This window comes from Pseudaeromonas sharmana, assembly GCF_042649925.1.
Lineage (GTDB): Bacteria > Pseudomonadota > Gammaproteobacteria > Enterobacterales > Aeromonadaceae > Pseudaeromonas > Pseudaeromonas sharmana.
On the sequence record NZ_JBHSAF010000015.1, the window covers coordinates 400,372 to 458,042 of the forward strand.

Below are 57,671 nucleotides of genomic sequence, written 5' to 3' on the forward strand. Positions count from 1 at the left end.
CGGCGGCTACAGCCTCAAGAGCTCGGATAACATGTTACCGATGAAATCGGACATGGGGGGCGCCGCCATGGTCAGCGGGGCTCTGGCGCTGGCGATTCGGCAAGGCTTGAATCAGCGGGTGCAGCTCTTCCTGTGCTGTGCTGAAAACCTGGTCAGCGGCCATGCCTTCAAGTTGGGAGACATCCTCACCTATCGCAATGGTGTCTCGGTTGAAATTCTCAATACCGATGCAGAAGGTCGACTGGTGCTGGCCGATGGACTGCTGTGTGCCGCCGATAGCGGTGCGAAGCACATTCTGGATGCGGCGACCCTGACCGGTGCGGCAAAAATGGCCTTGGGGCGGGATTATCATGCGGTATTCAGCCTGGATGAGGCGCGCTCCCAGCAGTTGTGTCATTTCGCCAAGGCGGTCAATGAGAAGGCCTGGGCGCTGCCGCTGGAACCATGGCATTTGGCACAGCTAACCTCCAGTTTCGCCGAGTTGGGTAACGTCGCTTCCGCTGAAGGAACGGCGGGGGCCACCACGGCCGCGGCCTTCCTGTCGCGTTTTGTCCCGGCGGATGTCGATTGGATGCACATGGATTTGTCTGCCTCCTACCAGAAGAATGGTAACGACCTGTGGGCGCCCGGTGGCAAGGGACATGGCGTGCGAACCATAGCGCGCTGGTTGCTTGAGGTGACGGCAAAATGATGCAGGTCCAGCTCTCGCCGAAGCCGGCCCCGGCGGAGTGGGGAGAGGCCGCCCTGCTAAGTCATGCCACAGCAGGGTGGATGATTCACCACAGCGAGGCCTCGCAAATTCAGCAAGCCGCGCGTCGTCTGGCCAATATGGGCTTACGTGAGGTGCAACTGACCGGAGCCTGGACGCCGTCACTGCAATGGGCCTTTGCCCAAGGTTTTATGCTCAGCAAGGGCGAGGTCACGCTGCGCTGGGCCGACGCACCGGATGAGATTTTGCAGATGTTGGAACAGCGTTTGTTCTGTGCCAACTGGGTGCGCAAGCTGACCAATGCGTCACCTGATGCGTTAGGCCCACTGGAGCTGGCGCTGGAGACGGTGACGTTTCTCAGTGAGTTGGCTCCAGGGTTGATTACTCATCGCCTGCTCAAGGGGGATGCCTTGCTTGAAGCCGGGTGGGTCGGTTTGCATGCAGTCGGGCGCGCGGGGGCACAAGCGCCCGTGATGCTGGAGCTGGATTTTAATCCAACACGTGATCGGCGTGCCCCTGTGAGCACCTGTCTGGTCGGCAAGGGCATTACCTTCGATTCGGGAGGCTACAGCCTCAAGAGTTCTGAGGGGATGCTGACGATGAAATCGGACATGGGCGGGGCGGCGCTGCTTGCCGGGGCGCTTGGTTATGCCATCACCCAGGGGCTGACGCAACGGGTGAAGCTGATACTCTGCTGTGCCGAGAACCTGGTTAACGAGCAGGCCTGCAAGCTTGGTGAGATCCTGCATTATCGCAACGGTGTCAGTGTTGAAATTGTCAATACGGATGCCGAGGGGCGTCTGGTGCTGGCCGATGGTTTGCTGGCGGCAGTGGAGAGCGGTGCCACGCGTATTCTGGATGCGGCGACCCTGACCGGTGCGGCCTATATGGCATTGGGTGGAAACTATCATGCCATCTTTGCGTTGGATAAACCGGCGCAGCAGGCTTTTCTGGCCCATGCCGAACGGGCACAGGAGCCGTTCTGGTCATTGCCGCTCGAACCATGGCACCGTCAGCAGTGTCCATCTCATTATGCGGACACGGCCAACTCGAGGCCGGTCAAAGGGGGGGGACCAGGCGGGGCGTCGAATGCCGCCGGGTTTCTGTCGCGTTTTGTTCCTGCCGATGGTGCGGGATGGTTGCACCTCGATCTGGCCGCTGCGTTCTGTGATAACGGCAATCACCTGTGGGCACCGGGGGCGACCGCGTTGGGGATGGTGACGCTGGCTAACTGGTTACAAGATGTAGAACATGCGTCGTAAGCGAAGGTGACCAGCTATTCATGACCAGGGACGCATCAGCGTCCCTTGTCATAAGCGAGAGTCTATACCGCTCTAACTGGCACTGAATGGGGGCAGATCGTCATCCTCGACGTCCTCATCGCGCACGCTCAGATGGGGCAACGGGGTTCGGCTCGGGAGAGGAGCAGCCTTGCGTTCGCTGGCGAGCAGACTGGCCGGAGTGAGCTCGGGCAGCAAAATCTCGGGCTCAGTCGACGGCCTCCCCGGGGGCTGGGCACGCGTCACCACGGGGGTCCCCAACTTAGGTTCATTCTGCTCGGGGATCGGGTCCAGATGGCTGAGATCCAGCTTGGGTTCAGCCGGTTCGTCGCTATGGCCGGCGGCCAGTCCGGGCCCTGTGGTCAAACCAAATCGGTAACCACCGGGTTGTGGCGATCCGGGCCGGGATGAAGTCCCGGTGACTGGGGGCTGAGCGGGTATGGCTTGCTGCGGTGAAGGCGTGGGTCGCTGAGGCGACTGTGCTGCACCGGCGGTAGCAAACTGCGGCACACTGTCGCGACTCTTGTCTAATGGGCCTGGCTGACGGAACATCGCCCGCTCACTCACCGGGGACGCTTCAGGGGGCGTCCTCGGGTGAATGGCGGGCGTCTCCAGCCTGCTGCTGACAGGCGTGGGCACGCGCGCAGCCGGCTGCGGGCTGACCACAGTGGCAGGACGAGCGGTCGCCGGCGATGCATTATTGGTTGACACCGTACTGGTCGGGCGATTGGCAATCGGCAATGGGCGCGGCCGCACCATTTCCGATATCGGTTGCCGCGGTGGCGGGGTCGTGCGTGCACTCTGAATCACGCTGTCCAGCTGGCCCGGCGTGAGGCGGCGGCCTTCGCGCGCACTGCGCAATCCCAGCTCGATGAGCTCCATCACCTTCAATGCCTCTTCGGCCTGGACCGGTGCAGGCGTACCACGTTGAATGGCTTCGGCCATGCCTTGGTAGAACGTCAGATAACGACCCGGGATGTTGCTGAGGTCCTGAACGCGCTCCTTGTCACCTTGCAGCGTGGTCAGCCGACCAGGACGCGCATCGAGCCCGAATTGTGGATCCAGCGGTGACATGCCTTGCTTCAGCTGCTCTTCTTGGCTATCCAGCCCCTGCTTGCTATACGAACCCAGCGAGCCGTGAACCGTAAAGCGTGCAGCATGGGCAACCACCTGGGTACTGGCATGCAACACCACCCGGCGCTCACCGTATTGCAAGATGGCATGGAAGAAGTCGTCGGTCTTGGCGCCCGGGCGCTGGTGAGCCAAGTCCAGCCACAGGCTTTCCGGCTCACCGAATAGTTGCAAGGTCTGGTCCAGCAGGTGAGCGCCCAGATCGTACCAAAGACCGCTTCCGGGTACCGCCTGCTCGCGCCAGCGATCGCGCACCTGCGGCCGGTAACGGTCAAAGTGCGACTCCAGGTACAAGACCTCGCCTAATTCGCCACTGCCAATCAGCTGGCGTAATGTCAGAAAATCAGCATCCCAGCGGCGGTTATGGAAGACGGATAGCTGCAGATCCTGTTCGTGGGCAAGGGCAATGAGTTGCCGCGCCTCACGGCTATCCAGCGTGAACGGTTTGTCGATGACGACATGCTTGCCGGCAAGCAATGCCGCCTTGGCGAGCGGGAAGTGGGTGTCGTTGGGGGTAGCGATCACGACGAGGTCAATATCGGGATCTGCAAGCAGTTGCTCGGCATCAATACGATGCTGCACTTGTGGCCATTCGGCGCGGACTTTATCGCCATCGCGGGAGACGATGGAGTGTAAATGAATACCTGCCGTGGCATTGAGCAGCGGGGCATGCAGCGTCCGACCGGCATAGCCGTAACCGATCAAGCCTGCGTTGATGTGTTCGAGCATGTTCTCCTCCGTGATACCGGCGCGCAGGGGAAAGGTCCGGGCCGGAACTATTGGCGACAAGGGTAGCAAACGCCCGAAGGGACGAGAAGCGCTCTCGGTCGTGCGGCAAACGGCGGTGACAGGGCACCAGCTGTCAGCAATTATTGCTCAGGCGTTAAAACTTTTAAGAAAAGGTAACAAGCGCACATGTTATTGCTCGCGATTACCATATAATCGGCGAGCAACGCTGATAACAATTCTGGTCTTGAAAGGATCACGCCATGCTAGAACGCACTTTTTCCATCATCAAACCCGACGCAGTGGGCCGTAATTTGATCGGTGACATCTACCACCGCTTTGAAAACGCCGGGCTGAGCATCATTGCCGCGAGAATGTTGCATCTGACCCGGGAACAGGCTGAAGGTTTTTATGCTGAACACAAGGGGAAGCCTTTTTTTGACCCGTTGATCAAGTTCATGACCTCTGGTCCCATCATGGTGCAGGTACTGGAGGGCGAGGATGCCATCCGCCGCCATCGGGAAGTGATCGGTGCCACGGATCCCAAGAAAGCACAAGCGGGAACCATCCGCGCTGACTATGCGGCCTCGGTACAGCAAAATGCCGTACACGGTTCAGATAGCGTAACCTCAGCAGAGCGGGAAATTGCCTATTTCTTCTCGGATGAGGATATCTGCATCCGCACCCGATGAGTGATGTGTCAGATCAAAGACGCGGGAGGCATAGAGCCTCCCGCTTTTTATCCGCGAAAGTCTGTGTAGAAGCCATATAAAGCGTAAGTGGAAAGGCAGTGGTAAAATTTGTACAATGCGCGCCCTTCTCGGCGTCCACCCGTTGTGAGCTGGGTATTGTCAAAGTTAGTTGGGTTTTCCCGGAGTAAATCATGAGCGACACCAAAATCAATCTGCTGGATCTGGATCGCAAGGCGCTGCGAGCTTTGTTTGCCGAAATGGGTGAAAAGCCGTTTCGAGCCGATCAGATCATGAAGTGGATCTATCACTTCGGGTGTGATGATTTCTCTCAGATGACCAATGTAAACAAGGTGCTACGCGAGAAGCTCAGTGCGATTGCCGAAATTCGTGCTCCGGAGATCAGCCGTGAACAACGCTCCAGTGACGGTACCATCAAGTGGGCCATGCTGGTCGGTGATCAGGAAGTCGAGACCGTCTACATTCCTGAAGATGACCGCGCGACGCTGTGCGTTTCTTCTCAGGTCGGGTGTGCATTGGAATGCAAGTTCTGCTCGACGGCACAACAAGGTTTCAATAGAAACCTTAAGGTGTCGGAAATTATCGGTCAGGTATGGCGCGCAGCCCAAGTGATTGGCTTCTCCAAGGAGACTGGCAAACGTCCTATCACCAATGTTGTCATGATGGGCATGGGTGAGCCATTGCTTAACTTGGCGAACGTGGTGCCGGCCATGGAGCTGATGCTGGATGACTTCGGCTTTGGCCTCTCCAAGCGCCGCGTGACGCTTTCGACCTCAGGCGTAGTCCCGGCCCTGGACAAGTTAGGTGATATGATCGACGTGGCACTGGCTATTTCGTTGCATGCGCCGAATGACGCCTTGCGTTCCGAGATCATGCCGATCAACGACAAGTACGACATCCAGACGTTCTTGGCGGCCGTGCGGCGCTATCTTGAGAAATCGAATGCCAATCAGGGGCGGGTCACCATCGAGTATGTGCTACTAGATCACTTCAATGATGATATGCAGCAGGCGCATGAACTGGCCGAATTGTTAAAAGATACTCCATGCAAGATTAACCTTATTCCGTTCAATCCGTTCCCGGGCAATCCTTACGGCAAGCCGAGCAACAGCCGCATCGACCGGTTTTCCAAGGTGTTGATGGAGTACGGCTATACCGTGATTGTGCGTAAGACGCGAGGTGATGATATCGATGCGGCCTGCGGTCAGCTGGTAGGTGACGTGATCGACAGAACCAAGCGAACCTTGAAAAAACGGGTGCAAGAGCAGGGGATTTCCGTCAAAATGCTTTGAAATCCAGTCCGTTAATGCTCGATTCATGAAAAAACAACTTCTTATCGTCGGGACCATGCTGGCCGCCTTGAGCGGCTGTGTAACGGAAACCACTTATGTGGGCAAAGAAGTGGTTCAGAACAGCGTTGACAACAAGACGGCAGCAAAGACCCGACTGAGCCTGGCTGTGGGTTATATGCGCAAGGGTGATATGGCCCAAGCCAAGTTAAATATTGAAAAAGCCCTCTCGTTTGACCCCGATAATCCGAATGTTTATTTGACTCAGGCCTACTACTACCAGACAGTAGGCGATCTGACGTCTGCCGAGAGCAGTTATCGCCAGCTCTTGGCGCGCGATGGCACGAATGCGGATGCCATGAACAACTACGGTGCCTTCTTGTGCGCGAACAAGCGTTACAAGGAAGCCGACGAGCAGTTTAATCTGGCGCTGAAGCAGCCTAAATATGTTCGGATGGATGATACCTACGAGAATGCTGCGCTGTGCTCGCTGAAATCCGGTGACAAAAAAAAGGCAGCGCAGTACTTTGACCAGGCCATCGGATACAATCCAGGCCGTGGCAAGCTCTTGTTGTCGGCCAGTGAGCTGGCATTGATGGATAACAACCCAGCCAAGGCGGAAACGTATCTCAAGCGTTACAGCGTTGGTGGCAAGGAATCGGCCCAAAGCTTGTGGTTGCGCTTGCAACTGGCTCAGGCCCAAGGTGAAATTGCGATGCTGCACAAATATGGCCGTCAGCTGGTGCAGCAATACCCCAAATCAGATCAAGCCAGAAGATATTTGAACAATGACTATTGAACACCACGATTCCAGCTCTGCGACCGTCAGTCCGGGAAAATTATTGCGCGAAGCGCGTGAAGCCCGGGGACTAAGCCAACCTGAGGTCGCCTCCCGGCTGAATCTGCGAGTTTCTCTGGTTCGTGACATCGAGCAGGATCGTTTTGATCAACGTACCGCGACCACGTTTACCCGGGGCTATTTGAAGATCTATGCCCGTTTGGTTGGCATCTCTGAAGACGACGTCGTTGCCGCCTACGAGACGTTGGGATTTGTCGATAAGCCGTTTGCCGAGATGCACAGCTTCTCCGGTCGTCGTCGCCTGGAAGCCAATGAAAACCGGCTGCGCCTGTTCTCCTGGTTGCTGTTTATTGTGATTGGGCTGGGTGTCTTGTTCTGGATCATGGGGCGTCCGGCCGAGAAACCGGAACTCGTCAAACTGGATGACAAGGCCTTGCTCAATGCAGCGAGTGCCTCTGTGACTATCGCGCCGGCTCCTGTGGTCAGTGAAGCCGTAGCGCTCACCGTCAGCCCGGCCGTCAGTACCGCTATCGAGACGGCGCCAGTTGCAAATGTCGCTAGCTCTGCGGCCGTTGCGGCCTCCTCCGCGCAGACTGCGGCCTCTGCTGCAGTTGTTGCAACCGCCGTGGTGACTGAAGCCGTTGCCAGTGCTGCGGTGACGACAGTGGCTACGACAGATAACGCGGTTGTTACCATGGACGGCGATTTGCAGATCCGCTTTACCGGTGATTGCTGGTTGGAAGTCTATGATGCCAAAAACAAGAAGCTGCTTTCCGGAACCCGTAAGTCTGGACAGCAGGAGAGCCTGAAGGGCGAGGCGCCGTTTCGTCTGACTGTCGGTGCGCCCAAGCATGTACTCATTACCTTCAAGGGTGAGTCTGTCGATATGAAACGTTTCCCGATTGGCCGTGTCGCCCGTTTCCAATTGCCATTGCAGAACTAAGCTATGAGTCACCCTTCTCCAATCAAGCGCCGCCCAAGCAAGCAGATCATGGTTGGCAAGGTACCGGTCGGTGGTGATGCACCGATCTCGGTTCAGAGCATGACCAATACCCGCACCACGGATGTCGAAGCGACGGTGGCACAAATTCGTGCTATCGAACGTGCCGGCGCCGACATGGTCCGGGTGTCGGTGCCGACGATGGATGCCGCCGAAGCGTTTCGCCTCATCAAGCAACAGGTTTCGATCCCGGTGATCGCGGATATTCATTTTGATTTCCGTATCGCGTTGAAAGTCGCAGAGTATGGTGCCGATTGTTTGCGCATTAACCCCGGCAACATCGGGAAGGAAGACCGGGTCCGCTCGGTCGTGGATTGTGCCCGCGATCTGGCTATTCCAATCCGTATCGGTGTCAATGGCGGCTCGCTGGAAAAGGATTTGATGGATCGTTACGGCGAACCGACGGCGGAAGCGTTGGTCGAGTCGGCAATGCGTCATGTCGATATACTGGACCGGTTGAACTTCGACCAGTTCAAGGTGAGCGTCAAGGCATCAGATGTTTTTCTGGCGGTGGATGCTTACCGGTTACTGGCCAAACAGATTGAACAGCCGTTGCATCTGGGAATCACCGAGGCCGGTGGTTTTCGTTCCGGTGCGGTCAAATCCGCCATCGGCCTGGGCATGTTGCTGGCTGACGGGATCGGCGATACGCTGCGTATCTCGCTGGCGGCCGACCCGGTGGAAGAGGTGAAAGTCGGTTTCGATATTCTCAAGTCGTTACGAATTCGCTCACGAGGCATCAACTTCATCGCCTGTCCGTCCTGTTCACGTCAGGAGTTCGATGTGATTGCCACGGTCAATGCGTTGGAGCAGCGTCTGGAGGACATCACCACGCCGATGGACGTCTCCATCATTGGCTGTGTGGTCAATGGCCCCGGTGAGGCGCTGGTATCGGATCTCGGCCTGGCGGGGGCCAACCGCAAGAGCGCGCTCTACGAAGCGGGGGTGCGTGTCGACCGTTTGGATAATCTGGAGCTGGTGGATCAGCTGGAGGCGCGTATTCGAGCCCGGGTTGCTCGCCTGGACGAAGGTAAACGCATCCAGATCGACGAAATCTAGCAACAAGGCGACCAGTGAGTCGCCTTGGCTCCCTTTATTTTACCTGGCTGATGAAACTTCCTATAATGCGGGCAATTTTTTCCCAGCCAGCAACTGCATTCGAGATTAAACGTGGCTAAACAGATTCAAGCGATTCGCGGTATGAACGACTGCCTGCCGGAGCAGAGTCCACTGTGGCAGATGGTCGAATCCACCCTCAGACAGGTGGTTGCCTCTTACGGTTACTCCGAGATGCGGATGCCGATTGTCGAGATGACCCACCTGTTCCAGCGCGCCATTGGTGAGGTGACCGATGTCGTCGAAAAAGAGATGTATACCTTTGAGGATCGCAATGGCGACAGTCTGACATTGCGCCCCGAAGGCACGGCCGGTTGTGTTCGCGCCTGTATTGAACATGGTCTGACCTATAACCAGGAACGCCGTGTCTGGTATATCGGCCCCATGTTCCGTCATGAACGACCGCAAAAAGGGCGCTATCGCCAGTTCCATCAATTCGGCGTCGAGGTGTTCGGCCTGAACGGCCCGGATATTGATGCCGAGCTGATCATGTTGACGGCTCGTCTGTGGCAAGCCTTTGGCATCAGTGAACATTTGACGCTGCAGCTGAACACGCTGGGCTCATCTGAGGAGCGTGCGCGTTATCGTGAGGCGCTGGTCGCATTTTTGGAACAGCACAAAGAACGCCTGGATGACGATTGCCGCCGACGCATGTATACCAATCCGCTGCGTGTTCTCGATACCAAGGATGCGGCCATCCAGACCTTGCTGGCGGATGCGCCTCGCCTGTCTGACTACTTTACTGACGCGACGCGCGCCCATTTCGCCGGGCTGAAAGCCCTGCTCGAAGCGGCCGGCATTGCCTATGAGGTCAACGAGCGCCTGGTGCGTGGTCTGGATTATTACAACTACACCGTCTTTGAATGGGTCACCAACAGTTTGGGATCACAAGGTACCGTCTGTGGCGGTGGTCGTTATGATGGCCTGGTGGAACAGTTGGGTGGTCAAGCTACACCTGCGGTCGGTTTTGCCATGGGCATGGAGCGTCTGGTGTTATTGCTGGAAACCCTTGGCAAAACGGATGGGGTTGCCAAAGCCGTCGATGTTTATGTCTGCATCGGTAGCGACGCGGCGCTGGTTAACGCAATGCAGTTGGCCGAATCGCTGCGTAATGCGTTGCCGCAGTTGCGTGTTATGACCCACTGTGGCGGCGGGAATTTCAAGAAGCAATTCAAGCGTGCAGATAAAGTAGGTGCCGAGATAGCGTTGATTCTGGGGGAAACCGAAATTGCCAATGGCGAAGTCGGTATCAAGTATTTGCGAGCAGAGGGTGAGCAACTGACTGTCAGACAGGACGAGCTGGCAGCGGTGATGGCCGCCCGCACAGGAGCATAACGACGTGGAAATCTATAACACCGAAGAACAACAGGCCGAAGCGATAAAGGCGTGGTGGAAAGAGAACGGCAAAGCGATTCTGTTGGGTGCCGTGCTGGGCCTCGGCGGTATGTTCGGCTGGCGAGCCTGGAATGAACATCAGGCGGGGCAGATGGAAGCCGGTGCCGAAGCTTACACCGCGATCATCAAGCAGCTTGAACTGCAAAATGAAAAAGCGTTTCCGGTTGTAGATGCGTTCATCAAGGATCAAGCAGGCAGCGTGTATGCTGATTTGGCTGGTTTGCAATTGGCTGCGGCTGCAGTCAAGGCGGGAAAGCTGGATCTGGCCGCGAGCGAACTGCAGCGCGTGTCTGAAGGCAAGAACGACAATATCAAATCACTGGCTACGGTTCGTCTTGCGCGTGTATTGGGTGAGCAAGGCAAAGCCGTTGACGGTATGAAAAAGCTCGATAGTGTCAAAGATAGCGCCTATGCTGCCATGGTTGCCGAAGCGCGTGGTGATCTGCTGCTGAAACAAGGTGAGCGCGACAAGGCTCGTGCGGCATACCAGCAAGCAGCTGACAAGGCGGATGGCAAGGTGAATCCTGAATTGCAGATGAAGCTGGATGAGTTGATGACTCTGGCTCCTGCCACTGAAGAGAAGACGAATGCATAACTGGTTGAGAGGTCTGGGTCTGACTCTGATTGCCGGGATAGCGCTACAAGGCTGTTCACTGTTCAATTCCGAGGAAGATGTCGTCAAGATGGCCCCGGTGCCGCAGGTCGACTCCCAGTTCAAGCCTGAAAAGTTGTGGTCGCGCTCGGTCGGAAATGGGGTCGGTAGCTACTACTCCCAATTAAGCCCGGTCGTGGCAGGCGATCTCGTCTACGCGGCATCACGCGATGGTGTGGTGGCTGCATTTGACAAGATGAGCGGCGATCGCAAGTGGAAAAAAGATCTCGCGGACGAGCCCGAGAACAGTGACAAGCGCAGCAGCCGACTTTCCGGTGGCATGACCGCTTATTACGGCAAGTTGTTCGTCGGTTCGGAAAATGGCTATGTCTATGCTCTGGATCAGGAGACTGGCGAACTGCTGTGGCGCCAGTCTGTGCCGGGCGAGGTACTGGCGGCCCCTGTGGCTGACAGCGGCAAACTGGTCGTGGCGACGACCTCTGGCAAGATGGTAGCCCTGGATGTTGAAAAGGGCGATATCGTCTGGACCACGGGGGATGATCAACCGCGTCTGACGCTGCGTGGCCAGTCGACGCCGGTCATTGCTTCTGGTGGTGTCATTTACGGTCGCGCCGATGGTCGTGTGGCTGTGGTGTTGCTGGACAGCGGCCTGCTGGCCAATGTCTCCCGCGTGGCTTCACCGCGTGGTGCGACCGAACTTGAGCGCATGGTGGATGTCGACGCCCAGCCGGTGGTCGTGGGCGATGAACTCTTTGCCGTGGCCTACAATGGGCAGCTGATGGCCCGCAAACTGCTCAGTGGCGAGGAGCTGTGGAAGCGTAAATACAGCGCCTACCAGAACATTGGTGTTGGGGCGTCGGATTTGATCCTGACAGATGCCCGCAGCCATATTTATGGTATCGACCGTCGTAACGGCAGTGAGGAGTGGGCCAATACCCAACTCTCCTACCGTAACGTGACCGCACCTGTGGTGTTCGGCAACTATGTTGTGGTGGGGGATGGCGAAGGCTATCTCTACTGGCTCGACAATAGCAGCGGCCGCATCCTGTCGATGCAGGAACTGGACAGCGATGGTTTATATGTCGCGCCGGTTGCCGATGGTGACGTTCTCTATGTTCAGACTCGCAGTGGTGATTTGGTCGCACTAAAGCGTCCATAACCACGGGTGAGTGATTAATCTGGCTCCTGGTCAACGACCAGGAGCCTTTGTCGTTTAAAAATCGAGGTCTTTTATGACTCCAGTTGTAGCCCTGGTGGGTCGTCCGAATGTCGGTAAATCCACCCTGTTCAACCGTCTGACACGCAGCCGTGATGCGCTGGTCGCCGACTTTCCGGGGCTGACCCGGGATCGCAAATATGGTCAGGCCAAAGTGGGCGAGATGGAATTTATCGTCGTCGATACCGGTGGTATCGACGGCTCCGAGGAAGGAATCGAGCTGAAGATGGCCGAGCAGTCGCTGCTGGCCATTGAAGAAGCGGATGTGGTCCTGTTTCTGGTCGATGCGCGAGCCGGTGTGACACCCGGTGATATCGTCATCGCCCATCACCTGCGCCGTCAGCAAAAGAAAGTGTTCCTGGTGGCGAACAAGACTGACGGCATCGACGCTGACTCTGTGGTCGGTGATTTCTACGAGCTGGGACTGGGCGACATCTACCAGATCGCGGCTGCCCATGGTCGTGGGGTGCACAGCTTGCTGGAGCAGGCGCTGACCCCGTATCTGGAAGTGCTGCAGCAGCAGGCGGATGGTGACGACGCCGACGCTGATGAGTGGGATGACGAGTGGGATGATCTCGACGAGCTCGAACCGGACGAGGAAGAGGGTGAAGAGGTGTCACAACCGTTCGCCGATCTGCCGATCAAGTTTGCGATTGTCGGGCGCCCGAACGTCGGCAAATCCACGCTGACTAACCGCATGCTGGGCGAAGACCGCGTCATCGTCTTCGATCTGCCGGGTACCACGCGCGACTCCATCTATATCCCGATGGAGCGTGACGAGCAGCAGTACGTGATCATCGACACCGCAGGCGTGCGCAAGAAGAAAAAGGTCTACGAGGCGGTCGAGAAGTTCTCGGTGGTCAAGACACTGCAGGCGATTGAAGACGCCAACGTCGTCATTCTGGTCATTGATGCCCGTGACGGTATCTCCGATCAGGACTTGAGCCTGCTCGGGTTTACCTTGCACTCAGGCCGTTCTATCGTCATTGCTGTCAACAAGTGGGATGGTCTGGATCAGGACGTCAAGGAGCAGATCAAACTGGATCTGGAACGTCGGCTCGGCTTCGTCGATTTCGCGCGCATCCACTTCATCTCGGCGTTGCATGGTACCGGTGTGGGCCACCTGTTCGAATCCATTCAGGAAGCATACCAGTCGGCTACCCGTCGGGTGAGTACGTCGCTGCTGACGCGTATCATGCAGATGGCTCAGGATGACCACCAACCGCCCCTGGTTCGCGGTCGCCGTGTGAAGCTGAAGTATGCCCATGCCGGTGGTTACAATCCGCCACGTATCATCATTCACGGTAACCAGGTCAAGGATCTGCCAGACTCGTATAAGCGTTACCTGATGAACTACTACCGCAAATCACTGAAGATCATGGGTACGCCGATCCACATTGACTTCCAGGAAGGGGAAAACCCGTTCGAAGGCAAGAAGAACAAGCTGACCCAGAGCCAGATCCGCAAACGCCGTCGTTTGATGAAACACGTCAAGAAAGGCTAACGGACTGCGCTAACGAGGAGGAGAAGAGATATGGCATATCAGATCGCATGTCCGGCATGTGGCAGCGAGGCACTCGACCCGCGTCGTAGCCAGAGCGAATGCAGTGCCTGTCATCAACACTTCGTCGTGACAGCGCACTGTCCCGAGTGTGATGAGGTGCTGGAGCGGGTTCAGGCCTGTGGGGCAGTCGATTTTTTTTGCAATCACTGCAATAACCTGGTCTCCAAACGCGCGGCGCGCTACGACCTTCGTCCGGCGTAATCGCTCTCGGGAGCAATAAATGACAAAAGGAGCCAGTGGCTCCTTTTTCTTTTCGTTGTCAGGCGGTTTCAACCGCCGTCGAATTGCGCTGTTGGGGTACTGGCTGAGTTAATTCAGCCTGTGGCTATTCCTTCTACGCATGACCGGTCGGCCATGCCCTATCCCTGACGGACGACGCTAAACAGCACATGCTGGCGCCGTCTTACCTTGCGCTTGCCCAGTGACAGTGTACTGCGGTGGCTTGGCCACCGGCTGGCTGCCCGTCTGCGTGGTGCCAATTTTCTCTTTCTTAACATGGTCGTTCTCCTGCCAATACAGCCTGGCTGGCTAGTGACAACGCTACCATAACCGATCCGACCAGACAACTTCTTGCCATTTCAATCAATTATGCGGCTTAAGCCGGAATTTACGGCACTTTTTGATGGCATAACCGGCAAGTTGCCACCTGGCAAAGGCGAGGAAACGCGCGCTCGCATTCCCCGATGACAGCCGTGACGCCACTGGACTGATGTCATTAAAACGTTTGTCTTTTGCGGTCGACATCACATCGGCGGGTTCCTATAATACGCGCACTTCCACATCCCCCCCTTAACTTGGTGAGAATTGGTAACATGGAAATCTTACGAGGTGCCCCCGCTTTATCCGGCTTTCGTGTCAGTAAACTGTTGCGGAGCTTTGAAGAGATGGGGCTACCCATCAGGGACCTGTATGCCGAGTTCGTTCACTTCGCCGACTTGTCGGCCGAGCTGGATGACGCGGCGCGAGCGACACTGGGCAAGCTGTTGACGTACGGCCCCACGATCGCAGAACACGCTCCTACTGGTCATCTGTTCCTCGTCACCCCCCGTCCCGGCACCATCTCCCCCTGGTCTTCCAAAGCAACTGACATCGCCCACAACTGTGGTCTGAACCAGATCCTGCGTCTGGAACGCGGTATTGCTTACTATGTGACAGCCGATGCGCTGGATGCCGAACAACGCCGCCAGGTCGCGGCGCTGCTGCATGACCGCATGATGGAGTGCGTGTTTGATTCGCTGCCGGCCGCCGCAGCCCTGTTCTCGCACCATGAGCCGGCGCCACATACCGTGGTCGACATCCTGGCCGGCGGTCGTGCCGCGCTGGAACAGGCCAACATCCAGCTGGGGCTGGCGCTGGCGGAAGATGAAATCGACTACCTGGTCAGCAGCTTCACCCGTCTGGGGCGCAACCCGAACGACATCGAGCTGTACATGTTCGCCCAGGCGAACTCCGAACACTGCCGTCACAAGATCTTCAACGCCGACTGGACCATCGACGGCGTCAAGCAGCCGAAGTCGCTGTTCAAGATGATCAAGAACACCTTCGAGCAGCACAGCGAACACGTGCTCTCGGCGTATAAGGACAACGCGGCCGTGATGGTCGGCTCCGAAGCGGGACGTTTCTTCCCCAGCCCGGAGACCTTCGAGTATGAATACCATCAGGAACCGATCGATATCCTGATGAAGGTGGAAACCCACAACCACCCGACGGCGATTTCACCGTTCCCGGGCGCAGCGACGGGCTCAGGCGGCGAAATCCGCGATGAAGGTGCTACCGGTCGGGGTTCCAAGCCGAAGGCCGGTCTGTGCGGCTTCAGCGTCTCCAACCTGCGCATTCCAGGCTATGAACAGCCGTGGGAAACCGATTTTGGCAAGCCGGGTCGCATCGTGACCGCCCTCGACATCATGATTGATGGCCCGCTGGGCGCGGCGGCGTTCAACAACGAATTTGGCCGTCCGAACATCCTCGGCTACTTCCGTACCTACGAAGAGCAGGTTGCCAGCCACAACGGCAGCGAGATCCGCGGTTACCACAAGCCGATCATGCTGGCCGGTGGTCTGGGCAACATTCGCCGCGAGCACGTGCAAAAAGGGGACATCCCGGTCGGCGCCAAGCTGATTGTGCTGGGTGGCCCGGCGATGAACATCGGCTTGGGTGGCGGTGCCGCCTCATCCATGGCTTCCGGCCAGTCGGCAGAGGATCTGGATTTCGCTTCGGTACAACGCGATAACCCCGAGATGGAGCGCCGTTGTCAGGAGGTGATCGACCGCTGCTGGCAGATGGGGGAAGACAATCCGATCGTCTTCATTCACGACGTTGGCGCCGGTGGTCTCTCCAATGCCATGCCGGAGCTGGTCAACGACGGTGGCCGCGGTGGCCGCTTCGAACTGCGCAAGGTGCCGAATGACGAGCCGGGCATGAGCCCGCTGGAGATCTGGTGTAACGAATCCCAGGAGCGCTATGTCCTGGCGGTGGCGCCGGATCAACTGGCCCGCTTTGAAGAGCTGTGCCGCCGCGAACGCGCCCAATACGCGGTCATCGGTGAGGCGACCGCCGAGCAGCATCTGACGCTGGCCGACAGCTACTTTGGCAACCAGCCGATCGATCTGCCGCTGGAAGTGTTGCTCGGCAAGCCGCCGAAGATGCATCGCGACGTCAAACGTCAGCAGGCACAGGGTGAGGCGCTGCAGCTGGACGGCATCAGCGTCAAGGATGCGGCCGAACGCATCATGCGTTTGCCAACGGTCGCCGAGAAGACCTTCCTGATCACCATCGGTGACCGTACCGTGACCGGCCTGGTGGCGCGCGACCAGATGGTCGGCCCGTGGCAGGTTCCGGTCGCCGATTGTGCCGTCACCGCTGCCACCTACGACACCTACGCCGGCGAGGCGATGTCGATGGGTGAGCGCACACCGGTGGCGCTGTTGAACTTTGGCGCCTCGGCGCGTCTGGCGGTGGCCGAATCGCTGACCAATATTGCGGCGACGCGCATCGGCGATCTGAGCCGCGTCAAGCTCTCCGCCAACTGGATGGCCGCAGCCGGTCATCCGGGTGAAGATGCCGGTCTGTATGAGGCGGTCAAGGCGGTCGGTGAAGAGCTGTGCCCTGAGCTGGGACTGACGGTGCCGGTCGGCAAGGACTCCATGTCGATGAAGACCCGCTGGCAGCAGGACGGTGAACAGCGCGAGGTGATTGCGCCATTGTCGCTGATCATCACGGCGTTTGCCCGCGTCGAAGACGTGCGCGCAACCGTTACGCCGCAACTGCGCACCGACAAGGGCGAAAGCGATCTGATCCTGATCGATCTGGGCAATGGCAAGAACCGCCTCGGCGCCTCCTGCCTGGCGCAGGTATACAAACAACTCGGTCAACAGACGCCGGATGTCGACAATCCGGTGCAGATGAAGGGCTTCTTCAACGCGATCCAGGCACTGGTGGCCGATGACAAGCTGCTGGCCTATCACGACCGCTCCGACGGTGGCCTGTTCGTCACGCTGGCCGAGATGGCTTTTGCCGGCAAGACCGGGGTCACGGTCGAGCTGGATCAGGTCGGCAGCGACAACCTGGCCGCGCTGTTCAGCGAAGAGCTGGGGGCGGTGATCCAGGTGCGCCGTGCGGATAAGGAGTCCGTGCTGACCCTGCTGGCCGGTCATGGCCTGGCGGCGTGCACCTATGTCATCGGTGCGCTCAATGGTGAAGATGTGCTGCGCTTTACCCGCGATGGCAACGAAGTGCTGTGCGAAAGCCGCGTCCACTTCCGTACCCTGTGGGCCGAGACCACCCATCGCATGCAGGCGCTGCGCGACAATCCGGCCTGTGCCGAGTCCGAGTTCAAGGCCAAGTTTGACGTCGCGGATCCGGGTCTGCACGCCAAGCTGAGCTTCGATCTGAATCAGGATGTGGCAGCACCGTTTATTGCCAAGGGCACCCAACCACGTATTGCCATCCTGCGTGAGCAGGGCGTCAACTCGCAAAACGAGATGGCGGCGGCGTTTGACCGTGCCGGTTTCAGCTGTATCGACGTACACATGAGCGACGTGCTGAGCGGTCGTGTGCAACTGGCGGACTTCCAGGGCCTGGCGGCCTGCGGCGGCTTCTCCTACGGTGACGTGCTGGGGGCCGGTGAGGGCTGGGCCAAGTCCATCCTGTTCAACCCGCGGGCGCGTGACGAATTTGCCGCCTTCTTCCAGCGCAATGATACCTTCGCCCTCGGCGTCTGTAACGGTTGCCAGATGATGTCCAACCTGCGGGATCTGATCCCGGGTGCCGAGCTGTGGCCCCGCTTCGTGCGCAACGAATCCGAGCGTTTCGAGGCCCGCTTCAGCCTGGTCGAGGTGCAGTCCTCGCCGTCGCTGTTCTTCGCCGGCATGGCCGGTTCCCGCATGCCGATCGCCGTCTCCCACGGTGAAGGGCGGGTAGAAGTGCGTGATGCGGCCCATCTGGCGGCGATCCAGGGCAGTGACACCGTGGCGGTGCGCTTCATCGACCACTACGGTGCACAGACCGAGCGTTACCCGTTCAACCCGAATGGCTCGCCGGAGGGCATCACAGGTCTCACCACCCGTGATGGCCGCGTCACCATCATGATGCCGCACCCGGAGCGCGTGATGCGCACCGTGGCCAACTCCTGGCATCCGGATGAGTGGGGCGAGGCCAGCCCGTGGCTGCGCATGTTCCGCAACGCCCGCGTCTGGCTGGGCTAAGCGCCAGACCGGTTCATTGAAGCCCCCTCGGCGAGGGGGCTTTTTTATGCGCGTGACGTCGCGCCGCGCGTCCGTCTGGGCGGGATTATTAAGTTTGATTTAATAATCCGAGCCGTTTGCTACTGCATTTTCAGGGTAATCGCCAGCGACGGGGCCGCAGGCCGTTGCTGGCGGCTGATGCCGTGCAATGTAGTCATCCGAGCCGTTGGTGCCTGCTTTTTGCCGGCGCTGGGCGCCGTACTGGCGTACGCCATGTCCGCGAGGCTTAGGCATAAACGGTGAGCTGCGGCTTACTGACTCAGGCGGCGAGTCTGACTGTAGGTCTTGCGCCAGTAGGGATTGTCGAGGCTGGAGATGATCACCCCCTTGCTGGTGGAGGCGTGCAGGAACTGTCCCTGCTGCAGGTAGATGCCGACATGGCGGCTGAAACGACCGGTATTGAAGAACAGCAGATCGCCGGGCTGGCGTTGTCCGCTGCGCACCGCGACGCCAATCCGTGATTGGCCATCGGTGTCGCGGGGCAGTGCCAGGCCAAACTGTTGACGAAAGGTGATCTGCACGAAGGCAGAGCAATCGACACCGTAACGACTGGTGCCACCGGTGCGGTATGGGACGCCGCGCCACTGGCCATATTGATCCAGCAGCGCCGCTCGGACCGCCGTCGGTGAGCCAAGGCGGCTCCGGGTTTCCGGCTCCTGCTGGCCGGACGGTGTTTGACATCCGGCGAGCCACATCAACAACAAGCAGGGCAGCAGGCGCGTGATCCAGAACATGCGTATCGATCCTTTGACACAGATGGCCGGCATAGGCTGCCGCAATGTCGCCGTGCTGACAAGCCTTACGGCGCGGTTTTGAGGCGCAACAGCCCGGGTTGCAGCTCAAATCCGGTCACATGCTCCTTGAGCCAGGCCTGCTGCTGGTCCTTGGTATTGAGGCGATAGGCCGGTTGGTTAGCCAGACGCTGTTGCAACCCCTTGACCAGATAACCCATCAAGGGGGCAAACTGTTGCTGTAACGCGGCCGGTTGTAGCTGGTAATCCTGCAGCGTGAAGTTATCGAGGTAGACGGCACCCTGCTGCACGTCGTAGCGCGGCTTGGCCTCAAAATTGGCCTGCAAGGTACCATTGATGGCGGGCTTGTTGGGTAACGACAGCGTGAAGTCGGCAAGACTTTGCACGTTTGCCCGTTGCGGCTGCTGTCGTGCCAGCGACACCTGCAGGCTTTTTGTGCGAATATCCGCCTCAAACAGACCCGGCAGACCAAACTGCTGGGCGTATTTCAGCTTGCTGTTCACATACTGGGTCAACTGCTGTTCACTGATATCGACAGTGCCCTGTGGTGACACATTCAGGGCGAGGGCGAGAAGCAGGCTGGGTATCATGGTCTGGTTTCCGCTCGGAAGAGTGGCAGCATCATAACACCCGCCGGACGCGATGCCAGCGTTGCCGGCCAGCAAGGGGAGCGTACATGGGATCGCACGGCCTGGTTTTTGACTACCTCAGCCAGTTCATCGGCATGGTGCTGTTTACCAGCTACGTGGTGCTGGTGGTCGGTATCGTCATGCGGGTGATCATGACCCGGCGCCCGATCGGGGTCTCCCTGGCCTGGCTCAGCCTGATCTTCACCATTCCTATTCTTGGCATCAGCCTCTATCTGTTGTTTGGCGAGATCCGCCTCGGGCGCAAGCGCGTGGAGCGCGCCAAGGCATTGTATGAACCGCTGGCGCGCTGGATCCACGATCTGGTCGCCAGTTTCCCGCAACAGCCGGCCAAGGTATCCAGCGCAGCCGAACCCATCAGCGAATTGATCCTGGCTCGTCTTGGTTTACCCATGTTGGGCGGCAACCGCATTGAGATGCTGGATGAGCCGAATGCCATCTTGCATGCCATCGCCGAGGATATCCGGGCCTCCACGGTCTCCTGCTATCTTGAATTTTACATCTGGCAGGCCGGAGGTTGGGCGGATCAGGTCGCCGAGGCGTTGGTGGGCGCAGCCGGGCGCGGGGTGGACTGTCGAGTGCTGCTGGATTCGGTGGGCAGCAAGTCCTTCTTCCGCGGCCAGTGGCCGGCACGCTTTGCCGAGGCTGGCGTCAAGCTGGTGGAGGTGCTGCCGGTCGCCGGCTGGCGCATTCCGTTGCAGCGTCAGGATCTGCGCATGCATCGCAAGCTGGTGGTGATCGATGACAGGGTGGCCTATACCGGCTCGATGAACCTGGTTGACCCGCGCTTCTTCAAGCAAGATGCCGGCGTCGGGCAGTGGATCGACCTGATGGTGCGAGTACAGGGACCGATTGTGCCGCTGATCTGGTCGCTGTTTGTGCGGGACTGGGAGATGGAGACCGGGGAGCGGTTGCTTGACTCCCAGCAGCACAGCCCCGAATTTGATGCGCAAAATGATCAGCATCTGCAGCTGGTGCCCTCAGGGCCGTTCACCGGCGGTGACTGCATCCAGCAGATCCTGCTGCTGGCGGTCTACCGTGCGCGGCGACGGGTCGTGCTGACCACCCCCTACTTTGTGCCGGATGATCCCCTGGTCGCGGCGTTGCGCTCGGCGGCGGAGCGCGGAGTGCAGGTGCGCCTGATCCTGCCGGCGCGCAACGACTCGTTCATGGTGCGCCATGCCAGCGATGCCTTCCTGACGGAGCTGCTGGAGTCCGGTGTTGAAATCTACCGCTTTCAACAAGGGTTATTGCATACCAAGAGTGTGTTAATTGACGATGGATTGGCACTGTTTGGCACGCTGAACCTGGATCGTCGCAGTCTGTGGCTCAATTTCGAAACCATGCTGCTGATCGATGACGTCCGCTTTGCCGGCCAGCTGGCAGCGGTTCAGGCAGGCTATATGCGTCAGGCCCAGCGTCTCTACCTGTCGTCATGGAGCAAGCGGCCCTGGCGTAAACGGCTGCTCGAGAACCTGCTCTACCTGTTCAGCCCCTTGCTGTAACGGCTTGGCGTTTGCGTGCGAGTCTGGCAGAGTGTGCGCTCTGAATTGCCGCTAGGCATAGCGCCAACGGCTAGCATGGGATGATGGAATGAGAGCGTTGATAAAAGTAGCCGTCGCTGGCGTGGTGGGGCTGCTCGGGATAGCGGTGGCAGGGCAGTGGCTGACGGCGTATCAACATGATAAACAGCTGACGGCCTGGCTAGCGGCACTCAATAGCGTGCCTGGTGTCCAGGCGCAATGGCATCCGGATGCCAACACATGGTTGCAGCGGGATGGCGATCTGCAACTGACTCTGCAACCCGATGTCGTGCGTCAACTGAGCGCCGGCCTGTTGCAACCGGCATCTGCCACTGTCTGGCAGTGGAACATCCGTCAGCAGCTGTGGCCTTTCTACATCAGTGGTCGGGCATACCTGGATCCGGAGGTGGGCCGCTACCAGCAGTTGATCCTGGAGCATGGCATGGCGGCGGTTCCCCACAAGTTGCGCTGGCATGTGTACGGGCTGACACAGCGTTTCGACACCCGTTTTGAGATGAGTCGCTTCCAGATCGATGCCGAGCCCGGTTTGACTGTCGCGCCGTTGAAACTGGCCCTGGTCGGCAGCCGGGATCGCCTGAGCTTGTCGCTGGATTGGCAAGGCATGACGCCGACCGCCGCGGCACCCTCCTGGCGCATCGCGCCACTGCGAGCGGCAGCCGATTGGCGCTTGCAGGAGGGCGACTGGCAGCTGCAACAACAACAGGGTGCCGTCGAGGCTGTGTCCCTGACCTCCGGGCTGCAGGTGACGCAGCTCGACTGGGCTTTCCAGCGGCTGCCGGGGCGTGAACCCCAACGACAGACGCTGGCATTGAACCTGGCGTGTGCACAATGTCATTGGCCACAGGGCGAGGTGGATATCGAACAGTTGCAGTTGCAGCTGCAATTGCTGGATCTCGACAGCAGCGCGCTGCAAGCCTTGGTGCAAGGACCGGTGCAGGGCGCCATGGCGCAATGGCAAAAACTGGCGGCATTGCAGCAGCTGGCCGCGCAGGGCGGCACACTGAACCTGCCGCAGTTTACGATGACGTTCAATCAGGGAGTGCTGCAGCTGGCAGGTAAACTGGCACTGCAGGCCAATCCGGCACCGCTGTTATCCGTCCCGGCACTATTGAGCCGGCTGGAAGGGGCGCTGGAGTTGCAGGCCAGTGATCGCTTGCTTGCCTTGTGGCCGAACCAGACGACTGTGCAGCAGTGGCAGCGTGCCGGCTATCTGCAGCAACAGGACGGGGGCTGGCACAGCGCCCTGCGTGCAACGGCAGGGCGCGTGAGCATCAACGGCGTGGTACTCGAGGCTCAGTCGGCCAAGTAATACTCGACGGTCGAGACGATGCGCACCCGTTTGATGTAGGGTGTGTTGCTGTCTCGATCTTCGACGCTGAACTGGCCCTGGCTGGCCCGCTTGATCTTGCCCAGCTTGCTGCCGGAGTCATGGGCGAATTTCTCGGCCACCTCGCGCGCATTGCGCGTAGCCTCTTCCACCATCGCCGGTTTGATGCTGTTCAGACCGTTGAACAGGAACTGGGTACGGACCTCGTAATCCTGGCCACTGATGGCAATGCCGTTTTGCCCCAACTGGGACAGATTGGTCATCGCCTTGCGCACCATGTCGATATCCGTGCTGTAGACGGTCAGCGTCGAGGTTCCTGCATAGCGACCATTGCGCACCTGCTCCTCGGAGAAGCCTTGCGCCTGCCGATCCTGGATACCGGGAACCGACACCGAGATTTCGTCTACCTTGAATCCCTGCTGCTGCAGGAATTGCCGGATCTTCTCGTTTTTCAGTTCAATGGCGCTATATACCTCACCGAGTTCATTGCTGACTTCGGTATAGCGAATGGGCCAGATGGCGACATCTGCGGCCACCTCGCGTTCGGAGAGGCCTTTGACGGAGACGGAGCGGTCCATGTCCTTGAATTGAATCATCCCTTCGGTCAGCAAGACGCCAAATACGGTCATGCCGACACAAAAAAGGGCGCCGATAAGCACCGAACTGATGATGTTACGCTCTTGCATACTGACTCCTCGACCAAGGGGACTGTAGTCAGTCTAACCGCAGGTTTCGCTCGAGGACAGGCGAAAACACAGAAAGCTCCCGCGGGAGCTTTCTGATGAGCATCCGGTTGAGCGCCGGTTTACTTGAAGACCACCGTCTTGTTGCCATAGACAAACACGCGCTCATCCAGCACATGGGCCAGAGCCCGCGACAACACGGAGCGCTCGCCATCACGACCGGCCATGGCCATATCTTCGGCGCTGAAGGCATGATTCACGTGGATGACGTCCTGCTCGATGATCGGACCCTCATCCAGATCGTCGGTTACGAAGTGGGCGGTGGCACCGATGATCTTGACGCCGCGATCAAACGCCTGCTGATAGGGGCGGGCACCGATGAATGCCGGCAGGAACGAGTGGTGAATGTTGATGATTCGGCGCCGGTAGGCGGCGACAAACTCGGGTGTCAGCACGCGCATGTATTTGGCCAGCACCACATAGTCCGGGTGGTACTGATCGATGATGGCGCGCACTTGCTGTTCATGGGCCTCGCGGCTCAAACCCTCATGGCTGACGGTATGGAACGGGATGCCGAACTTGCCGGTCAGTTCGGCCAGGGTGTCATAGTTGCCTACCACGGCGGCGATATCGACATCCAGCGCGCCGGAATAGCTCTTCATCAGGATGTCGCCCAGGCAGTGCGATTCCTTGGTGACCAGAATGACCAGACGTTTGCGCCCCACCGGGACCAGACGGCGATCCGAGCCTTCCGGCAGCGCATCGTCCAGATCCTCAAGGAAAGTTTCGTCATTGAACCGGCCTTCCAGTACGGTGCGCATGAAGAAACGCCCCTGCTCATGGGTCACGAACTCATCGTTCTTGATAATGTTGAGCTGGTGCTTGTAACAAATGTTGGTGATCTTGGCGATCAGCCCCTTGGCATCAGGGCAGTCGGTAAGCAGTATTTTGCGTTCCATCTGTGGAGAATTCCTTTAAGTCCTGCGGCAGAGCGTGTGGCCGAACACTATGCCATAAATTGGGGTCATTTCCAGTTGTGCGACGGGGCTATGATGACAAAAAACGGGCTGCCATGGTGAAAATGAGCCACATCGGGGCCCAGAAAAAACGGCCCACCGAAGTGGGCCGTCTGGACGGTGACTGGGCGGGTTATTCCCGTTCCTTGACGTACGGCGTACCCAATGCCTTGGGTGCCACCGCACGACCGATGAAGCCCGCCAGCAGAAAGACGGTCAGCATGTAAGGAATGGCCTCAATGAACTGCACCGGGATCTCGACGCCGGCAATCTGGACGCCTTGCAGACGGATGGCAACCGCATCGAGGAAACCGAACAGTAGACAGGCGCCCATGGCGGGCCAAGGCCGCCACTTGCCAAACACCAGTGCGGCCAGCGCCATGAAGCCTTTGCCGGCGCTCATGTTCGGAATGAACTGTGCCGTTTGCGCCACGGCCAGGTAGGTCCCACCGAGCCCGGCCAGCAGACCGCCAATCATCAGCGCGGTATAGCGCAGACGCACAACAGAGATACCGGCGGTGTCCACTGCAGCCGGTGCTTCACCCACGGCCCGCAAACGCAAGCCAAAACGGGTCCGGAACAGAACCCACCAGGCCAGTGGCACTATCGCCAGGGCCAGATACTCCAGCATGGAGTGGCCACTGGTCAGCTCGGAGTAGAGTTGACCGATCACGGGAACATCGGCCAGCTGCTTCTCGAAGGGCAGGGTGATCGGGGCAAAGCGTGCATCACCGGACAGCGCCGGTGTCTGCCCGCCCTGATCAAACCAGTAGCGACCCAGGGTAATGGTCAGGCCGGCAGCCAGAATATTGATCGCCATGCCGCTGACGACTTGATCCCCTCTGTGGGTGATGGTGGCAAAACCGTGCAGCAGCGCCAGCATGACGGAGGCGGCGACGCCGGCGCCCAGCCCCATCCAGGCCGAGCCGGTGACAGCCGCGGTGGCGCCACTGGCAAAGGCAGCCGCCAGCAGTTTGCCTTCCAGGGCAATGTTGACGACACCCGAGCGCTCACAGAACATGCCTGCCATGGCGGCAAAGATCAGCGGCGGTGCGACCCGAATGGTCGAGTCGAGCATCAAAATCAGGGTTTCAAACATGATTTACGCCTCCCCCTTGCGAGCCAGCAACAGATAAAGTGCCTCGATGCGTGGACGGAACATATGTTCCAATGCGCCGGAGAACAGGATGACCAGGCCTTGCAGGACCACGACGATGTTGCGGTCGACACCGAACTCGAAGCTCAACTCTGCGCCCCCCTGGTAGAGGAAGCCGAACAGCAGACTGGCCAGGATCACGCCGATCGGATGGTTACGCCCCATCAGCGCCACGGCAATGCCGGTAAAGCCAAAGCCTTCGACGAAGTTCAACTTGATCTGGTGCAGCTCACCCTGCAGCACGTTCAAGGCAAAAAAGCCTGCCAGCATGCCGGAAATGAGCATCGCCACCATGACGACGCGGGAGTAGCGAATACCGGCATAGGCCGATGCGCTGTGATTGGCGCCAACGGAGCGCAACTCATAGCCCCAGCGGGTACGCCAGATAAACAGCCAGACCAGCAGGGCACAGATCAAGGCCCAGAAGAAGCTGAGATTCAGCGGGCTGGGCGACAGCTCGAGGCCAAGCGGAGCCAGCAGATCAGCCATCTTCGGCAGCCAGGCGGCTTCGGCAAAGACGCGGCTCTCCGGTGCCATGGTGCCGGCCGGCTTGAAGACATCCACCAACAGGTAAGCCATCAGTGCCGAGGCGATGAAGTTGAACATGATGGTCGTGATGACGATGTGGCTGCCGCGCTTGGCCTGCAGCCAGGCGGGGATGAAGGCCCAGGCGGCACCGAACACACCACCGACCACAATCGCCAGCGGTAGCAACAAGGCGAACGGCAGGGTGTCACCGAGCAGCAGACAGACCAGCCCCACGCCGAGGCCACCGATATAGGCCTGGCCTTCGCCACCGATGTTGAACAGACCGGCATGAAAAGCAATCGCCACAGCCAGACCGGTGAAGATAAAACCGGTGGCGTAGTAGAGGGTAAAGCCGATGCCTTCGCTATTGCTAAAGGCGCCTTCCCACATGATCTTGGCGGCTTCCAGCGGACTGATGTCGAGGTAGTAGAACAGGATGGCCGATACGGCAAAGGCCATCAGGATGTTGACGGCGGGCAATACGCCGACCGTGATCCACGCCGGGATACGTGTTTGACTCATGGAGTGGTCTCCGCTGCGGTGGTCGGTTGCAGGTGCTCCGGCACTATGTTGGCCATCATCAGCCCCAGGGTGCGTTCATCGGCTTCAGCCGCCGACACTTCCCCCACGATGGCGCCATCGGCCATGACGAGGATGCGGTCGGCGAGGGAGAGGATCTCATCCAGCTCGACGGAGACCAGCAACACCGCCTTGCCCTTGTCGCGCATGGCAATGACTTGCTGGTGGATGTACTCGATGGCACCGATATCGACGCCGCGTGTCGGCTGGCCGATCAGCAGCACATCCGGGTCCTGCTCCACTTCGCGAGCGATCACCAACTTCTGCTGGTTGCCACCGGAAAAGTTCGCTGTCTTCAGCGTTGGAATCGGCGGCCGCACATCCCACTTGGTCATCTTGTCCTGGCATTCCGCCAGGATGGTGGCCTTGTCCTGCAGCAGGCCGCGGTTATACAGGGCACGGTCGTGATAGCCGAGGATATAGGCTTCTTGAGCCTCAAAACGGTTGATCAGACCCATCTTGTGACGGTCTTCAGGGACATGGCCCAAACCGTAGTGACGCACCTTGCGCGGATCGGCTGGTGAGTCAGCGCTTACGAGGTGGCTACCGATGGTAAATTCGCCCGAAGTCGGTTGCAAAATCCCGCCCAGCAGACTCAACAATTCGGATTGTCCATTGCCGGAGACGCCGGCGATGCCGACAACTTCACCTGCATGCACGGCAAAGCTGGCCGCCTTGACTCGCGTCACACCGGCGGCATCCACATAGGTTAACTGCCTGGTTTGCAGCAGTGCCGGTCCCGGCTGTGCCGCTTGCTTGTCGACCTTGAGCCGGACCTTGCGACCGACCATCAGCTCGGCCAGCTCTTCCTTGTTGGTGTCAGCCGTCGCAACGTGGGCGACCATCTCACCGCGGCGCATGATCGAGACCTGGTCAGTGATGGCGAGGATCTCGCGCAACTTATGGGTGATCAGGATGACAGTGGTGCCCTGATCGCGCAGCTTGCGCAGAATCTCGAACAGATGGTCGGCTTCCTGCGGGGTCAGCACGCCGGTCGGTTCGTCGAGAATCAGGATCTTGGCCTGGCGGTAGAGTGCCTTGAGGATTTCAACGCGCTGCTGCAAGCCAACAGGCAGGTTTTCGATACGCTCATGCAGCGGTACCTCCAGCCCGTAGCGGCTGGCCAGCTCCTTGAGCATTTTTTCTGCTGACGCCATGCTCCTGCCCAGGTGCCAACCACCTTCGGCACCGAGAATGACGTTCTCGAGCACGGTAAAGTTATTCACCAGCATGAAGTGCTGGTGGACCATGCCGATGCCCGCGGTGATGGCGTCTTGAGAGCCATGGGGGCGAAACGGTTGGCCATCAATCAGCATCTGGCCGCTGTCGGCATGGTAAAAACCATAGATGATGCTCATCAGGGTCGACTTGCCGGCACCATTTTCGCCGACGATGCCGTGAATACTGCCTTTGCGAACTTGCAGGTCGATATGACGGTTGGCATGGACTTCTCCGAACCGTTTATCGATGCCGCTAAGTTCAATGGCAAAGTGTGCTGTTTGTTCCACGATAGGGGGTTCCCGAATAGTGCTGCGATGACCTGAGGATAGGCAATAAAAGACCGGCCTCCATGGGCCGGCCTCTCATGCGGAGCCCAGGACGACTCAGTACTTGCAGCTGCTGTCAGCCATGTAGTCGTGTACCTTGATCTTGCCGGCGATGATGTCGGCCTTGATGGCATCGACCTTGGCCTTCATTTCCGGAGTGATCAGCTTCTCGTTGTCCTTATCCAGAGCCCAGTCAACGCCGTTTTCGGCCAGGCCCAGGACCTTGACGCCGGGCTTCCAGGTACCTTTGACTGCGTCATCCCAGGTTGTGTAGGCGGCCAGACCCACGCTCTTGACCATGGAGGTCAGCATGGTGCCTGGTTGCAGGTGGTTCTGGTTCGAGTCGACACCGATTGCCAGCTTGCCTGCATCCTTGGCGGCCTGATAGACGCCGATACCGGTACCGCCGGCCGCGGCATAGACGACGTCCGCGCCCTTGGCAAATTGCGACTTGGCCAGCTCACCGCCCTTGGCCGGGTCAGCAAACGCTGCCGGGGTAGAACCGGTCATGTTCTGGAAAACGTCGATCTTCGGATTGACATACTTGGCGCCTTGCTCATAACCGCATTCAAACTTGCGGATCAGCGGGATATCCATGCCACCGACAAAACCGACCTTGCCGGTCTTGGACGCCATCGCGGCCAGGGCTCCGACCAGGAACGAACCTTCATGTTCCTTGAACACCACCGACTGGACGTTCGGCTTGTCGACGACCATATCGATGATGGTGAACTGGGTCTTCGGGAATTCGGCCGCTACCTTTTCGACGGCGGAAGCGAAGTTGAAGCCGACCGCGACGATAGGACCGTAACCACGGCTGGCCAGACGGCGCAGACCCTGTTCACGCTGGGCTTCGTTTTGCGGTTCGAATTCCTTGACGGTGATGCCCTTGTCTTTCTTGTAAACCTCAACCCCGTTGCGGAATACCGCTTCGTTGAAGGATTTATCGAACTTGCCTGCAGAGTCGTAGACGACGGCAGGTTCTGAGGCGGCGTGTGCCGACAGGGCTGACAGCGTCAGGGCAGTCAGGGTGGCGAGCTTGAATGTCTTGATCACGATCGTGTGTCCTTGTTTTTGTATGATTCCGCGTCGTAGCAAAGGATGGCCTTGCCTGCGACCACTCTATGTTAGCAGCAATCCCGGTCAAGTTTGATGCTTAAGAAAACCGATTGCGCTAATAGTTTACAAATTGATCAGTACTGACGGGAAGCGGCCAGCGCGTAATCACGCAAAAAATATGCCAGTTGAGACAGAAACCGATACTTGAATGAAGCTGGTGCTGGTTAAACCGCAAGACAATCGAATTAAAAAAGCCGCAGCACGCCACACAGATGCCTTGCGCCGGATACCGTACATGGTACCATTTCGGCAGTTAGCTCCATTGAGAGCTGAGCTTTTGCTTAATTGCAATAAAATCAATAAATTAGTGGTATTTAGTGCAATCTGGTAGCGGTAAGCCAGGGGCGGTAGCCATGATCTTTTTTGCGTAATTGGCTGTTTTTTGCTCGGTGGCGCGGTGTTTCAGGCGGTGATCACATTTTGCCGGCGCTGGGGCTTGCAGGTGTGGTACAGGGGTAAAGGTCAGGGTGGCAGGATTGGCCATCAGGGTTTGTGCCTCGGTCACCAGTATCCGTTTTGTCTGGCCGTAGGGCTTGGCGTTGAAATAAACCATCTCGGCTGGCAGAGGGATATTCGCTACGAGAACCACTCAGCTTGCTCTATTGTTCATGCACCATTTCTTTTCTAACTGCTAATAACATCACAGGATAAACCGAACAATGAAACCTGCAGTGATGCGTCCGCTGTTGCTCGGCATGATGCTGAGCCTTGTCTCGTACTCGAGCACGGCCGAAATTCCGGCCAATGTCATGGCTCAATTCAACCAGTTGTCACCTGCGCAACAAGAGGCGATTGCAGCGCAGTATGGGGTGAGTTTGGACCAGATGCGCAGTCAGGGACAATCTGGCAGCCAGGAGCAAACTATGGCTCCAACGTTGTCACCGCGAACGGTCGATACTAGCAACACCAGCCAACGTCCTGTGCTGGTGCCTGACTCATCGTACTCAGGGCAGACGTTGCAGCCGTTCGGTTATAACATCTTTGCCGGTCAGCCCACCTCCCAGACGCCGTTGGCTGATATTCCGGTACCGGATGACTATGTCGTCGGGCCGGGCGATGAACTGCGCATCCAGATGTATGGCAAGGAGAACGCCAGTTACCGTCTCAAGGTCACCCGCGATGGCAGTGTCGAGTTCCCCAAACTGGGGCCGATCAATGTCGCTGGCCAGTCCTTCGAACAAGTCCGGGCCATGCTCGAGCAGCGCATTGCCGAACAATTCATCGGTGTTGAATCGGCTATCAGCATGGGTACCCTGCGTACCATTCAAGTGTTTGTCATGGGGGATGCCTATCGCCCGGGCGCCTATAACGTCAATGCACTGACGACGGTGACGCAGGCGCTGCAGATTGCCGGTGGCATCGATACCGTGGGTTCGCTGCGCAAGGTGCAGGTCAAGCGCGGTGGTGAGGTCATCCAGAACGTCGATCTCTACAAGATGCTGATCTGGGGCAACACGGAACAGGACATTCGCCTGCGTGCCGGCGATACCATTTTCATTCCGGCCAAGGGCACAGAAGTGACCATCGATGGCCTGGTGAAACGCCCCGGTATCTATGAGCTCTCCGGTCCGGCTGGGCTTGGCAACGTGCTGGAAGTTGCGGGCGGGTTGAAAGCCGAGGCGCTGCGCGAGGTGACCGTTACCCGTCGCGGCCAGAATGGCATGCAGGTCTTCACGCTGAACATGGCGAACGGTCGCGATAGCGGTTTTACCGTGCGCGACGGTGACGAGATCGTCGCCAAACCGACCACGACGGAATTCGACAAGGCCATCGCCATCAAAGGCGCTGCCGTGCGCGAAGGGGTGTACACCTGGCAGCCCGGTATTCGTGTCAGCCAGTTGATCAAGGATGCACGCCGCGACCTGAAGAGCACCGCCGATCTGGACTATGCACTGGTCGTACGCGAGGTGAACGCGAACCACGATATCGAGGTACTGCAGTTCAATCTGGGGCGCGCCATTCAGTTCCCCGGTGAGCTGGATGACCTGTTGTTGCAACCACGCGATCAGCTGCTGATTTTTGATCAACAGGTCAGCTCTACATTTGATCCCCAATTTAACTCCAGAAGCCCGGGATTCGCTAATCAGGCAGGCAATGGTAACTCGGCTGTGAATGGTAACTCGGCTGTGTTAGTTGCCAATAATGGTGCAACTAACGGTATGACTGCCGGTGCCGGTATGTTGGCGGGTGCCGCTGCAGGTCAATCCTTAGCGGGGGGCCACGTTGCCAGCAATGCACAGATGATGGCGATGCCCGTTGGTCAGCAACAGACGCAGAGCAATAATGAGGCCTTGGCTCAACAAGCGACACGGGTCCAACAGCAGCAAAATAGCCAAGTAATGGATCTGAGTACCGGCGCACTGGTCAGTCGTCGAGAACTGGATGAGCGCAACCAGACGATGGATCTGGGGGATGTTTCTCAGGGGGCGGCTGGTGATGCATTGGTCAGTCAAAGTCGTCAAAAATTGCTGGCTCCCATCATTGATAAGCTAAAGGCACAATCCAGTACCGACCGCCCGGTGCAAATTGCCGAGATCCGTGGCGCTGTAAAGTTCCCTGGCGTCTATCCTCTGTCTCGAAACATGACGCAGGCTGATTTGCTGACCGCCGCCGGCGGGTTACGCGAAACGGCATTTTCTGCTGAGTTGTCGCGTGTCAATGAGGGGGCTCAGGGCAGTCTAGCCATTGATTACCAGCGTTTCACCCTTGAACAGCTGCGCAAGGCCGGTTCACCGCGTGTCCAATCCAAAGACAGCCTGAATATCCTCGCCAACCCGGATTGGCGTGGCCAGTTGACGGTACAACTGTTTGGCGAGGTGAAATTCCCGGGCACCTATACGGTACGCCGTGGTGAGACCTTGGGCGAATTACTGAAGCGTGCCGGTGGCGTCACCGAGTATGGCTACGCCAACGGCGGGATTTTTGCCCGCGAATCGCTGCGCCGTCAGGAAGCCGACCGCATGGTGTATATCAAGGAGCAGTTGCAACAAGAGATTGCCACCATGTCGCTGCGCCGGCAGACCGGCACCCTGGGCGTGCGCTCTGCGACCCCGGCGGAGGCCTCTGCACTGGTGACCAAGCTGGACAACACCCAGGCCATTGGCCGGATGAGCATCGATCTGCCGGCGATCCTGCAAGGTGACAAGCGAGCCGATGTCATGCTGGAAAATGGTGACAAGCTGTATGTCCCGGCGTTCCAGAATGTCATCTCGGTGGCGGGCCAGGTGCAGATGCCGACCTCGCATGTGTTTGATCCGGCCCTGTCGGTACAGGATTACCTGAACCGCTCAGGAGGTACCAAGAAACAGGCCGATACAGACCGGATTTATGTCATCAAAGCCAATGGTTCCGTCATGCTGCAAGAGAGCGGTTGGTTTGCCGGTCGTGGTAGCAAGCTGGAACCGGGTGATACCATCATAGCGCCAATCGATACCGATTATCTGGATAACCTGAGCGCCTGGTCGACGGCGACGCAGATGATGTACCAGTTGGGTGTCGCCTGGTCGGCGATCAAGGATTAATGCGGCAAGGGAGGGGCTGCCTCCCTTGCTCTTACAAGCTGGTGATGGGCCTGATAACAACATGACAGAGAAAAACCTAGTAACACCGTTCCAGTCCGGGGCTTTAACCTTGGCGGCAACGCGCGATGACGAGATCGATCTGGCCGAGTTATTCCATGCGCTCTGGCGAGGACGCTGGTGGATTATCAGCAGTGGCGTGCTCTGTACGGTGCTTGCCGTGGCTATTGCACTGTGGCTGCCCAATGTCTATCACGCCGAAGCCAAACTTTCGCCCTCTGCAGAACAGCAAGGGGGCGGCTTAAGTGCGTTGGCTGGTCAGTTCGGCGGTCTGGCCAGCTTGGCTGGCATCAATCTGGGTGGCGGCGGAACCGACAAGGTCGGTTTGGCGATTGAAGTAGCCAAATCGCGCAAGTTTGTGACCACATTTATTCGCCAGCATCGGCTTGAGGTTCCGCTGATGGCAGTGACCAAGATGGATAAACAGAGTGGCGAGCTGGTGGTCGATCCCGAAATTTATGACACTGCACAAGGCAAATGGGTGCGCGAGGTCAAACCGCCAAAAACCGTCGCACCAAGTGATTGGGAGCTCTACAAGGCGTTTATGGAACTGTTCAGTATCGAGCAGGACAAAAAGAGCGGCATGGTCACCGTTGGCGTGGACTATTTTTCGCCCGACGTAGCCAAGCAGTGGGTTGACTGGCTGGTGGCTGATCTGAATGCCACCATGAAGCAGCGCGATCAGGCCGATACTGAACGCAACATCGCCTATCTTAAAACTCAGCTTGAGAAAACGGCGGTGGCCGATATGCAGGCCGTGTTCTACAAGTTGATTGAGGAACAGACCAAGACATTGATGCTGGCCGAGGTCAACCCGGAGTATGTCTTCAAGACACTGGATCCGGCCGTGGTCCCCGAGGAAAAAGCCAAGCCAAAGCGCGCTTTGATGGTGGTTTTAGGCGGTATTCTAGGCGGTATGTTGGGCATCATGCTGGTATTGGCCCGTCACGCCCTGCGACGGCAGAAAGAGCCAGTCTTGTAGGAGCAAGCGAAGCTCGCGATCAGGTGCTAGTTATGCCCCGGTTTTTGTAGGGCAAGCGAAGCTCGCGATCAGGTGCTAGTTATGCCCCGGTTTTTGCAGGAGCAAGCGAAGCTCGCGATCAGGTGCTAGTTATGCCCCGGTTTTTGTAGGGCAAGCGAAGCTCGCGATCAGGTGCTAGTTATGCCCCGGTTTTTGTAGGGCAAGCGAAGCTCGCGATCAGGTGCTAGTTATGCCCCCGTTTTTGTAGGAGCAAGCGAAGCTCGCGATTAGGTGCTAGTTATGCCCCGTTTTTTGTAGGGCAAGCGAAGCTCGCGATCAGGTGCTAGTTATGCCCCGGTTTTTGTAGGAGCAAGCGAAGCTCGCGATCAGGTGCTAGTTATGTTCCGGTTTTTGTAGGAGCAAGCGAAGCTCGCGATCAGGTGCTAGTTATGCCCCGGTTTTTGTAGGAGCAAGCGAAGCTCGCGATCAGGTGCTAGTTATGCCCCGGTTTTTGTAGGGCAAGCGAAGCTCGCGATTAGGTGCTAGTTATGCCCCGGTTTTTGTAGGGCAAGCGAAGCTCGCGATCAGGTGCTAGTTATGCCCCGGTTTTTGTAGGGCAAGCGAAGCTCGCGATCAGGTGCTAGTTATGCCCCGGGTTTTTGTAGGGCAAGCGAAGCTCGCGATCAGGTGCTAGTTATGCCCCGGTTTTTGTAGGAGCAAGCGAAGCTCGCGATTCATGTTTTAAACCGTTTGCGCTGAGCCGTTGAAGAGAGTTTTAAAAAACTGTTGTTCGACAGCCTCACCACGAACGACGAGTGGTTCACCACGTAGGAGAGGTACCAACACAAGGGTGCTCAATACCGGTGAATAAGAACATCACATATCGATGATGCATGGCATGGTTGATTTGTGAGCAAGGTCAATTGACAAATCATTTGCGATTCGTAGTCGATTGACTATACCCTGAGGCGTGGCGCTTGATGTTTCTTAACAAACGTCGAGCGCCTGTCTACTCCAAGTAACAATAAACGAGGAAACACGGATGAAGAAAATCGTTGCCACTCTGGCTGCGGCTCTGGTTCTGGTCGGCAGCAATGCCATGGCGGCTGGCACTACCGAAGGTTCTACTGGTAGCTCCATGGGAGCCACTGCCGCTGTAGCCGGTGTCTCTGTTGCGGCTATCGGTGTTGCTGTAGCGCTGGATGACAGCTCTACCAACAACACTTCTACCAGCACCAGCACCAGCACCACGACTGCTACCAAGTAAGTGTTATCAAACCGCCTTCTCTTGCGGGGAGGCGGTTTTTCTATCTGGCGATGAATGGCTTTTTATGCAAGAGGCTATTCATCGCCATAGATGAGTGTGACTGTCCATGAAAACCCCCCTGTCTCTGCTGTTAGTCGTCTTGCTCAGTGCCTGCAGTCAGCAGTCCAAGCTTTATGTCGATACGATAAAAGAAGTCACATTGGGCTCGTCCGATGTGGTGAAAACTGCCGCTGAAATCGACAAGGATCCCTACGCCAGTGCCTACCTGACGGTGGGGGATTTGCCGCGTGCGTTTGTATTGCTGGCGTTCGCCGAACGGGGGCAGATGAAGTGGATCTCCGCCGATCGCAATCTGTTTGTGATGCAGCAGGGGCGCCTGATCAAGACGGTGGGCCAACGCGAGGATCTGCTGGCGCTGGATAATCTGGCGCAGGATCCGCTGCAAGATCCTCTGGCCATTCCCGAAGCCGGTGCCCGCTGGCAGACCCGTGCCTACTACAGTGGTGCCATGAACAGCGGCCGCCTGCTGATCTCCACCCTGTATCGCCGCGGCAACGAGGTGCTGACGATTCTGGATAAGCCGGTGTCGTGTGTGCGCATTGAAGAAGAAGTGACGGATCAGCAATCCGGACAGCGCTGGCGTAACGACTACTGGGTCGATGCCCAGACCAAGCTGGTGATGGCCAGCCGGCAACAGACTGGCAGCCAGTTGCCGAGTATCGAATTTACCCTGCTTAAACCCCTGTAATCGCGGAGAGATCGAGGATGTATCGTTTCAATACGCTTGCAGCTGTGCTGCTTTCCGCGCTCTTCTGCTCACAGGCCATGGCGGATGCCAGGGTGCAGATCCTGTATCCGGGCGCCGAACTGGATGAGCCCCCTGGCCAGGCAGTCACGCTGACCGGCTCGCCGCGCCTGGCCGATGCGCTGGCCAACGTAAAGATGCCGGCAGAGATAGATTGGGTCGGCTCGCGTATCAGCACGCCGGCTGCCGATGCCGCCATGCAGCAGCTGCAGCAGCAGGTGCTGAAGAATCTTAACGACGTCATGCTGACTGCCGAGCGGCAGCATGAGCCGGAGCAGGCCTACAATGCCCGCTTGTTGTTGCAGATGATCTCGCGCCTGCATGTCGCCGGGCGGGTCGCCAAACAACTGGATCCGGACTGGGTGCGAATCCGTGCAGAACTGAACCCGCGCCTGGAGGGTGATTACACGCTCAGGCTCGCGGTGCGTCAGCCGGTGGTGTACGTGATTGGCTTGACGAACGGCGCCGAGTCCGTTGCCCTGCAGCCAGGGCTGGGGGCGGTGGATTATCTGGCCGAGCGGGACTGGTTTATGGGGGCGGAGAGCCGGGCGCTGTATCTGTGCCAGCCGGATGGCCATATCGAACGCCTGCCGGCAGAGTACTGGAGCACACTGCATCGCGAACCGATGCCCGGTGCCACCCTGTTTATCGGCCTGGATGAAAGCCAGCTGCCTGCGCAATACCAACGCTTGAATTATCAGATCGCCACCTTGCTGGCGGCACGGATTGCCTCATGACGAAGTTTTCTCTTTTCTCACTGACCCTTCTGGCCTCAGCCGTCTCCGCTGCGGTGCATGCTAACGATGTCGAGGTTGCGCGCTTTGACCGCCTGGGTCCCTCCCAATCTGATTTTGGTGGTGTCGGCCTGATGCAAATGCCGACCGCGCGCATGGCCCGCCTGGGTGAGTTCAGTGCCAACTATATGGATGATCAGGAGTACCGCCGCTGGTCCCTGTCTGTCCAGCCGTATGACTGGCTGGAAACCACCATTCGTTATACTGATGTCCGCACCCGTCTCTATAGTCCGTATCCTGATTTCAGTGGCGACCAGACCTATAAAGACAAGGGCATCGATATCAAACTGCGCTTGTGGCAGGAAAGTCAATGGTTGCCGCAAGTCTCCGCCGGCGTGCGCGATTTTGCGGGCACCGGCCTGTTTGACAGCGAATTTGTGGTTGCCTCCAAACGTTGGGGGGACCTGGATTTCACGCTGGGCATGGCGTGGGGCAACATGGGGCAGAGCGGTAACATCAAGAATCCGTTCTGCACGGTCAAGGAGTCGTTTTGCCAGCGAGCCGGCTTTACCGGTGTGCCCGGGGATTTCGAATTTGGCAACCTGTTGCACGGACCCGCCGCGCTGTTTGGTGGCATTGACTACCAGACCCCCTGGCAACCGCTGCGCTTGAAGCTGGAATACGATGGCAACGACTACAGCGAGGAGTTCGCAGGCAAGATCACGCAGTCTTCGCCGCTGAATGTCGGCGCCGTATACCGGGTATTCGACTCACTGGATACGCACCTGAGCTATCAGCGCGGTAATACCCTGATGTGGGGTATTACGTTGCGCACCAATCTCAATGACTTGACCAATGTGCCCAAAGACGCCCCTGTGGTCGCGTATCAACCGAAGCAGACCACGGAAGAGCCGGATTACGCTTCGTTGGCGCAACAGTTGGAACAGAATGCGGGCATGACGCGTCCGGAGATCGTGGTAGATCGGCAACAGGGCGTAGCGACGGTCACCGGCGAACAGACCAAGTATCGCAACCGTAGCCAGGCGGACCAGCGCGCCAGCCGGATACTGGTGCAGCAGTTACCGAATGATATTCACGAGTACCGTTTCATTGATCAGCGCGAAGGGCTGCCGGTAGAAGAGCGACGTCATGATGTCACGGCCTGGAAGCAGCAGCAGGATCCCGTGCTGGGTCAAAGCATGGATAGCCGTGTGGTGAAACAGACACCGGAGATGCCAACAGCGACGCCGCGATTCAGTCATGGTGTCGATCGCTTTACTTACGGCTTTGCGCCGATTTTGCAGCAGTCATGGGGTGGGCCAGAGTCGTTCTACATGTATCAACTGGGGCTGAATGGTAATGCGGATCTGCATCTGACCAAGCAAACCTGGTTGAGTGGCACTCTCTACTGGAACTGGCTGGATAACTTCGATCAGTTCAACTATACGACTCCGCCGAGCGATACCGAGGCGCTGCCGCGGGTGCGGACCTGGATCCGTGAATATGTCACCTCTTCCGATCTGCTGCTGACCAATTTGCAGGCCACCTGGATGGATCGCATTGCGCCAGATTGGTATGCCCAGACCTATGGCGGCTATCTGGAAATGATGTATGCCGGTGTCGGCAGTGAAGTGCTGTATCGCCCGTATGGCGCCTCCTGGGCTGTCGGCGTCGATGGCAACTATGTGCGCCAGCGAGACTGGTATGACACCTTGCAACTGGCGGATTACAAGACGTTCACCGGCCACGCCACCCTGTATTGGCAGTTGCCGTACATCGACAAGACGCTGGCACAAATCAGTGTCGGCCAGTATCTGGCCCAGGATAAAGGGGTGACGCTGAACCTGTCCCGCCGCTTTGACAGCGGAGTGGTGATGGGCGCCTACGCGACCTTCACTGACGTGACGGCTGAAGAGTATGGGGAAGGGAGCTTCACCAAGGGATTCTATCTGACCATACCGCTGGATCTGTTGCTGGTACACCCCACCACCCGGACCGGCAGCATTGGCTGGAGCCCGCTGACCCGCGACGGCGGTCAGATGCTGGCCAGAAAATATGGATTGTATACCTTATCGCAAACCCAAAAATAACAGTTTAGCCAGGCTATGGAAATCGATCGCTCTATTAAAAATTTTGGTTACTTAATATCAGTCCAAGTTATTAACTATTTATTTCCGCTGTTGTCATTTGGTATTACAGCTCATGCCTTGGGGGTTGATGGGCTTGGCAAATTGGCATTGTGTCAGGCCATTATTCTATATTTTCAGCAATTCACTGATTTTGGATTTAATTTAACAGCAACAAGAAATGTTGCATTGAATAAATGCGATGAACAAGCAATAAACATTACTTATACGACCACAATTGTATCTAAAGTTTTATTCTCATTATTAAGTGTGATTGTTATTGCTGCTGGATGTTTTTTATTTGATCAGGCACTACATGAAATCACAGTTCTGTTGAGTATCTTAATGCTTGGAGTCGTTGCAAGTGTTTTTTATCCGGTTTGGCTGTTTCAAGGTTTGGAAAAAATGCAATTTGTTTTGTATTCAAACCTAGTTTCGAAAATCACAATTCTTGGTATGCTAGCATTTTTTGTCCAACAGCCAGAGGATTTAAACATTGCTGCTGCTGCTCAAAGTTTATCATGGGTATGTGTTGCTGCTTATGCGACTTGGCAGGTTAAAAAACACAGATATGCAAAATTTGTATCGGTTAGTAAAATATTGGTTTTGACTACCATAAAGGAAAGTTTTTATATTTATCTATCGGTAATATCAACTTCGTTTTATTCAACATTTAATGTTATATTTATCGGGACTATATTTAATCAACAACTTGTTGCTTATTACTCTGTGGCAGATAAAATAAAAGGAATTTTTCAATCCTTAATTAGCGCGGTGTGCCAAGCGTTGTACCCAAAGTTTTGCGAAAGAAACGTAGATGGTACAGCAGGCTCGAATACAAGAGCGCATATTTTCCTTTTTTTCTTACTTGGTCTTATAGGCACGACATCAATTCAAATTTCTGCACCATATGTAATCGAAATGGTTGCCGGTAAAGAGATGCTGCCAGCAGTTGATATCTTACGCATTATTTCCCTAGTCTTACCGATCGTATCAGTTGCATCTTATCTTGCAACGTTGAGAATTGCCGCGAGTGGGAAAACGAAACTATTTTTTAAAATTTACTCTGGTGGAGCAATTATCCATCTTATATATGTATATCCCATAGCAAAATTGAGTGGCTATGCTGGTGTGGCTGCCTGTGTTGTCGTTACTGAATTAGTTATCACAGCAATGTTATTTTATGCAAGCTCAAAACTGGTTAAAGATAATGGATGAATGTAGTGGTGTTGTGAAGTTTGATATTCTTATGTCTACATATAACGGTGAGGATTTTATTACATCGCAATTAGACAGCTTGTTGTCACAAAAAGACTACATAAATATGATTTATATTAGGGATGATGGCTCAACAGATAGAACAATACAGATTATTAAAGAGTATGCCAAAAATTGGACTAAGTTGATCTTCTTGATAGAAGACGATGAAGGAAACCTAGGACCAGGTAAGAGTTTCTATTCTTTATGCGAGCGCTCATCATCACCGTTTGTGGCTTTTTGTGATCAAGATGACATATGGGATTCGTCGAAATTATCAACATTCTCTGAATTTATTATAAAGAATAAAATAGATGGCAAAAGCAAATCTGCATTGATTCATTGTGACCTAAAGGTTGTGGACAACAATCTTACAGAGATGTACCCATCATTCTGGAATATTATGAATATAAATATTCCGGATACATTAGTGAACATACTAATCAGAAACACTGTCACTGGTTGCGCATGTGTTGTTAGTCATAAGTTGATAAATAAATATAAAACAAAGGGTGTGGCTTTCAAGCTGCATGATCATTTTTTCGCATCATGTTCAGCTTTGGAAAACGCGATACATCGAATTAATCAACCATTAGTTAACTATCGTCAACATAATAATAATTGCGTAGGAATTGGCAGGAGAAAGAAAAGCTTACTACAACGTATGCGTTTTTTTTCGCTATATAGAACTTTTAATGGTCACTTTGGTTATGACTGGGAATTGTTAGCTGGTCGTATAAGAGAATTGCAACGATTTCCTATGAGTGATATGCAGGAAAATCAGCTTGAGATGATGCTTAAAATTTGTCAATCTCATCCGATAAAGCGTATTTTTCTTATGTGTAATAACCAATTATCAACAATTGGAGTTTCTAAAGATAATTTGAAATATTTATTCTGTAGACCTTTTAACTTTGGCAAAGGACAATGATCGAATGGATCTCGCTATCCTTATCGTCTGCTATAGATGTGAATTAGAACAGTCTCGAACTATTTCTGGACTGATGAAGCATCTGACCGAAGCTGGGGAAAACATTGTTAATGTTCTAATCTGGAATAATGGTCCAAAACTATGGGGGAATAACATTAATGACCTCGCGAATAATAAGACTCTAAATGTTAGAGTCGTTCAAACACCCGAGAATAGACCTTTAAGTTGGATCTATAATGATTTTATCGCAATGTATTCATCAGATTATTACGTGATACTCGATCATGACTCAGAGATTACGGAACAATTTATTACTGATGTGCAATCATTGCAGCATGAACAATTGTGCTTACCTATAATTTACTCGAAAGGGTGTGCCATTAATCCTACCTGCAATGGTAAATTTAATCCTGGTCCCTATGAAAAAAATCAAAAAATTATGTCTATTGGCAGTGGCCTTGTTCTAAGCCAAACTCTGGTAGACAGTTTGCATAAACGTTGGGCTTCGGTGTTCGATGAACGTTTCGCACTATATGGGGTTGACACAACCTTCTTTAACCGCATCAATAAACTGAAATGCGCAGATGGTATTCGTACCATTAGTGGATTTGAACATTCGCTTTCTAGACATGAAACGGAATCCGAACAAGTGCAGAAAATGCGCCTTGAAGAAAGAAGCATTGATTTGGGGCTTTCATTAAGGCACTATCCATCGTTAGGGTTATATTGGCATTTTTTAAAGATTTTAATAAAAAAGTGCACCAGGAAAGGTATTGTTAATCTAAATACAGTGATGAGCAGTTTCTTATGTGGAGCTCATCCTAGAACTAAGCGACAACGAAATAGATAAAATATACATGAACTATAATTCTGAAAAAAAACGTGTGATCGTTTTTCATGAGTATGGTGAACCAAAGCATTATGTCGGTTTGTCTATGTTAATCAAAAACAATTCATGGGAGACGGAGAAATATATTGAGTTTTCGCCTATAAAGCTTTTTGTTAAGGCTATTTTATCTAAACAATATGCTAAAGCACTGAAAGCTCTATATGATTTGGTATTTATAATATTTTGTTATCTTTTTCCTTTTGTGCTTCGTGGCAGAATAGCTGTAATTGGTATAGCACCACTGGACGCTAAATTATTGTTTATGCGTAGAGTGTTGAGTAAATGCATTATTGTTTACCATTCATCTTGGCTCTATTGGGATGGAACAAAATATCCTAAAAACAATATTTTCTTCAAGAAAGCCACTGAAGAGTGCTGGCGTGGTTTTTTGACTAGAGATGTTTCGAGTTTTGCAACAGTAACGGATAAGGTTGCACTTGAAATACAAGATAATTTCAATATTTCTGAACAAAAGTTTACTGTTGTTTATCACGCCTTTGATGAAAAAATATTCACATGCCACAGTATCGAAGTCGTGGATATTCCATCCGTTATTTATGCCGGTCGCTTGGTGGAGAGCAAAGGAATTGATCTTATCTTAAAACTGGCTCAGCTCCATCCATCTATTCGATTTGAATTCGCAGGACAAGGTCCTCTTGAAGGGATAATTAGGGAAAAGGCTAAAGTATTATCCAATATTGTTTGTCATGGTTTTATATCCAAGCCAGAACAGCTTGCCCGTGTTTTTAATCGAAGCCAGATTGTTGTACTGCCATCGCAGCGCACTGAAACGTGGGAGGAGCTATTTGGTATTGCCTTAATAGAAGCAATGGCATGCGGCTGTGTTCCTATTACCACAGATCACTATGGACCTTCAGTTATTTTTGATAACAGTGAGCTATTGCATCACTGTTTCGATGAACAATCTTTTTATAATAATGCGGATCAAGCAATTAATACCTTGTTTTCTAATCCAGAGAAATTGCGCCATTATCGTCAATTAGCAATTGATTCGGCTACTCGGTTTAACCTGCTGTCGATCTCCAAGGCCTGGGAACAGGTTATTAGTAACGCGCTACACAACTCAGAGCAGTCATAACATGGTTTATGTAGTTATTCTAAATTGGAAGGGCGCTGCGGATACAATAGCCTGCGTTAAGAGTGTACTCGCCTCAGAGGGTCAAAATTATAAAATTGTTGTCTGTGATAATGCTTCGCCGGACAGTTCGTATGATGTAATTTTAAATGAGCTCACGAGCTATGTTCAGGATAAATCAATTTCAATAGTTGAGCTAAGCAAGTTAGAAGCTGAAAAGCAACAGTCATCGTTTGTTGATAACAGACTGGTCCTCATTCAAACGGGTCAAAATTACGGTTATGCGGGTGGGAATAATATTGGTATTCGCTATTCGTTAAATCAGCAGGATTGTGAATATATCTGGATCCTTAATAATGATACAGAAGTAGATCCATCGGCGATGGTGGAAATGGTAAAAAAGTTCGTTGATCCGCTGGTGGGTTTTTGTGGATCAAGGCTGGTATATTATCATGATCGTAACAAGTTGCAGGGGTTAGGTGGTGTTTATAATCCTTGGTTGGGTACCACCTCACACTATTTTGCTCACGCTGACAGCGCACAAGTATTTGACGACGAGGAGGTCACTCGTGCAGTGTCTTATCCGATCGGCGCATCAATTATGTTCAGGCGCGATTTTTTTGACCGCGTAGGATTACTCAGTGAAGCATATTTTTTATATTATGAAGAACTAGATATTACTGCCAGAGCGAAAAGTATTTATAAGTTTTCAATTGCTACCAATAGTAAGGTTTATCATAAAGAAGGTGCTAGTACAAACGCTGGGAAGAGTTTAACTTCTAGTTATTACTCTTTACGGAGTAGGTTGATTTTTTCTCGCAAGTATTACCATGCATATTATCCATTTGTGAAATTGTCATATATTTTTGTTATGTTGAATGCTATATTCAATGCCAATTACAGAAAAGCATTCATCGCAATCCGTTTTCTTTTTTCAAGGGAGGGAAATAGATGAGTGGTGTTGATCAAAATATTGATTTATACCGAATCCCTTCTAAAATTGTCTACTTTTTAGCTGTTGTTCTTGTCACGCTAGGGATAACACTGTCTTCTTCTGATGTTTTTTTGATACTCTCACTCGGTGGCAATATAAAACCTGGTCAATTTTTGTTATTTATCCCTATCGCTTTATTCGCGCTATCAGTCTTCGTTAGGGATGAAATACTGCTCCCAAACACTTTTTTAATTTTTGTGTTTGTGTTTTTATATGATTTTGTTTTTGCATTTTTTTCACCATACATTTTAAAGTCTGTTGTTTACTCTGGCTGGTTTTTCTTTGATTTGATGTTGGTTTTTTTCTTTGTGAATCTGTCTGATGTTAACAAGGCAAAATTGCATCGTATAATTTCTGATTCTTACGTGTTAATAGCAGCTTTCGGCTTGGCGCAGTTTATACTTGGAATATTGGGTATTGACATTTTGGTTGCGCAATGGTGGCTGGGAGTAGTACCTAGAATCAATGGTCTTTCATATGAGCCATCATATTTTTCTACATTTTTACTTCTTGGATGGGGTTATTATTTTTGGTTAAACATAACAAACACCCCTTCAGTTGGATTTTTTGGTCAAAAATGGAGTCTCTTTGTTATAACATTGGCTATCGTTCTTAGTAGTTCTAGAATGTCAATAGGTATAATGCTCTCGTTCTCATTGTTGACAATGTTTTTATCTTTTTTTAATAAAAAAATAACGATACCAAAGTATTATTGGATTGGGTTCTTTCTAATTATTGTTTTTGTTATTTATTTGGTTGTTTCGTATCCTGTTCTGCTTGCAGGACTTGGAATTGCTGAAGGAAGTGCACATTCTGCCGATGATAGAATATTTCAGCAGAATGGTATGATTATAGTGTTTCTTGACAACATGTGGTCTGGTGTAGGTTACGGCGCTTTGTCTGCTTATTTTGCTATGAATATGGGGTTGTCACCGGCTGAGCTATCTTTTGAGTCACTTAAAAATTTTGAAGGGGGTAATGTTCTTGTTCAAATTTATGCTGCATGGGGGTTGTTATTTGGCAGCTTGTTTTTACTGTCTCTTTTCTATCATTTATTAACTGCTAGCGCCAATCAGTATGCTCGAGCTGTATCTATAGGGTTGGTTCTTTGTTTTACTGCGCTTCTTTTGAATCAGAATGTTTTTCGAGTTTATTTTTGGATAGCTCTTTCTTTACTGATGTGTTTGCAAGGAAACTGTTTAAAAAAGATTCGCTTACGGAGGGTACGAAGGTAAATGAAGGTTCTTTTTAATGCAAATTGGATAGGTAATCATGGTATTGGACGATTTGCCGCTGAAATTATTAAAAGAACCCCTGGGCTAGTTGAGTATGGTAGGAACAGTTTTTTTAGCCCTGTTGGTATTTTAGATTGCTGTGTGCTTACACTGAGAGTTATTTTTTCTCGCGCACTATTTTTCTCTCCTGGATTTAATGCTCCTCTACTAGGCCTTACACGTTACATTTTTACCGTGCATGATCTTAATCATATTGACTTGCCGTACAATAGTTCGTATTTAAAAAAAATGTATTATGATTTTATTATTAAGCGAGCCTGCCGGTATGGATGTAAAATTCTTACGGTTTCTGAATACTCCAGGAAAAGAATAATTGAGTGGAGTAATACATCACCAGATAAAGTTGTTAATGTTGGTAATGGCGTTGATCCGTCATTCAATGTGTGGGGGCAACCGTTTCATACGGGTTTTCGCTATTTTCTTTGTGTAGGCAACAGAAAAAAACACAAAAATGAAGCGGCATTGATTCGTGCGTTTTCTCTTACAAACTTAGATCCCAGTATAAAGTTATTATTTACTGGCTCAAGTTCAGATGAGCATGATGAATTAAGTGAAAAACTAGGTCTAACTGATCGAATCAAGTATACAGGCCTAGTTTCTGATGAGCAGCTTGCGGGTCTATATAGGGGGGCTATAGGTCTTCTATTCCCTTCGCTTTATGAAGGCTTTGGCTTACCTGTTATTGAAGCTATGGCTTGTGGTATACCCGTATTGACATCGAATACAACTTCTCTACCTGAGGTGGCAGGTGATGCCGCGTTGTTGGTTAATCCTGAATCGATTGATGAAATTCGCATTGGCATTGAACGATTGGCCACGGACCAGGCCCTGAGAGAAGATTTGATTTCTAAAGGACTCGAGCGTGCCAAGCTCTTCAGTTGGGATGCTGTGGCCGCAAGAGTGCAAGCCGTGCTGGATGAGGTAACAAGTCAACATGGAAAATAAAAAAATCAGTGTGGTGCATGAATGGCTGCTTAGTTACGCTGGCTCCGAGCAGGTGACGTCACGGATTTTAAATGCGTTTCCTCAGGCCACATTGTTCTCGGTAGTTGATTTTCTGACGGACAAGCAGCGTAGTTTTTTTGGTGGCCGGCATGCCAAGACCAGCTTTATTCAGAACATGCCTGGTGCCCATAAGCATTATCAGAAATATTTACCCTTAATGCCTTTGGCAATAGAGCAACTGGATGTTTCTGATGCCGATATTGTGATTTCCAGTGCCCATGCGGTGGCCAAAGGCGTGTTAACCGGACCAGACCAATTGCATATCAGCTACGTGCATTCACCGATGCGTTATGCGTGGGATCTGCAGCACCAATATTTACGCGAGTCAGGTTTGAACAAGGGACTAAAAGGGTGGCTCACCAAATGGCTGCTGCACAAATTGCGCATATGGGATTACCGCACCGCGCATGGCGTTGACCATTTTATTGCCAATTCGCAGTTTATTGCCCGTCGCATTAAAAAGATATATGGCCGTGATGCTACGGTGATTTATCCCCCTGTCGCTGTGGAAGACTTTCCGTGTGTTGAACAGAAAGAGGATTTCTACTTCACTGCTTCACGGATGGTTCCCTATAAAAAGATGGATTTGATCGTTGAAGCCTTTACCAAGATGCCGGATAAACGTCTGGTAGTCATTGGGGATGGTGGTGAATATAAGAAAATTGCCGCACTAGCGGCTGGGCACGCAAACATTACATTGCTGGGTTATCAGCCATTTGACGTGTTGAAATCACATCTGCAGCGCGCCAAGGCATTTGTTTTTGCGGCCGAGGAAGATTTTGGTATCACGCCGGTAGAGGCGCAAGCCTGCGGCACGCCTGTGATCGCCTTTGGCAAAGGTGGCGCATTGGAAACGGTGCGTCCGATGGCGGTAGAACGTCCGACCGGGTTGTTTTTTAATGAACAGACGGTCAGTAGCCTTTGCAACGCAATCGAAGAATTCGAAGCCAATTCCCACTTGTTTACTGCGGCTTTTTGTCGTACAAACGCCGAGCATTTTTCCGCGGCCCGTTTTACCCGGGAGCTACGTGATTTTGTTGACGACAAATGGCGAGAGTTCCAGCAGCAGAAAAAAATAACTTATTAACTCGAGATGTAGTGATGTCCTGTTTGATCCCCGTGATTATGGCCGGTGGTTCCGGCAGTCGTTTATGGCCGCTGTCGCGCGAGCTGTATCCCAAGCAGTTTTTGCAACTCGATGGTGAAGCCACCATGTTGCAGGCCACGGTCAATCGTCTGCAGCAACTGGCCTGTGCCGCACCGCTGGTGATCTGCAATGAGGATCACCGCTTCCTGGTGGCCGAGCAGCTGCGCCACCTGGGCAAACTGGCGCATAACATCATTCTGGAACCCGCGGGCCGCAATACCGCCCCGGCCATCGCGCTGGCCGCCATGACGGCACTGCAAACGGCCGCCGCAGGCGAGGACCCCTTGCTGCTGGTGCTGGCCGCCGATCATGTGATCCGCGATGAGGCGGCGTTTACCGCGTCGGTGCAGGCGGCGATGCCCCATGCCGAGGCCGGCAAGCTGGTGACCTTTGGCATAGTGCCGACCCAGCCGGAGACCGGCTACGGCTACATCCGCCGTGGCGCCGAGCAGCAGGGGGCCTTTGCCGTGGCGCAGTTCGTCGAAAAACCGGATGCGGTGACAGCCGAGCGTTATCTGGCCAGCGGTGAATACTACTGGAACAGCGGCATGTTCCTGTTCCGCGCCAGCCGCTTCCTGGCCGAACTCCAGGCGTTCCGCCCGGATATTCACGCCGCCTGCAGCCTGGCAGTGGGGACCATCAATCCGGATCTCGATTTTGTGCGCGTCGACAAGACGGCGTTTCTAGCCTGCCCGAGTGACTCCATCGATTATGCGGTCATGGAAAAAACGGCGGATGCGGTGGTGGTGCCGATGGATGCCGGTTGGTCGGATGTCGGCTCCTGGTCATCCTTGTGGGAGATCTCGACCAAGGATGACGCCGGCAACGTGTTCCGCGGTGATGTACTGCAACACGCCAGTCAGAACAACTATGTGTTTGCCGAAAGCAGTCTGGTCAGCCTGGTCGGGGTAGACAACCTGGTGGTGGTGCAGACCAAAGATGCCGTTCTGGTGGTCGATCAGCGCAAGGTGCAGGACGTCAAGAAGATCGTCGAAGGCCTCAAGGCTGCGGGTCGCAGCGAGCACCAGGTGCATCGCGAGGTGTACCGGCCGTGGGGCAAATACGACGCCATCGATCACGGTGGCCGTTACCAGGTCAAGCGCATCAGTGTGAAGCCTGGTGAAACCCTGTCGCTGCAGATGCACCATCACAGAGCCGAGCACTGGATTGTGGTCTCCGGCACCGCCAAGGTGACCAACGGCGATCGTACCTTCCTGGTTACCGAGAATGAATCCACGTTTATTCCGGTGGGCGCGGTGCATGCGCTGGAAAACCCGGGCAAGGTGATGCTGGAGTTGATTGAAGTGCAATCCGGTAGCTACCTTGGCGATGACGACATAGTCCGCCTGCAAGACAGATATGGACGCATCTAGCTAGCTTTCCTTATTCTGCATTCTGCGCCATCGATCAGGCCCGTGCTGACGAGCCTCCGTCATGACCGCGCCACAGCGCCTTCTGACGCTGAGCCGCCTGGCGTGAATCCGTCGATGGCGTAGGCGATGCACGCTTGGGAACGGCCAGTGAGCGGGCAGGCGTGCTGTTGTTTGGCAGTGCGCTGGGTTATGGTGCTGGTGGCATGCCTGCACTGGCGTGCTGGCGGGGAGCGCAGCCCCCGCTACAGCTTGCCGGCCACATAAAAAAATGAACATGGGACAACGGGTTATGACAACAGTATTGAACAGCTCCACGCTGATCGCCGAGGGTGGCGTGGCATTTGGTACCAGTGGCGCACGCGGACTGGTGGTGGACTTCACACCGGATGTCTGTGCGGCCTTCACCCACGCTTTTATTGCCGTACAGCGCCGCGCCGGTGCCTTCACCAGGATGGCGCTGGCGATCGACAACCGTCCGAGCAGCCCGGCCATGGCGCAAGCCTGTGCCGCGGCCATGCTGCAAGCTGGCATCGAGCCGGTCTATTACGGCGTCGTGCCGACTCCGGCGCTGGCTTACCAGGCGATGCAGGACAAGATGCCGTGCATCATGGTGACCGGCAGCCACATTCCGTTCGACCGTAACGGCCTGAAGTTTTACCGCCCGGAGGGGGAGATCACCAAGGCGGATGAACAGGCGATTTTGACCGCGGATGTCGAATTTGCCGCGCTGTCGGCGCTGCCGCAGCTGCAGGCTCGTCCTGAGGCCGCATTTGCTTATTGTCAGCGTTATAGCTCACTGTTCCCCGCAGATCTGCTCGCTGGTAAACGCATCGGTGTATATGAACACTCCAGTGCCGGTCGCGACTTGTATGCGCCGTTGCTGCGGCAGCTGGGGGCCGAGGTCATAGCGCTGGAGCGTAGCGACGAATTCGTGCCGATCGATACCGAAGCCGTCGGCGAAGAGGACAAGGCCAAGGCGCGGCGCTGGTCGGCAGAGCACCGTCTGGATGCCATCTTCTCCACCGATGGCGACGGCGATCGGCCACTGGTGGCCGATGAGCAGGGCGAATGGCTGCGCGGCGATATTCTCGGTCTGCTGTGCGCCGATGCGCTGGGCATCGAGGCGGTGGCCATTCCGGTCAGCTGCAACACGGCGGTGAGCCTGAGCGGGCGTTTTGCCAAGGTGGCGCTGACCAAGATTGGTTCGCCGTATGTCATTGCCGAATTTGCCGAGCTGGCCAAGACCTATCAGCGGATTGCCGGTTTCGAGGCGAATGGCGGTTTCCTGCTGGGCAGCGATATCGAGCTGGCAGGCAAGCCGCTGGCCGCCTTGCCAACCCGCGATGCGGTGTTGCCGTTTCTGATGTTGCTGGCCGCTGCAGGTAAAGGTGCGATCTCGCCGCTGGTGACGGCGCTGCCACAGCGTTTCACCCACTCCGACCGCATCAAGGATTTCCCGACCGCGCGTAGCCAGGCCATTCTGGCGGACGCAAAAAATGATCCGCAGTCGCTGCTGGTAAAGCTGGGGTTTACCCATAGCCGGGTATCTTGTGTCGATACCACTGACGGTCTGCGCATCACACTTGAGGATGGCCGCATCCTGCACCTGCGCCCCTCCGGTAATGCCCCGGAGTTGCGCTGTTATGCCGAGGCCGCGGTGGCGACGCTGGCACAACAGAGTGTGGAGCAGGCATTGTCTGCGATTCGGGCATTAGTCTAGCTTTTTAGTCGATTGTGCTGTGTTTGTAGGAGGAACACCGGATTTTGGCCTTAAGCACGGCACAAGATGAGCTGAAATTAACCTGATTTGATATGTAAAGATCTGTTAGGTTTTTCTTGTGTGTGATTAACGACTATACTCTGCCAACAAAATAAAACGGACACCCGATGAGGTGTCTCGATGTGCCTCTTTAAGCCACGGGTGACATATGGATATATCTCAAAGCAATAGCAGTTCTTTGCTATTTGAAAAAACATTTTCGCCTGCCATCAACAAGATAGGCTTGATTATTTCTGATATGTCAGCCTTCTTGCTCGCCTTTGCCGTGACCTACTGGGTGATGGGCAAGTATGGCGGAGAACTCCCTGCCGAGCTGAGCTCCTTAACCAACGGCATCGGTTATGCGCGAATTTGGAGTTTTGCCATCATAGTGCTGTGTGGCCTGACCTGGTTCTGGTCGCAACTGCGACATTACACCTATCGCAAGCCATTCTGGAGCGAGTTGCGCGAGTGTTTGCAGCTTGTGCTGGCGTTGTCGATTGCCGATTTGGCGTTGGTCGCCCTGTCAAAATGGGATTTTTCCCGCGGACAATGGTTCATGCTCTGGTCGCTGGCGCTGGTATTGCTGCCCTTGTTCCGCTTTATGACCAAGGCCGCCCTGCACAAGGCGGGGTTCTGGTCCTGGCCCAGCCTGATTATTGGCTGCGGCAGCAATGCCCGTGACGCCTATATGGCCATTCGCAGTGAGCGCCTGATGGGGTTTGATATCATGGGGTTCATCTCCCCGGATGGTCATGGCCTTGAGTCGCCAGTGGAAGGTATGCCGTTGCTGCAGGGCGACATGAGCAGCGTGATTCGTGACTATCCCGGAGCCAAGTTGTTCCTGGCAGTGGAGTATGAGCAGTCCGAGCTGCGCGACAGCTGGTTGCGCTATCTGACGGCCAAAGGCTTGCGCAATGTCTCTGTGATTCCCACGTTGCGTGGTGTGCCGTTACATGGTACCGACATGTCCCATTTCTTCAGCCATGAGCTGTTGATGTTGCGGGTACACAATAACCTGGCCCGCCTGGCATCGCGTGTTGTCAAACGCAGCTTTGATATCGTAGTTTCGTCACTGCTGTTGTTGTTGCTGTCGCCGGTGTTGGCTTATATCGGTTGGAAGGTTTCCCGCGACGGTGGCTCCTCCATGTATGGTCATGAACGTGTCGGCCAGTATGGTCGCAAGTTCAAATGCTTGAAATTCAGATCGATGATCATCAACTCCCAAGAGGTACTGGAAAACTTGCTGGCCTCGGATCCTGAGGCGCGCGCCGAATGGGACAAGGACTTCAAGCTGAAAAACGATCCCCGTATCACCCCTATCGGGGACTTTATCCGCAAAACCAGCCTTGATGAGCTGCCGCAATTGTGGAATGTGCTAAAGGGCGAGATGAGCCTGGTGGGGCCACGACCGGTCGTCGAGGCGGAGCTGGAACGTTATGGTGATGATGCTGAATATTACCTGATGGCCAAGCCGGGAATGACCGGCTTGTGGCAGGTGAGTGGCCGCAACGATGTCGACTACGCAACCCGTGTTTATCTCGATGGCTGGTATGTAAAGAACTGGTCACTCTGGTATGACATTGCCATCATGTTCAAGACCATCGGAGTGGTGTTACACCGCGACGGGGCCTATTGATCGCTCACATAGGTTGTTATTGGCTGGCTATCTGGTGAGATAGCCTTTTTTGTGCCTGCAGGATGGGATATGGCAGTGAAGTTACTGATTACTGGATATAAAGGGCAAGTTGGGCACTGTTTAGTGGCCCAAGCAGAACAATTAGGCTGGGATATTTTGGCGGTAGACCGTGATGAACTGGATATTACCGACCAAGCTTGTGTCCGGGCTCAGGTAAGTGCATTCCAGCCTCATGTCATTATCAACGCCGCAGCACATACCGCAGTGGACAAGGCCGAGAGCGAGATCGGCGCTTCGTATGCCATCAACCGCGATGGCCCGGCTTACCTGGCCGAGGCGGCGCAGCAGGTCGGTGCCATTGTGCTGCATATCTCCACCGATTATGTGTTTGCTGGCGATAAAGACGGCCTGTACGTCGAGAGTGATGCCGTGGCCCCGCAAGGGGTGTATGGCGCTTCCAAGCTGGCTGGCGAGCTGGCCGTGGCAGAGCACTGCTCGTGCCATCTGATTTTGCGCACCGCCTGGGTGTTCGGCGAGCATGGCAACAACTTCGTCAAGACCATGCTGCGTTTGGGGTCACAGCGTGATGTTCTGGGTGTGGTCGCCGATCAAGTTGGCGGCCCGACTTATGCTGGCGATATTGCCGCCGCGCTGCTGACGATGGCCAGCCAGGCCTTGCAGCCGGATTTCAATGCTTGGGGCATTTATCACTTTGCCGGTGAACCGCATGTGAGCTGGCATGGCTTTGCAACTGCGATTTTTGATGCCAGCGTTGCTCAAGGGCTGCTAGCGCGCAGTCCAGTCATTAATCCGATTGCAACAACCGATTATCCGACACCGGCTAAGCGTCCGGCTAACTCACGACTGGATTGTTCGCGGATTCATTCGATTTTTGGCATTATGCCTAGCGATTGGCAGGCGGCGTTGCAAGACTTGCAGCCTTATATGCCTCCTGCGTGATGATAAAAACACAAACAAGAGTACAGAGCATGAAAGGCATTATTCTGGCCGGGGGCAGTGGCACCCGGTTGCATCCGGCGACCATCGGCGTCAACAAGCAGCTGTTGCCGGTGTACGACAAACCGATGATCTACTACCCGCTGACCACGCTGATGCTGGCCGGTATCCGCGAGATCCTGATCATCAGCACGCCGAACGATCAGGCTACCTATCAGCGCATCCTCGGTGATGGCCGCCAATGGGGTCTGGATATTCAGTATGCGGTGCAGCCGAGTCCGGATGGGCTGGCGCAGGCGTTTTTGATTGGCGAGTCGTTTATTGGCAGTGATTCGGTCTGCCTGATCCTCGGCGACAACATTTTCCATGGTCACGGTCTGAGCGAGACCCTGCAGAAGGCCGCCAGCCAACCGAACGGTGCCACGGTATTTGGCTATTACGTGCAGGATCCGGAGCGTTACGGTGTGGTGGCGTTCGACAAGCAGGGGCAGGCGATCTCGATTGAGGAAAAACCGGCCAAACCGAAGTCGAACTATGCGGTCACCGGTCTCTATTTTTACGACAACGATGTGATCGAAATTGCCAAGCAGGTTCAGCCTTCAGCGCGTGGCGAGCTGGAGATCACCGACGTCAACAATGTTTACCTCAAACGTGGCACCCTGCGGGTCGAGCGTATGAGTCGCGGTGCCGCCTGGCTGGATACCGGCACCCATGATTCGCTGCTGGATGCCGCCATCTTTATCCGTGTGCTGGAAAAGCGCCAGGGGCAGAAGGTGGCGTCACCGGAGGAGACGGCGTTTCGCATGGGCTTCATTGATGCCGCCCAGCTGGCAGCGCTGGCCAAGCCGCTGTTGAAGAGTGGCTATGGTGCCTACCTGATGCAGGTGTTGGCTGAACAACAAGAGAGAGCAGAATGAACATCATCGAGACCGCGATTGCGGAGGTGAAAATCCTGGAGCCCCAGGTGTTTGGCGATGAGCGCGGTTTCTTTATGGAGACCTGGCGTGAGGATTGGTTCAACCGCCATGTCTGCGAGCGACGCTTCGTGCAGGACAACCACTCCAAGTCTCGCCAGGGCATTCTGCGCGGCCTGCATTACCAGACGCAAAACACCCAGGGCAAGCTGGTGCGGGTGGTCTCCGGCGAGGTGTTTGATGTCGCAGTCGATATGCGTAAGGACTCCCCGACGTTTGGCCGCTGGGTTGGCGTGCTGCTGTCTGCGGCCAACAAGCGTCAGCTGTGGGTGCCGGAAGGGTTTGCGCACGGCTTCTATGTCACCAGCGAGACGGCCGAGTTTGTCTATCGCTGCACCGACTACTACAACCCGAACGCCGAGCACTCGGTGCGCTGGGATGATCCCGACCTGGCCATCGACTGGCCGCTGGTCGATGGCGCTGCGCCATCGCTGTCCGGCAAGGATGCCCAGGGCGTGGCCTTCAAAGATGCCGTGACCTTCTAAACGACGGAAATGAATAGACGAGTTAGGGAATTTAGGGAATAAAAATGAGAAAACTGCTTGTGACCGGCGGCGCCGGTTTTATCGGAGCCAACTTCGTGCACTACTGGCTGCGCCAGCACCCGCAGGATCGGGTGGTGGTGCTGGATGCGTTGACCTACGCCGGCAACATCGCGACGCTGCAGCCGCTGATGGGCAATCCGAACTTCCGTTTCGTGAAAGGCAACATCTGCAACAGCGAGCTGGTCGAGCTGCTGCTGCGTGAAGAGGGCATCGACACCCTGGTGCACTTTGCCGCCGAATCCCACGTTGACCGCTCGATCACCGGCCCCGATGCCTTTATCGAGACCAACATCATCGGTACCCACAGCCTGCTGAAGGCAGCCCGTGCAGTGTGGCTGGCCGATCCGGCCAATCCGCTGCCGCACCGCTTCCACCATGTCTCCACCGATGAGGTGTATGGCACCCTGTCGCTGACCGATCCGGCATTCACCGAACAGACCGCCTATGCGCCGAACTCGCCGTATTCGGCGTCGAAGGCGGCCTCGGACCACCTGGTGCGTGCCTACCTGCACACCTATGGCCTGCAGGTGACGACCAGCAACTGCTCGAACAACTATGGCTATTATCACTTCCCGGAGAAGCTGATCCCGCTGTGCCTGACCAATATCCTCGATGGCAAGCCGCTGCCCATCTATGGTGATGGCAAGCAGATCCGCGACTGGCTGTTCGTCGAGGACCATTGCCGGGGTATCGAGCTGGTGCTGGACAAGGGGGTGGTCGGTGAAACCTACAACATCGGCGGCGTCAACGAGTGGCAGAATATCGACATTGTCAACCTGCTGTGCGAGCTGGTGGATGGCGAGTTTGCCGCCGATGACTCGCTGGCTAGCCGCTTCCCGGATGCGCCGCAAGCCCGGGGCGAGGGCGCCGCATCGCTGATCACCTATGTCACCGATCGCGCCGGACACGACCGCCGTTATGCGGTGGGGACCGACAAGATCCGTACCGAACTTGGCTATGTGCCGCAGGAGACGTTCCAGACCGGCATCGCCAAGACCATCAAGTGGTATCTGGCCAACGAAGCCTGGTGGCGCCCGCTGCAAAAAGCGTAAGTGAGGGTATTTACGTCAGGTGTCAGCGATGTTCGCCCTGGCGATCCAGTCATCGCGAGCTGCGCTTTGTTGTGCTTTTTGTTGTAGGAGCAAGCGAAGCTCGCGACACCAAGCTACAGGGTGATGTATTCATCGCGAGCTGCGCTGGCTCCTACACGGTGATGAATTCATCGCGAGTTTCGCTTTGTTGTGCTTTTTGTTGTAGGAGCAAGCGAAGCTCGCGACACCAAGCGAGCTATATCAAGCCGCGACACCAAGCTACAGGGTGACCTATTCATCGCGAGCTGTGCTGGCTCCTACAGGGTGATCTGTTCATCGCGAGCTGCGCTTGCTCCTACATGGTGATGAATTCATCGCGAGCTGCGCTTGCTCCTACAGGGTGATGGATTTATCGCGAGTTTCGCTTTGTTGTGCTTCTTGTTGTAGGAGCAAGCGAAGCTCGCGACATCAATATCGTGACATCAATATCGTGACATCAATATCGCGATATAATGCTCGCGCTATGTTGCCGTGCGATTCTATGTTTATACCCAGACGGCATCCCAAAGCGGATAGTCATGAATTTTATTCACCAGACCACGCCGAACCGGGTTATCGATGATGTACCTGGCTGCTTGTTTGACTTCATCGTCGCTACGCATTGCCCGTTCATAATACCCTGGCTGCCATATTCTTCCGCTTCGCTGCAGATGATGGTTCAGTGCTAAAGCTGACCGCGATTTGAACTTCAGCATACATCTTGCCAATTCGATATTTCGCAGTTGAAACAACCAGTGACAATGCTCGGGCATAATGACCCAGGCCAACGAGTTAACCTCGTCGAGGTCATGTAATTGCTTCATTTCATGGCAAACTAAACGTCCAATTTTCCATTCTGCAAAGTGTCTTTCCCGTTGGTGGGTGACGATCGTCGTCATGTAGACATAGCCAGGATGAGAATATCGTCCCTTTCGTAATTCAGTGCTGCGTTGCTTTAGCATGGTAACGATGTGTGAAGTGATTGGTTGCATCAGCACAGCAGTGGACATGGGTTTTGTAACCTGTCAGAACCGAATTTCATCGCGAGCTGCGCCTTGTTGTGCTTTTTGTTGTAGGAGCAAGCGAAGCTCGCGACACCAAGCGCGTGATATCAAGCCCGCGACACCAAGCTACAGGGTGATCTATTCATCGCGAGCTGCGCTTGCTCCTACATGGTGATGGATTTATCGCGAGCTGCGCTTGCTCCTACAGGGTGATGGATTTATCGCGAGCTGCGCTTTGTTGTGCTTTTTGTTGTAGGAGCAAGCGAAGCTCGCGACATCAAGCGCGCAATATCAAGCCGCGACACCAAGCGCGTGATATCACGCTCGCAATAGCAATCTCCTGTCGACTCTGGCAGTCGTGATTATGGCCGTACAGCGGCAGCATGAGGCTCCTTTGCACACGCCGGAGCCCTTATGTCGAACTCTTCTACTCCCAACACCTTTCAACTGATTCACCACGGTGCCGCCAGGGGCGTGACCGGATCCTGTCACGAACTGCGATTAGGGCGAGATAGCCTGTTGATCGATTGCGGTCAGTTTCAAGGGGAGGCGGCGCCAGCGCGTTTGGCGGTATCGCCGGCACGGGTGCGAGCCCTGTTGCTGACCCATGCCCATATCGATCATATCGGTCGCCTGCCTGAACTGCTCTCCTGCGGCTTGAACGCCCCCATCTATTGCTCCGAGGCCACGGCATTGCTGGTTCCGGTGATGTTGACCGATGCGCTGCGGCATTCATCCCATGACCCGCGTTCCGCGATCGAACCTGTTTTGCAGCGCCTGCGTCATCAGCTACACCCTCTACCCTTTGCGCAATGGCAACGGCTTCCCTTGAGTGACGGCAGCGTGCTTTATCTGCGTTTGCAGCCAGCCGGACATATTTTGGGCTCGGCCTATCTCGAATTGCGTCTGCCGGATGGCCAGCTAATGGTGTTTTCCGGTGATTTAGGCTCCGGCCGCTCGGCCTTGTTGCCGGCTTCGCTCTCCCCGGAACGGGCTGATTTTCTGGTGCTCGAAAGTACCTATGGCGATCGGTTGCAGCCGCAAGGGGAACCTCGTCATCGGCAGTTGAAAACGGTT

48 protein-coding genes (2 of these 48 only partly in view) are annotated in these 57,671 nt (G+C 55.1%); 37 read left to right on the top strand and 11 right to left on the bottom strand.

From position 1 onward, the window contains the following. A protein-coding gene (pepB, locus tag ACFOSS_RS16490; RefSeq protein ID WP_377154660.1) for an aminopeptidase PepB crosses the window boundary here: on the top strand, positions 1–691 show its 3' portion. The gene continues 608 nt to the left of window position 1, outside the view; 691 of the gene's 1,299 nt are visible here — the last part of the coding sequence; the start codon falls outside the window, past its left edge; its stop codon occupies positions 689–691. Next, positions 691–1,971, top strand: coding sequence for an aminopeptidase PepB (gene pepB, locus ACFOSS_RS16495; RefSeq protein ID WP_377154794.1), 1,281 nt, complete (start codon positions 691–693; stop codon positions 1,969–1,971). The genes pepB (ACFOSS_RS16490) and pepB (ACFOSS_RS16495) overlap by 1 nt, the downstream gene beginning before the upstream one ends. 72 nt (positions 1,972–2,043) lie before the next feature. Here the strand turns inward: pepB (ACFOSS_RS16495) and ACFOSS_RS16500 are convergent, their stop codons facing one another. Beyond that, positions 2,044–3,849 (bottom strand): oxidoreductase, encoded by a 1,806-nt coding sequence (locus ACFOSS_RS16500; RefSeq protein ID WP_377154662.1) that lies wholly within the window; start codon positions 3,847–3,849, stop codon positions 2,044–2,046. A gap of 260 nt (positions 3,850–4,109) precedes the next feature. Between ACFOSS_RS16500 and ndk the strand changes: the two genes are divergently transcribed. From ndk to purL, 11 genes are all read left to right on the top strand, one after another. Further along, positions 4,110–4,538 carry a nucleoside-diphosphate kinase gene (gene ndk, locus ACFOSS_RS16505; RefSeq protein ID WP_377154664.1) on the top strand — a complete coding sequence of 143 codons (429 nt, stop codon included), beginning with the start codon at positions 4,110–4,112 and terminating at the stop codon, positions 4,536–4,538. Positions 4,539–4,729: 191 nt separating this feature from the next. Continuing rightward, positions 4,730–5,848: a bifunctional tRNA (adenosine(37)-C2)-methyltransferase TrmG/ribosomal RNA large subunit methyltransferase RlmN gene (locus ACFOSS_RS16510; RefSeq protein WP_377154666.1), complete on the top strand. Its 1,119-nt coding sequence runs from the start codon at positions 4,730–4,732 to the stop codon at positions 5,846–5,848. A 25-nt stretch (positions 5,849–5,873) separates the two neighbouring features. Continuing rightward, positions 5,874–6,644, top strand: a complete 771-nt coding sequence (gene pilW / locus ACFOSS_RS16515; RefSeq protein WP_377154668.1) for a type IV pilus biogenesis/stability protein PilW — start codon at positions 5,874–5,876, stop codon at positions 6,642–6,644. Continuing rightward, the gene (gene rodZ / locus ACFOSS_RS16520) at positions 6,634–7,587 is read left to right on the top strand and encodes a cytoskeleton protein RodZ (protein WP_377154670.1); all 954 of its coding nucleotides are present in this window, start codon (positions 6,634–6,636) and stop codon (positions 7,585–7,587) included. The genes pilW and rodZ overlap by 11 nt, the downstream gene beginning before the upstream one ends. 3 nt (positions 7,588–7,590) lie before the next feature. Next, positions 7,591–8,703 (top strand): flavodoxin-dependent (E)-4-hydroxy-3-methylbut-2-enyl-diphosphate synthase, encoded by a 1,113-nt coding sequence (gene ispG, locus ACFOSS_RS16525; protein WP_377154672.1) that lies wholly within the window; start codon positions 7,591–7,593, stop codon positions 8,701–8,703. A 111-nt stretch (positions 8,704–8,814) separates the two neighbouring features. Then, positions 8,815–10,095 (top strand): histidine--tRNA ligase, encoded by a 1,281-nt coding sequence (gene hisS / locus ACFOSS_RS16530; protein ID WP_377154674.1) that lies wholly within the window; start codon positions 8,815–8,817, stop codon positions 10,093–10,095. A 4-nt stretch (positions 10,096–10,099) separates the two neighbouring features. Continuing rightward, positions 10,100–10,750: a YfgM family protein gene (locus tag ACFOSS_RS16535; protein WP_377154676.1), complete on the top strand. Its 651-nt coding sequence runs from the start codon at positions 10,100–10,102 to the stop codon at positions 10,748–10,750. After that, a complete protein-coding gene (gene bamB, locus ACFOSS_RS16540) occupies positions 10,743–11,927 on the top strand; it encodes an outer membrane protein assembly factor BamB (protein WP_377154678.1) in 1,185 nt (394 codons plus the stop codon). The genes ACFOSS_RS16535 and bamB overlap by 8 nt, the downstream gene beginning before the upstream one ends. A 73-nt stretch (positions 11,928–12,000) precedes the next feature. Next, complete coding sequence (gene der / locus ACFOSS_RS16545; RefSeq protein ID WP_377154680.1) at positions 12,001–13,488, top strand: ribosome biogenesis GTPase Der; 1,488 nt, start codon at positions 12,001–12,003, stop codon at positions 13,486–13,488. Positions 13,489–13,518: 30 nt separating this feature from the next. Next, the gene (locus ACFOSS_RS16550; protein WP_377154682.1) at positions 13,519–13,749 is read left to right on the top strand and encodes a zinc ribbon domain-containing protein; all 231 of its coding nucleotides are present in this window, start codon (positions 13,519–13,521) and stop codon (positions 13,747–13,749) included. 611 nt (positions 13,750–14,360) lie between these two features. Continuing rightward, complete coding sequence (gene purL, locus ACFOSS_RS16555) at positions 14,361–18,251, top strand: phosphoribosylformylglycinamidine synthase (protein WP_377154684.1); 3,891 nt, start codon at positions 14,361–14,363, stop codon at positions 18,249–18,251. A 290-nt stretch (positions 18,252–18,541) separates the two neighbouring features. Here the strand turns inward: purL and ACFOSS_RS16560 are convergent, their stop codons facing one another. Further along, positions 18,542–19,024: an NlpC/P60 family protein gene (locus ACFOSS_RS16560; RefSeq protein WP_377154686.1), complete on the bottom strand. Its 483-nt coding sequence runs from the start codon at positions 19,022–19,024 to the stop codon at positions 18,542–18,544. A gap of 65 nt (positions 19,025–19,089) precedes the next feature. Further along, complete coding sequence (locus ACFOSS_RS16565) at positions 19,090–19,632, bottom strand: DUF1439 domain-containing protein (RefSeq protein ID WP_377154688.1); 543 nt, start codon at positions 19,630–19,632, stop codon at positions 19,090–19,092. Positions 19,633–19,718: 86 nt separating this feature from the next. Between ACFOSS_RS16565 and cls the strand changes: the two genes are divergently transcribed. Together cls and ACFOSS_RS16575 are read left to right on the top strand one after the other, a co-directional pair. Further along, positions 19,719–21,194, top strand: coding sequence for a cardiolipin synthase (cls, locus tag ACFOSS_RS16570; protein WP_377154690.1), 1,476 nt, complete (start codon positions 19,719–19,721; stop codon positions 21,192–21,194). Positions 21,195–21,282: 88 nt separating this feature from the next. Continuing rightward, entirely contained in the window at positions 21,283–22,542 is a 1,260-nt protein-coding gene (locus ACFOSS_RS16575; protein WP_377154692.1) for a DUF945 family protein, read from the top strand. Here the strand turns inward: ACFOSS_RS16575 and ACFOSS_RS16580 are convergent. The 7 genes from ACFOSS_RS16580 to ACFOSS_RS16610 form a co-directional block, all read right to left on the bottom strand. After that, entirely contained in the window at positions 22,527–23,246 is a 720-nt protein-coding gene (locus ACFOSS_RS16580) for an SIMPL domain-containing protein (RefSeq protein ID WP_377154694.1), read from the bottom strand. The genes ACFOSS_RS16575 and ACFOSS_RS16580 overlap by 16 nt on opposite strands. Positions 23,247–23,365: 119 nt before the next feature. Continuing rightward, a complete protein-coding gene (gene purU, locus ACFOSS_RS16585; RefSeq protein ID WP_377154696.1) occupies positions 23,366–24,202 on the bottom strand; it encodes a formyltetrahydrofolate deformylase in 837 nt (278 codons plus the stop codon). Positions 24,203–24,392: 190 nt separating this feature from the next. Then, positions 24,393–25,358, bottom strand: coding sequence for an ABC transporter permease (locus ACFOSS_RS16590; RefSeq protein ID WP_377154698.1), 966 nt, complete (start codon positions 25,356–25,358; stop codon positions 24,393–24,395). Between the two features lie 3 nt (positions 25,359–25,361). After that, a complete protein-coding gene (locus tag ACFOSS_RS16595) occupies positions 25,362–26,465 on the bottom strand; it encodes an ABC transporter permease (RefSeq protein ID WP_377154700.1) in 1,104 nt (367 codons plus the stop codon). After that, positions 26,462–28,030, bottom strand: coding sequence for an ABC transporter ATP-binding protein (locus ACFOSS_RS16600; protein ID WP_377154702.1), 1,569 nt, complete (start codon positions 28,028–28,030; stop codon positions 26,462–26,464). The genes ACFOSS_RS16595 and ACFOSS_RS16600 overlap by 4 nt, the downstream gene beginning before the upstream one ends. Before the next feature lie 96 nt (positions 28,031–28,126). After that, positions 28,127–29,125 carry a BMP family lipoprotein gene (locus ACFOSS_RS16605; protein ID WP_377154704.1) on the bottom strand — a complete coding sequence of 333 codons (999 nt, stop codon included), beginning with the start codon at positions 29,123–29,125 and terminating at the stop codon, positions 28,127–28,129. Between the two features lie 367 nt (positions 29,126–29,492). Continuing rightward, positions 29,493–29,777: a hypothetical protein gene (locus ACFOSS_RS16610; RefSeq protein ID WP_377154706.1), complete on the bottom strand. Its 285-nt coding sequence runs from the start codon at positions 29,775–29,777 to the stop codon at positions 29,493–29,495. A gap of 70 nt (positions 29,778–29,847) precedes the next feature. Between ACFOSS_RS16610 and ACFOSS_RS16615 the strand changes: the two genes are divergently transcribed. From ACFOSS_RS16615 to rfbB, 21 genes are all read left to right on the top strand, one after another. Next, positions 29,848–32,709: an SLBB domain-containing protein gene (locus ACFOSS_RS16615; RefSeq protein ID WP_377154708.1), complete on the top strand. Its 2,862-nt coding sequence runs from the start codon at positions 29,848–29,850 to the stop codon at positions 32,707–32,709. Positions 32,710–32,770: 61 nt separating this feature from the next. Further along, the gene (locus tag ACFOSS_RS16620; RefSeq protein WP_377154710.1) at positions 32,771–33,748 is read left to right on the top strand and encodes a Wzz/FepE/Etk N-terminal domain-containing protein; all 978 of its coding nucleotides are present in this window, start codon (positions 32,771–32,773) and stop codon (positions 33,746–33,748) included. A 1,021-nt stretch (positions 33,749–34,769) separates the two neighbouring features. Further along, entirely contained in the window at positions 34,770–34,994 is a 225-nt protein-coding gene (locus ACFOSS_RS16625; RefSeq protein WP_377154712.1) for a hypothetical protein, read from the top strand. Between the two features lie 106 nt (positions 34,995–35,100). Further along, positions 35,101–35,742 (top strand): YjbF family lipoprotein, encoded by a 642-nt coding sequence (locus tag ACFOSS_RS16630; protein WP_377154714.1) that lies wholly within the window; start codon positions 35,101–35,103, stop codon positions 35,740–35,742. A 17-nt stretch (positions 35,743–35,759) separates the two neighbouring features. After that, entirely contained in the window at positions 35,760–36,536 is a 777-nt protein-coding gene (locus tag ACFOSS_RS16635; protein WP_377154716.1) for a capsule biosynthesis GfcC D2 domain-containing protein, read from the top strand. Next, positions 36,533–38,623, top strand: a complete 2,091-nt coding sequence (locus ACFOSS_RS16640; protein WP_377154718.1) for a YjbH domain-containing protein — start codon at positions 36,533–36,535, stop codon at positions 38,621–38,623. The genes ACFOSS_RS16635 and ACFOSS_RS16640 overlap by 4 nt, the downstream gene beginning before the upstream one ends. Positions 38,624–38,638: 15 nt before the next feature. Then, positions 38,639–39,877: a flippase gene (locus ACFOSS_RS16645; protein WP_377154720.1), complete on the top strand. Its 1,239-nt coding sequence runs from the start codon at positions 38,639–38,641 to the stop codon at positions 39,875–39,877. Beyond that, the gene (locus ACFOSS_RS16650; protein ID WP_377154722.1) at positions 39,843–40,847 is read left to right on the top strand and encodes a glycosyltransferase family 2 protein; all 1,005 of its coding nucleotides are present in this window, start codon (positions 39,843–39,845) and stop codon (positions 40,845–40,847) included. Before ACFOSS_RS16645 ends, ACFOSS_RS16650 begins: the two co-directional genes overlap by 35 nt. Positions 40,848–40,851: 4 nt before the next feature. Further along, a complete protein-coding gene (locus ACFOSS_RS16655) occupies positions 40,852–41,697 on the top strand; it encodes a glycosyltransferase family 2 protein (protein WP_377154724.1) in 846 nt (281 codons plus the stop codon). 7 nt (positions 41,698–41,704) lie between these two features. Continuing rightward, positions 41,705–42,835 carry a glycosyltransferase family 4 protein gene (locus tag ACFOSS_RS16660; protein WP_377154726.1) on the top strand — a complete coding sequence of 377 codons (1,131 nt, stop codon included), beginning with the start codon at positions 41,705–41,707 and terminating at the stop codon, positions 42,833–42,835. Position 42,836: 1 nt separating this feature from the next. Next, positions 42,837–43,787 carry a glycosyltransferase family 2 protein gene (locus tag ACFOSS_RS16665; RefSeq protein WP_377154728.1) on the top strand — a complete coding sequence of 317 codons (951 nt, stop codon included), beginning with the start codon at positions 42,837–42,839 and terminating at the stop codon, positions 43,785–43,787. Continuing rightward, on the top strand, positions 43,784–45,061 hold the full coding sequence (locus ACFOSS_RS16670; RefSeq protein WP_377154730.1) for a hypothetical protein: 1,278 nt from the start codon (positions 43,784–43,786) through the stop codon (positions 45,059–45,061). Before ACFOSS_RS16665 ends, ACFOSS_RS16670 begins: the two co-directional genes overlap by 4 nt. Then, positions 45,062–46,066: a glycosyltransferase family 4 protein gene (locus ACFOSS_RS16675; RefSeq protein WP_377154732.1), complete on the top strand. Its 1,005-nt coding sequence runs from the start codon at positions 45,062–45,064 to the stop codon at positions 46,064–46,066. Beyond that, on the top strand, positions 46,056–47,213 hold the full coding sequence (locus ACFOSS_RS16680; RefSeq protein ID WP_377154734.1) for a glycosyltransferase family 4 protein: 1,158 nt from the start codon (positions 46,056–46,058) through the stop codon (positions 47,211–47,213). Before ACFOSS_RS16675 ends, ACFOSS_RS16680 begins: the two co-directional genes overlap by 11 nt. Positions 47,214–47,227: 14 nt before the next feature. After that, positions 47,228–48,646 carry a mannose-1-phosphate guanylyltransferase/mannose-6-phosphate isomerase gene (locus ACFOSS_RS16685; protein ID WP_377154736.1) on the top strand — a complete coding sequence of 473 codons (1,419 nt, stop codon included), beginning with the start codon at positions 47,228–47,230 and terminating at the stop codon, positions 48,644–48,646. Positions 48,647–48,935: 289 nt separating this feature from the next. Further along, complete coding sequence (locus tag ACFOSS_RS16690; RefSeq protein ID WP_377154738.1) at positions 48,936–50,366, top strand: phosphomannomutase; 1,431 nt, start codon at positions 48,936–48,938, stop codon at positions 50,364–50,366. 283 nt (positions 50,367–50,649) lie between these two features. Next, positions 50,650–52,044 (top strand): undecaprenyl-phosphate galactose phosphotransferase WbaP, encoded by a 1,395-nt coding sequence (wbaP, locus tag ACFOSS_RS16695; protein ID WP_377154740.1) that lies wholly within the window; start codon positions 50,650–50,652, stop codon positions 52,042–52,044. Positions 52,045–52,113: 69 nt separating this feature from the next. Then, the gene (gene rfbD / locus ACFOSS_RS16700; protein ID WP_377154742.1) at positions 52,114–53,004 is read left to right on the top strand and encodes a dTDP-4-dehydrorhamnose reductase; all 891 of its coding nucleotides are present in this window, start codon (positions 52,114–52,116) and stop codon (positions 53,002–53,004) included. 29 nt (positions 53,005–53,033) lie between these two features. After that, complete coding sequence (rfbA, locus tag ACFOSS_RS16705) at positions 53,034–53,918, top strand: glucose-1-phosphate thymidylyltransferase RfbA (protein ID WP_377154744.1); 885 nt, start codon at positions 53,034–53,036, stop codon at positions 53,916–53,918. Continuing rightward, positions 53,915–54,460 carry a dTDP-4-dehydrorhamnose 3,5-epimerase gene (rfbC, locus tag ACFOSS_RS16710; protein ID WP_377154746.1) on the top strand — a complete coding sequence of 182 codons (546 nt, stop codon included), beginning with the start codon at positions 53,915–53,917 and terminating at the stop codon, positions 54,458–54,460. Before rfbA ends, rfbC begins: the two co-directional genes overlap by 4 nt. Before the next feature lie 44 nt (positions 54,461–54,504). Then, positions 54,505–55,572 carry a dTDP-glucose 4,6-dehydratase gene (rfbB, locus tag ACFOSS_RS16715; protein ID WP_377154748.1) on the top strand — a complete coding sequence of 356 codons (1,068 nt, stop codon included), beginning with the start codon at positions 54,505–54,507 and terminating at the stop codon, positions 55,570–55,572. A 524-nt stretch (positions 55,573–56,096) separates the two neighbouring features. Here rfbB and ACFOSS_RS16720 read toward each other — a convergent pair. Further along, positions 56,097–56,600 (bottom strand): REP-associated tyrosine transposase, encoded by a 504-nt coding sequence (locus ACFOSS_RS16720; RefSeq protein ID WP_377154750.1) that lies wholly within the window; start codon positions 56,598–56,600, stop codon positions 56,097–56,099. Positions 56,601–57,008: 408 nt separating this feature from the next. Here ACFOSS_RS16720 and ACFOSS_RS16725 point away from each other — a divergent pair, with 408 nt between their 5' ends. Then, positions 57,009–57,671, top strand: partial view of an MBL fold metallo-hydrolase RNA specificity domain-containing protein gene (locus ACFOSS_RS16725; protein WP_377154752.1) — the 5' end (the start) only. 744 nt of this gene lie beyond the right edge of the window; 663 of the gene's 1,407 nt are visible here — the first part of the coding sequence; its start codon is at positions 57,009–57,011; its stop codon lies off the right edge, out of view.

What these genes read in the sequence shown, in the direction of transcription:
- pepB (WP_377154794.1), top strand. Translation starts at nt 691, where the DNA reads ATGCAGGTCCAGCTCTCGCCGAAGCCGGCCCCGGCGGAGTGGGGAGAG.
- ACFOSS_RS16500 (WP_377154662.1), bottom strand. Translation starts at nt 3,849, where the DNA reads ATGCTCGAACACATCAACGCAGGCTTGATCGGTTACGGCTATGCCGGT.
- ndk (WP_377154664.1), top strand. Translation starts at nt 4,110, where the DNA reads ATGCTAGAACGCACTTTTTCCATCATCAAACCCGACGCAGTGGGCCGT.
- ACFOSS_RS16510 (WP_377154666.1), top strand. Translation starts at nt 4,730, where the DNA reads ATGAGCGACACCAAAATCAATCTGCTGGATCTGGATCGCAAGGCGCTG.
- pilW (WP_377154668.1), top strand. Translation starts at nt 5,874, where the DNA reads ATGAAAAAACAACTTCTTATCGTCGGGACCATGCTGGCCGCCTTGAGC.
- rodZ (WP_377154670.1), top strand. Translation starts at nt 6,634, where the DNA reads ATGACTATTGAACACCACGATTCCAGCTCTGCGACCGTCAGTCCGGGA.
- ispG (WP_377154672.1), top strand. Translation starts at nt 7,591, where the DNA reads ATGAGTCACCCTTCTCCAATCAAGCGCCGCCCAAGCAAGCAGATCATG.
- bamB (WP_377154678.1), top strand. Translation starts at nt 10,743, where the DNA reads ATGCATAACTGGTTGAGAGGTCTGGGTCTGACTCTGATTGCCGGGATA.
- der (WP_377154680.1), top strand. Translation starts at nt 12,001, where the DNA reads ATGACTCCAGTTGTAGCCCTGGTGGGTCGTCCGAATGTCGGTAAATCC.
- ACFOSS_RS16550 (WP_377154682.1), top strand. Translation starts at nt 13,519, where the DNA reads ATGGCATATCAGATCGCATGTCCGGCATGTGGCAGCGAGGCACTCGAC.
- purL (WP_377154684.1), top strand. Translation starts at nt 14,361, where the DNA reads ATGGAAATCTTACGAGGTGCCCCCGCTTTATCCGGCTTTCGTGTCAGT.
- ACFOSS_RS16560 (WP_377154686.1), bottom strand. Translation starts at nt 19,024, where the DNA reads ATGTTCTGGATCACGCGCCTGCTGCCCTGCTTGTTGTTGATGTGGCTC.
- ACFOSS_RS16565 (WP_377154688.1), bottom strand. Translation starts at nt 19,632, where the DNA reads ATGATACCCAGCCTGCTTCTCGCCCTCGCCCTGAATGTGTCACCACAG.
- cls (WP_377154690.1), top strand. Translation starts at nt 19,719, where the DNA reads ATGGGATCGCACGGCCTGGTTTTTGACTACCTCAGCCAGTTCATCGGC.
- ACFOSS_RS16575 (WP_377154692.1), top strand. Translation starts at nt 21,283, where the DNA reads ATGAGAGCGTTGATAAAAGTAGCCGTCGCTGGCGTGGTGGGGCTGCTC.
- ACFOSS_RS16580 (WP_377154694.1), bottom strand. Translation starts at nt 23,246, where the DNA reads ATGCAAGAGCGTAACATCATCAGTTCGGTGCTTATCGGCGCCCTTTTT.
- purU (WP_377154696.1), bottom strand. Translation starts at nt 24,202, where the DNA reads ATGGAACGCAAAATACTGCTTACCGACTGCCCTGATGCCAAGGGGCTG.
- ACFOSS_RS16590 (WP_377154698.1), bottom strand. Translation starts at nt 25,358, where the DNA reads ATGTTTGAAACCCTGATTTTGATGCTCGACTCGACCATTCGGGTCGCA.
- ACFOSS_RS16595 (WP_377154700.1), bottom strand. Translation starts at nt 26,465, where the DNA reads ATGAGTCAAACACGTATCCCGGCGTGGATCACGGTCGGCGTATTGCCC.
- ACFOSS_RS16615 (WP_377154708.1), top strand. Translation starts at nt 29,848, where the DNA reads ATGAAACCTGCAGTGATGCGTCCGCTGTTGCTCGGCATGATGCTGAGC.
- ACFOSS_RS16620 (WP_377154710.1), top strand. Translation starts at nt 32,771, where the DNA reads ATGACAGAGAAAAACCTAGTAACACCGTTCCAGTCCGGGGCTTTAACC.
- ACFOSS_RS16625 (WP_377154712.1), top strand. Translation starts at nt 34,770, where the DNA reads ATGAAGAAAATCGTTGCCACTCTGGCTGCGGCTCTGGTTCTGGTCGGC.
- ACFOSS_RS16630 (WP_377154714.1), top strand. Translation starts at nt 35,101, where the DNA reads ATGAAAACCCCCCTGTCTCTGCTGTTAGTCGTCTTGCTCAGTGCCTGC.
- ACFOSS_RS16635 (WP_377154716.1), top strand. Translation starts at nt 35,760, where the DNA reads ATGTATCGTTTCAATACGCTTGCAGCTGTGCTGCTTTCCGCGCTCTTC.
- ACFOSS_RS16640 (WP_377154718.1), top strand. Translation starts at nt 36,533, where the DNA reads ATGACGAAGTTTTCTCTTTTCTCACTGACCCTTCTGGCCTCAGCCGTC.
- ACFOSS_RS16645 (WP_377154720.1), top strand. Translation starts at nt 38,639, where the DNA reads ATGGAAATCGATCGCTCTATTAAAAATTTTGGTTACTTAATATCAGTC.
- ACFOSS_RS16650 (WP_377154722.1), top strand. Translation starts at nt 39,843, where the DNA reads ATGCAAGCTCAAAACTGGTTAAAGATAATGGATGAATGTAGTGGTGTT.
- ACFOSS_RS16655 (WP_377154724.1), top strand. Translation starts at nt 40,852, where the DNA reads ATGGATCTCGCTATCCTTATCGTCTGCTATAGATGTGAATTAGAACAG.
- ACFOSS_RS16660 (WP_377154726.1), top strand. Translation starts at nt 41,705, where the DNA reads ATGAACTATAATTCTGAAAAAAAACGTGTGATCGTTTTTCATGAGTAT.
- ACFOSS_RS16665 (WP_377154728.1), top strand. Translation starts at nt 42,837, where the DNA reads ATGGTTTATGTAGTTATTCTAAATTGGAAGGGCGCTGCGGATACAATA.
- ACFOSS_RS16670 (WP_377154730.1), top strand. Translation starts at nt 43,784, where the DNA reads ATGAGTGGTGTTGATCAAAATATTGATTTATACCGAATCCCTTCTAAA.
- ACFOSS_RS16675 (WP_377154732.1), top strand. Translation starts at nt 45,062, where the DNA reads ATGAAGGTTCTTTTTAATGCAAATTGGATAGGTAATCATGGTATTGGA.
- ACFOSS_RS16680 (WP_377154734.1), top strand. Translation starts at nt 46,056, where the DNA reads ATGGAAAATAAAAAAATCAGTGTGGTGCATGAATGGCTGCTTAGTTAC.
- ACFOSS_RS16685 (WP_377154736.1), top strand. Translation starts at nt 47,228, where the DNA reads ATGTCCTGTTTGATCCCCGTGATTATGGCCGGTGGTTCCGGCAGTCGT.
- ACFOSS_RS16690 (WP_377154738.1), top strand. Translation starts at nt 48,936, where the DNA reads ATGACAACAGTATTGAACAGCTCCACGCTGATCGCCGAGGGTGGCGTG.
- rfbD (WP_377154742.1), top strand. Translation starts at nt 52,114, where the DNA reads ATGGCAGTGAAGTTACTGATTACTGGATATAAAGGGCAAGTTGGGCAC.
- rfbA (WP_377154744.1), top strand. Translation starts at nt 53,034, where the DNA reads ATGAAAGGCATTATTCTGGCCGGGGGCAGTGGCACCCGGTTGCATCCG.
- rfbC (WP_377154746.1), top strand. Translation starts at nt 53,915, where the DNA reads ATGAACATCATCGAGACCGCGATTGCGGAGGTGAAAATCCTGGAGCCC.
- rfbB (WP_377154748.1), top strand. Translation starts at nt 54,505, where the DNA reads ATGAGAAAACTGCTTGTGACCGGCGGCGCCGGTTTTATCGGAGCCAAC.
- ACFOSS_RS16720 (WP_377154750.1), bottom strand. Translation starts at nt 56,600, where the DNA reads ATGTCCACTGCTGTGCTGATGCAACCAATCACTTCACACATCGTTACC.